59 protein-coding genes and 1 tRNA gene (2 of these 60 cut by a window edge) are annotated in these 54,976 nt (G+C 66.6%); 32 read left to right on the forward strand and 28 right to left on the reverse strand.

Annotation, left to right across the window (positions count from 1 at the left end):
* The 4 genes in view from C0V78_RS06665 to C0V78_RS06680 are tightly spaced (at most 54 nt apart) and all read left to right on the forward strand, a layout consistent with a single transcriptional unit that may run on beyond the window.
* Positions 1-72: the end of a glycosyltransferase gene (locus tag C0V78_RS06665; RefSeq protein ID WP_101797005.1), read on the forward strand. It extends 936 nt beyond the left edge of the window; the window shows 72 of its 1,008 coding nt (coding positions 937-1,008); the start codon falls outside the window, past its left edge; its stop codon occupies positions 70-72.
* A 5-nt stretch (positions 73-77) separates the two neighbouring features.
* A complete protein-coding gene (locus C0V78_RS06670; RefSeq protein WP_254049845.1) occupies positions 78-1,601 on the forward strand; it encodes an oligosaccharide flippase family protein in 1,524 nt (507 codons plus the stop codon).
* 54 nt (positions 1,602-1,655) lie between these two features.
* On the forward strand, positions 1,656-2,606 hold the full coding sequence (locus C0V78_RS06675) for a retroviral-like aspartic protease family protein (protein WP_101797006.1): 951 nt from the start codon (positions 1,656-1,658) through the stop codon (positions 2,604-2,606).
* A 41-nt stretch (positions 2,607-2,647) separates the two neighbouring features.
* Positions 2,648-4,474, forward strand: coding sequence for an ABC transporter ATP-binding protein/permease (locus tag C0V78_RS06680; protein WP_101797007.1), 1,827 nt, complete (start codon positions 2,648-2,650; stop codon positions 4,472-4,474).
* A 12-nt stretch (positions 4,475-4,486) separates the two neighbouring features.
* Here C0V78_RS06680 and C0V78_RS06685 read toward each other — a convergent pair whose 3' ends face one another.
* The 4 genes from C0V78_RS06685 to C0V78_RS06700 form a co-directional block, all read right to left on the reverse strand.
* On the reverse strand, positions 4,487-4,711 hold the full coding sequence (locus C0V78_RS06685) for a DUF1737 domain-containing protein (protein ID WP_101797008.1): 225 nt from the start codon (positions 4,709-4,711) through the stop codon (positions 4,487-4,489).
* 93 nt (positions 4,712-4,804) lie between these two features.
* Complete coding sequence (gene hslU, locus C0V78_RS06690) at positions 4,805-6,106, reverse strand: ATP-dependent protease ATPase subunit HslU (protein ID WP_101798233.1); 1,302 nt, start codon at positions 6,104-6,106, stop codon at positions 4,805-4,807.
* 35 nt (positions 6,107-6,141) lie between these two features.
* Positions 6,142-6,699 (reverse strand): ATP-dependent protease subunit HslV, encoded by a 558-nt coding sequence (gene hslV / locus C0V78_RS06695; protein WP_101797009.1) that lies wholly within the window; start codon positions 6,697-6,699, stop codon positions 6,142-6,144.
* Between the two features lie 36 nt (positions 6,700-6,735).
* Entirely contained in the window at positions 6,736-7,227 is a 492-nt protein-coding gene (locus C0V78_RS06700) for an outer membrane protein assembly factor BamE (protein WP_101797010.1), read from the reverse strand.
* A gap of 153 nt (positions 7,228-7,380) precedes the next feature.
* Here C0V78_RS06700 and C0V78_RS06705 point away from each other — a divergent pair, with 153 nt between their 5' ends.
* Positions 7,381-7,908 (forward strand): ubiquinol-cytochrome C chaperone family protein, encoded by a 528-nt coding sequence (locus tag C0V78_RS06705; protein ID WP_101797011.1) that lies wholly within the window; start codon positions 7,381-7,383, stop codon positions 7,906-7,908.
* Positions 7,908-8,417, forward strand: a complete 510-nt coding sequence (locus tag C0V78_RS06710) for a DUF177 domain-containing protein (RefSeq protein WP_101797012.1) — start codon at positions 7,908-7,910, stop codon at positions 8,415-8,417. Before C0V78_RS06705 ends, C0V78_RS06710 begins: the two co-directional genes overlap by 1 nt.
* A gap of 57 nt (positions 8,418-8,474) precedes the next feature.
* Here the strand turns inward: C0V78_RS06710 and ssb are convergent, their stop codons facing one another.
* The 5 genes from ssb to C0V78_RS06735 form a co-directional block, all read right to left on the reverse strand.
* On the reverse strand, positions 8,475-8,996 hold the full coding sequence (ssb, locus tag C0V78_RS06715) for a single-stranded DNA-binding protein (RefSeq protein WP_101797013.1): 522 nt from the start codon (positions 8,994-8,996) through the stop codon (positions 8,475-8,477).
* Positions 8,997-9,091: 95 nt separating this feature from the next.
* Positions 9,092-10,936 carry a ferrous iron transporter B gene (locus C0V78_RS06720; RefSeq protein ID WP_101797014.1) on the reverse strand — a complete coding sequence of 615 codons (1,845 nt, stop codon included), beginning with the start codon at positions 10,934-10,936 and terminating at the stop codon, positions 9,092-9,094.
* Positions 10,933-11,178, reverse strand: a complete 246-nt coding sequence (locus C0V78_RS06725; protein ID WP_101797015.1) for a FeoA family protein — start codon at positions 11,176-11,178, stop codon at positions 10,933-10,935. The genes C0V78_RS06720 and C0V78_RS06725 overlap by 4 nt, the downstream gene beginning before the upstream one ends.
* Before the next feature lie 89 nt (positions 11,179-11,267).
* Entirely contained in the window at positions 11,268-11,921 is a 654-nt protein-coding gene (locus C0V78_RS06730) for a COQ9 family protein (protein WP_173843354.1), read from the reverse strand.
* Positions 11,922-11,929: 8 nt separating this feature from the next.
* Entirely contained in the window at positions 11,930-12,565 is a 636-nt protein-coding gene (locus C0V78_RS06735) for an ankyrin repeat domain-containing protein (protein WP_101798235.1), read from the reverse strand.
* A 56-nt stretch (positions 12,566-12,621) separates the two neighbouring features.
* Between C0V78_RS06735 and C0V78_RS06740 the strand changes: the two genes are divergently transcribed.
* Genes C0V78_RS06740 through C0V78_RS06770 form a run of 7 tightly spaced genes read left to right on the forward strand, consistent with a single transcriptional unit; the run spans position 12,622 to position 17,048 of the window.
* Positions 12,622-13,251 (forward strand): SCO family protein, encoded by a 630-nt coding sequence (locus C0V78_RS06740; RefSeq protein ID WP_101797016.1) that lies wholly within the window; start codon positions 12,622-12,624, stop codon positions 13,249-13,251.
* The gene (locus tag C0V78_RS06745; protein WP_101797017.1) at positions 13,239-13,688 is read left to right on the forward strand and encodes a YcgN family cysteine cluster protein; all 450 of its coding nucleotides are present in this window, start codon (positions 13,239-13,241) and stop codon (positions 13,686-13,688) included. The genes C0V78_RS06740 and C0V78_RS06745 overlap by 13 nt, the downstream gene beginning before the upstream one ends.
* Before the next feature lie 20 nt (positions 13,689-13,708).
* Positions 13,709-14,434: a M48 family metallopeptidase gene (locus C0V78_RS06750; protein WP_101797018.1), complete on the forward strand. Its 726-nt coding sequence runs from the start codon at positions 13,709-13,711 to the stop codon at positions 14,432-14,434.
* Between the two features lie 40 nt (positions 14,435-14,474).
* Positions 14,475-14,915 (forward strand): hypothetical protein, encoded by a 441-nt coding sequence (locus C0V78_RS06755; protein WP_101797019.1) that lies wholly within the window; start codon positions 14,475-14,477, stop codon positions 14,913-14,915.
* Between the two features lies 1 nt (position 14,916).
* Positions 14,917-15,894 (forward strand): bifunctional diaminohydroxyphosphoribosylaminopyrimidine deaminase/5-amino-6-(5-phosphoribosylamino)uracil reductase RibD, encoded by a 978-nt coding sequence (gene ribD / locus C0V78_RS06760; protein WP_101797020.1) that lies wholly within the window; start codon positions 14,917-14,919, stop codon positions 15,892-15,894.
* The gene (locus tag C0V78_RS06765) at positions 15,879-16,496 is read left to right on the forward strand and encodes a riboflavin synthase (protein WP_101797021.1); all 618 of its coding nucleotides are present in this window, start codon (positions 15,879-15,881) and stop codon (positions 16,494-16,496) included. The genes ribD and C0V78_RS06765 overlap by 16 nt, the downstream gene beginning before the upstream one ends.
* Positions 16,497-16,514: 18 nt before the next feature.
* Positions 16,515-17,048, forward strand: a complete 534-nt coding sequence (locus tag C0V78_RS06770) for a hypothetical protein (protein ID WP_101797022.1) — start codon at positions 16,515-16,517, stop codon at positions 17,046-17,048.
* A 54-nt stretch (positions 17,049-17,102) separates the two neighbouring features.
* Here the strand turns inward: C0V78_RS06770 and C0V78_RS06775 are convergent, their stop codons facing one another.
* Entirely contained in the window at positions 17,103-18,281 is a 1,179-nt protein-coding gene (locus C0V78_RS06775; protein ID WP_101797023.1) for an aromatic amino acid transaminase, read from the reverse strand.
* Positions 18,282-18,397: 116 nt separating this feature from the next.
* Here C0V78_RS06775 and C0V78_RS06780 point away from each other — a divergent pair, with 116 nt between their 5' ends.
* A complete protein-coding gene (locus C0V78_RS06780) occupies positions 18,398-19,264 on the forward strand; it encodes a tyrosine-protein phosphatase (protein WP_101797024.1) in 867 nt (288 codons plus the stop codon).
* A 124-nt stretch (positions 19,265-19,388) separates the two neighbouring features.
* Here C0V78_RS06780 and C0V78_RS06785 read toward each other — a convergent pair whose 3' ends face one another.
* Positions 19,389-20,171, reverse strand: a complete 783-nt coding sequence (locus tag C0V78_RS06785; RefSeq protein ID WP_101797025.1) for a sterol desaturase family protein — start codon at positions 20,169-20,171, stop codon at positions 19,389-19,391.
* A gap of 107 nt (positions 20,172-20,278) precedes the next feature.
* A complete protein-coding gene (locus C0V78_RS06790; protein ID WP_173843356.1) occupies positions 20,279-21,061 on the reverse strand; it encodes a DUF1134 domain-containing protein in 783 nt (260 codons plus the stop codon).
* A 240-nt stretch (positions 21,062-21,301) separates the two neighbouring features.
* Between C0V78_RS06790 and C0V78_RS06795 the strand changes: the two genes are divergently transcribed.
* Positions 21,302-21,394, forward strand: a tRNA-Ser gene (locus tag C0V78_RS06795).
* 102 nt (positions 21,395-21,496) lie between these two features.
* Positions 21,497-21,643 carry a hypothetical protein gene (locus tag C0V78_RS14905; RefSeq protein WP_158241488.1) on the forward strand — a complete coding sequence of 49 codons (147 nt, stop codon included), beginning with the start codon at positions 21,497-21,499 and terminating at the stop codon, positions 21,641-21,643.
* Positions 21,644-21,765: 122 nt separating this feature from the next.
* Here the strand turns inward: C0V78_RS14905 and C0V78_RS06800 are convergent, their stop codons facing one another.
* The 5 genes from C0V78_RS06800 to C0V78_RS06820 all read right to left on the reverse strand — a co-directional run bounded on the left by C0V78_RS06800 (position 21,766) and on the right by C0V78_RS06820 (position 27,101).
* Entirely contained in the window at positions 21,766-23,346 is a 1,581-nt protein-coding gene (locus C0V78_RS06800; protein WP_144039846.1) for a glycosyl hydrolase, read from the reverse strand.
* Positions 23,347-23,499: 153 nt separating this feature from the next.
* Positions 23,500-24,096, reverse strand: coding sequence for a hypothetical protein (locus C0V78_RS06805; protein ID WP_101797028.1), 597 nt, complete (start codon positions 24,094-24,096; stop codon positions 23,500-23,502).
* 39 nt (positions 24,097-24,135) lie between these two features.
* Positions 24,136-25,095 (reverse strand): hypothetical protein, encoded by a 960-nt coding sequence (locus C0V78_RS06810; protein WP_101797029.1) that lies wholly within the window; start codon positions 25,093-25,095, stop codon positions 24,136-24,138.
* 33 nt (positions 25,096-25,128) lie between these two features.
* Complete coding sequence (locus tag C0V78_RS06815; protein ID WP_254049846.1) at positions 25,129-25,962, reverse strand: NAD(P)-dependent oxidoreductase; 834 nt, start codon at positions 25,960-25,962, stop codon at positions 25,129-25,131.
* Complete coding sequence (locus tag C0V78_RS06820; protein WP_101797030.1) at positions 25,959-27,101, reverse strand: sulfotransferase; 1,143 nt, start codon at positions 27,099-27,101, stop codon at positions 25,959-25,961. The genes C0V78_RS06815 and C0V78_RS06820 overlap by 4 nt, the downstream gene beginning before the upstream one ends.
* 206 nt (positions 27,102-27,307) lie before the next feature.
* On the opposite strand from C0V78_RS06820, the gene C0V78_RS06825 reads away from it, so the two are divergent.
* From C0V78_RS06825 to C0V78_RS15255, 3 genes are all read left to right on the forward strand, one after another.
* Positions 27,308-28,558, forward strand: coding sequence for an alkyl sulfatase dimerization domain-containing protein (locus C0V78_RS06825; protein ID WP_101797031.1), 1,251 nt, complete (start codon positions 27,308-27,310; stop codon positions 28,556-28,558).
* Positions 28,551-29,483 (forward strand): AraC family transcriptional regulator, encoded by a 933-nt coding sequence (locus tag C0V78_RS06830; protein WP_101797032.1) that lies wholly within the window; start codon positions 28,551-28,553, stop codon positions 29,481-29,483. Before C0V78_RS06825 ends, C0V78_RS06830 begins: the two co-directional genes overlap by 8 nt.
* Before the next feature lie 162 nt (positions 29,484-29,645).
* Positions 29,646-32,498 (forward strand): TonB-dependent receptor domain-containing protein, encoded by a 2,853-nt coding sequence (locus tag C0V78_RS15255; RefSeq protein ID WP_158241489.1) that lies wholly within the window; start codon positions 29,646-29,648, stop codon positions 32,496-32,498.
* 105 nt (positions 32,499-32,603) lie between these two features.
* On the opposite strand, the gene purU is transcribed toward C0V78_RS15255, so the two are convergent.
* Complete coding sequence (gene purU / locus C0V78_RS06840; RefSeq protein WP_101797034.1) at positions 32,604-33,461, reverse strand: formyltetrahydrofolate deformylase; 858 nt, start codon at positions 33,459-33,461, stop codon at positions 32,604-32,606.
* A gap of 238 nt (positions 33,462-33,699) precedes the next feature.
* On the opposite strand from purU, the gene C0V78_RS06845 reads away from it, so the two are divergent.
* The 3 genes from C0V78_RS06845 to C0V78_RS06855 are packed head-to-tail and all read left to right on the forward strand — an operon-like array spanning position 33,700 to position 36,101.
* The gene (locus C0V78_RS06845; protein WP_158241490.1) at positions 33,700-34,515 is read left to right on the forward strand and encodes a peptidyl-prolyl cis-trans isomerase; all 816 of its coding nucleotides are present in this window, start codon (positions 33,700-33,702) and stop codon (positions 34,513-34,515) included.
* Complete coding sequence (locus C0V78_RS06850) at positions 34,512-35,498, forward strand: HupE/UreJ family protein (RefSeq protein WP_173843358.1); 987 nt, start codon at positions 34,512-34,514, stop codon at positions 35,496-35,498. The genes C0V78_RS06845 and C0V78_RS06850 overlap by 4 nt, the downstream gene beginning before the upstream one ends.
* A 42-nt stretch (positions 35,499-35,540) precedes the next feature.
* The gene (locus C0V78_RS06855; protein ID WP_101797036.1) at positions 35,541-36,101 is read left to right on the forward strand and encodes a YqgE/AlgH family protein; all 561 of its coding nucleotides are present in this window, start codon (positions 35,541-35,543) and stop codon (positions 36,099-36,101) included.
* Positions 36,102-36,127: 26 nt separating this feature from the next.
* On the opposite strand, the gene C0V78_RS06860 is transcribed toward C0V78_RS06855, so the two are convergent.
* The 8 genes from C0V78_RS06860 to C0V78_RS06895 all read right to left on the reverse strand — a co-directional run bounded on the left by C0V78_RS06860 (position 36,128) and on the right by C0V78_RS06895 (position 42,619).
* Positions 36,128-36,583, reverse strand: coding sequence for a hypothetical protein (locus C0V78_RS06860; protein ID WP_101797037.1), 456 nt, complete (start codon positions 36,581-36,583; stop codon positions 36,128-36,130).
* 173 nt (positions 36,584-36,756) lie between these two features.
* Positions 36,757-37,518 carry an SDR family NAD(P)-dependent oxidoreductase gene (locus C0V78_RS06865; protein ID WP_101797038.1) on the reverse strand — a complete coding sequence of 254 codons (762 nt, stop codon included), beginning with the start codon at positions 37,516-37,518 and terminating at the stop codon, positions 36,757-36,759.
* A 119-nt stretch (positions 37,519-37,637) separates the two neighbouring features.
* Entirely contained in the window at positions 37,638-37,979 is a 342-nt protein-coding gene (locus C0V78_RS06870) for a hypothetical protein (RefSeq protein WP_144039847.1), read from the reverse strand.
* A 73-nt stretch (positions 37,980-38,052) separates the two neighbouring features.
* Complete coding sequence (locus C0V78_RS06875) at positions 38,053-38,643, reverse strand: TetR/AcrR family transcriptional regulator (protein ID WP_101797040.1); 591 nt, start codon at positions 38,641-38,643, stop codon at positions 38,053-38,055.
* Positions 38,644-38,712: 69 nt separating this feature from the next.
* Entirely contained in the window at positions 38,713-39,522 is an 810-nt protein-coding gene (locus C0V78_RS06880) for an SDR family NAD(P)-dependent oxidoreductase (protein WP_101797041.1), read from the reverse strand.
* Between the two features lie 23 nt (positions 39,523-39,545).
* Positions 39,546-40,298 carry an SDR family oxidoreductase gene (locus C0V78_RS06885; protein WP_101798238.1) on the reverse strand — a complete coding sequence of 251 codons (753 nt, stop codon included), beginning with the start codon at positions 40,296-40,298 and terminating at the stop codon, positions 39,546-39,548.
* 547 nt (positions 40,299-40,845) lie between these two features.
* Positions 40,846-42,192: a TldD/PmbA family protein gene (locus tag C0V78_RS06890; RefSeq protein ID WP_101797042.1), complete on the reverse strand. Its 1,347-nt coding sequence runs from the start codon at positions 42,190-42,192 to the stop codon at positions 40,846-40,848.
* A gap of 49 nt (positions 42,193-42,241) precedes the next feature.
* On the reverse strand, positions 42,242-42,619 hold the full coding sequence (locus C0V78_RS06895; protein ID WP_101797043.1) for a hypothetical protein: 378 nt from the start codon (positions 42,617-42,619) through the stop codon (positions 42,242-42,244).
* 189 nt (positions 42,620-42,808) lie between these two features.
* On the opposite strand from C0V78_RS06895, the gene lptB reads away from it, so the two are divergent.
* The 6 genes from lptB (at position 42,809) to C0V78_RS06925 (ending at position 50,208) form a co-directional block, all read left to right on the forward strand.
* Entirely contained in the window at positions 42,809-43,579 is a 771-nt protein-coding gene (gene lptB, locus C0V78_RS06900) for an LPS export ABC transporter ATP-binding protein (protein ID WP_254049847.1), read from the forward strand.
* A gap of 143 nt (positions 43,580-43,722) precedes the next feature.
* Entirely contained in the window at positions 43,723-45,207 is a 1,485-nt protein-coding gene (gene rpoN, locus C0V78_RS06905; RefSeq protein WP_101797044.1) for an RNA polymerase factor sigma-54, read from the forward strand.
* A 135-nt stretch (positions 45,208-45,342) separates the two neighbouring features.
* Complete coding sequence (locus tag C0V78_RS15060; protein WP_216822163.1) at positions 45,343-45,912, forward strand: hypothetical protein; 570 nt, start codon at positions 45,343-45,345, stop codon at positions 45,910-45,912.
* A gap of 70 nt (positions 45,913-45,982) precedes the next feature.
* Entirely contained in the window at positions 45,983-47,254 is a 1,272-nt protein-coding gene (locus tag C0V78_RS06915; protein ID WP_101798240.1) for a L,D-transpeptidase family protein, read from the forward strand.
* Positions 47,255-47,403: 149 nt separating this feature from the next.
* Complete coding sequence (locus C0V78_RS06920) at positions 47,404-48,075, forward strand: energy transducer TonB (RefSeq protein ID WP_144039848.1); 672 nt, start codon at positions 47,404-47,406, stop codon at positions 48,073-48,075.
* Between the two features lie 108 nt (positions 48,076-48,183).
* Entirely contained in the window at positions 48,184-50,208 is a 2,025-nt protein-coding gene (locus C0V78_RS06925; protein ID WP_254049848.1) for an amidohydrolase family protein, read from the forward strand.
* Positions 50,209-50,214: 6 nt separating this feature from the next.
* On the opposite strand, the gene C0V78_RS06930 is transcribed toward C0V78_RS06925, so the two are convergent.
* On the reverse strand, positions 50,215-50,823 hold the full coding sequence (locus C0V78_RS06930; protein WP_101797046.1) for an HNH endonuclease: 609 nt from the start codon (positions 50,821-50,823) through the stop codon (positions 50,215-50,217).
* A 108-nt stretch (positions 50,824-50,931) separates the two neighbouring features.
* Here C0V78_RS06930 and gluQRS point away from each other — a divergent pair, with 108 nt between their 5' ends.
* From gluQRS to C0V78_RS06950, 4 genes are read left to right on the forward strand one after another with little or no spacing between them, the layout of a single operon-like run.
* On the forward strand, positions 50,932-51,777 hold the full coding sequence (gene gluQRS / locus C0V78_RS06935; protein ID WP_101797047.1) for a tRNA glutamyl-Q(34) synthetase GluQRS: 846 nt from the start codon (positions 50,932-50,934) through the stop codon (positions 51,775-51,777).
* Positions 51,774-52,004: an HIG1 domain-containing protein gene (locus tag C0V78_RS06940; RefSeq protein WP_101798242.1), complete on the forward strand. Its 231-nt coding sequence runs from the start codon at positions 51,774-51,776 to the stop codon at positions 52,002-52,004. The genes gluQRS and C0V78_RS06940 overlap by 4 nt, the downstream gene beginning before the upstream one ends.
* A complete protein-coding gene (locus C0V78_RS06945) occupies positions 52,005-52,574 on the forward strand; it encodes a cob(I)yrinic acid a,c-diamide adenosyltransferase (RefSeq protein ID WP_101797048.1) in 570 nt (189 codons plus the stop codon).
* 47 nt (positions 52,575-52,621) lie between these two features.
* Positions 52,622-52,921 (forward strand): hypothetical protein, encoded by a 300-nt coding sequence (locus tag C0V78_RS06950; RefSeq protein ID WP_101797049.1) that lies wholly within the window; start codon positions 52,622-52,624, stop codon positions 52,919-52,921.
* A 30-nt stretch (positions 52,922-52,951) separates the two neighbouring features.
* On the opposite strand, the gene mutS is transcribed toward C0V78_RS06950, so the two are convergent.
* A protein-coding gene (gene mutS / locus C0V78_RS06955; protein WP_101797050.1) for a DNA mismatch repair protein MutS crosses the window boundary here: on the reverse strand, positions 52,952-54,976 show its 3' portion. It continues 540 nt past the right edge of the window; 2,025 of the gene's 2,565 nt are visible here — the last part of the coding sequence; the start codon falls outside the window, past its right edge; its stop codon occupies positions 52,952-52,954.

Consider the following 54,976-nt stretch of genomic DNA (forward strand, 5'->3'; position numbering starts at 1 on the left):
ATGCGCATCGGCGAGATGGGCCGCGCCCTGCGCCTGGCATCGACGCTGGCGACAGCGCGGGTCCCGGGCTGACCGGCATGGCTGATCATGACCTGACCGATCCGGACGAAGGCGGGCGCGAACCGGCAACGATGAGCGTGCGCGGTGCCGCGCTCTGGGCGATGGGCGGGCAGTACCTGTCCTTCGCCATCCAGTTCGTCACGTCAGTGCTGATCTCGCGCTTCTTCCTCAGCCCGGAAGAAGTGGGCCTGTTCTCGATCGCCATGGCCGCGGCTTTGCTGGCCTCGGTGCTGCAGGACTTCGGGCTTTCCCGCTACATCGCCGGCCTGCCCCGCATCGACAAGGCAGAGATCGCGCGCTGCTCCTCGGTCGCCCACGCCTTCTCGCTGGTTGTCGCCGGGCTGATCGCCGCTTCGGCATGGCCGATGGCCGAGGCCTATGACCAGCCCGACCTGCTGCCGATCATGCTGATCATTGCATCGAGCTATCTGTTCATTCCCTTCGCCGTCGTGCCGCTCGCCCTGCTGGGCCGGACGATGACCTTTACCGCGCACTTCAAGATCAACGTCGGCGGTGCGCTGGCGCAGGGGCTCGTCTCGCTCGGCTTCGCGGCGGCGGGCTTTTCTGCCTATGCGCTGGCCTGGGGCACGCTGGCCTTCGCCCTCGTGCGCGGAGCAATCGCGCAGTGGATCCGCCCGGCATCGCCTTGGCCGCTGCAGCTCGATGGCATGAAGCCGATCGTTTCGACCGGATCGCGCCTGACGACGCTCTATGCCATCGGCGCGGCCGGCTCGCGATCGCCAGACCTGATTGTCGGCAAGGCGCTCGGCCTGCTGGCCGTCGGGCTCTACAGCCGGGCAGCAAGCCTGGCCGACCAGTTCCGCATGCTGATCGCCGGAGCCATCGGATCGGTGTTCTACCCGGCCTTCGCGCGCATACGCGACCGCGGCGAGCCCTTGGGCCCGGCTTACCTTCGGGTCTGCGCCGGCTATTCGGCGGTGGTCTGGCCGGGGATGGCCGGCCTTGCCCTGGCATCCGAACCGGTCGTCCGCCTGCTCTATGGCGAGGCGTGGATCGGCGTTGCCCCCTTGCTGGCGATGATCGCGCTGTCCGAGATCCTGCTTGTATCGCTGCCGCTGCATACCGACCTGCCGATCCTGACCGGCAAGCTCAACCAGCTGATCCGCGTCAACCTGATCGATACGCTGATGGCCATCGCTGTGCTGGTGGCCGGGTGCGCCTGGGGCCTGGAAGGGGCGGCCGGATCGCGGCTGGTCTATGGTGCGGCCTGGGTGCTGCTTTATGCCCGCTTCCTTCACCGGCTGATCGGTTTCGATGCGAAGGCCCTGCTGGGCATCTATGCCCGCAGTGCCCTGGCGACGCTGGCTGCGCTGGTGCCGCTGGCGCTGACCTATGCCTTCATTGTCCCGCCATCGCAGATCGGCTTCTTCACGCTGGCCGCCGCTGCGGGCGCGGGGGTGCTGCTCTGGCTGGGCTGCCTTGCCCTGCTGCGCCACCCCGCGCTGGACGACCTGCTGGGCATTGCCGCGCACATTCCCTTTGCCAGCCGGATTCTGCCAATCGCCCGCCTCGCCCGCTGAACGGCATGGCAGGCGCGCCGCGGGCGTGGTATCCTGCGCGCCGGGAGAAAAGCGATGAACCCGATAGCCGCAGGCCTGCTGATCGCCATGTCCGTGCCCTCGCTGCACAGCGCGCAGGGCGCGGGCGAAGCCAGCGAGACAGACATCGTCGATACCGCAAAGGATTCGCGCAACCGGCTGACCGTTCCCGTCAGGCTGGGCGACCATGGCCCGTTCCGCTTCCTTGTCGATACCGGATCCCAGAACACGGTGGTGGCCAATTCGCTGGTCAGCCGCCTGGCCCTGGTGCCCAAGTCGCGCGCCAGGCTGATCGGCGTGGCCGGGATGCAGGTGGTCGATACGGTCGAGATCGAGGAAGTGATGCTGGGCCGCCGCTCCTATTACGGCATCCTGGCCCCGATCCTCGATCGCAAGGACATCGGCGCCGAAGGCATCCTTGGCATCGACAGCCTGCAGGACCAGCGCATCCTGCTCGATTTCCGCAAGGGCCTGATGGCGGTCAACGATGCGCGCTCGCTGGGCGGCAACATCGGCTTCGAGATCGTCGTTACCGCGCGCAAGCGTTCCGGCCAGCTGATCATGACCAACGCCAAGATCGACGGCATCACCGTGGACGTGGTCATCGATACCGGTTCGGACACCACGCTGGGCAATCGCGCGCTACAACGCGCCATGGGCAAGCGCGGCGTGGCGGTGGAGCAGACCCTGCTCCATTCCGTGACCGGGCAGACCCTGCTGGCCGACGTCGCCTATGGCAACAAGCTCGACATGCAGGGGATTTCCATCACCCGCCCGACCATCGCCTATTCCGATTCGCCCACCTTCGAACACCTCAAGCTCGACAAGCGGCCCGCGATCCTGCTGGGCATGCGCGAGATGCGGGTGTTCCCGCGCATCGCCATAGACTTCAAGGCGCGCAAGGTGCTGTTCGACCTGCCCGATGCCGGCGACCCGGCCTATTTCGGCCTGCCGCCGGAAGGTGCGGCAAGCCCCCGGGGCGAGTGATTCGGCTTTCCCTTTCGCGCGGCATGCCTACATAGCGGCCCATGCCGCCAGATCGCCACGCCAACGAACCCGGTGCCCGCCATGATGGCTGGAGCACGCTCAGCCGTTTCCTGCCCTACCTGTGGCCGCGGGATAATCCGGGGCTGAAGGCGCGCATCGTCTGGTCGGTGCTGCTGATCCTGGCAGCCAAGGCGGTAACGCTGGCCCTGCCCTTCGCCTACAAGCGCGCGGTCGATACGATGAGCCTGCCGGCGGGAACGGGGCCGGTGTTCACCATCGCCTTCGCTTTCGTGCTGGCCTATGCGCTCGGCCGCTTTTCCAGCGTGCTGTTCGACAATGTCCGCAACATGGTGTTCGAGCGGGTCGGACAGGACGCCACCCGCGCCCTCTCGGAAGACGTGTTCGCCCGGCTGCACCGCCTTTCGCTGCGCTTCCACCTTGCCCGCCGCACCGGCGAAGTGACCAAGGTGATCGAGCGCGGGACCAAGAGCATCGACACGATGCTCTACTTCATGCTGTTCAACATCGCCCCCACCGTGATCGAGCTGCTGGCCGTGGCGGTGATCTTCCAGCTGCAGTTCGGCTGGGAGCTGGTGGCGGCAACCGCCTTTTCGGTGGCGCTCTACGCATGGGCCACCCGCACCATCACCGAATGGCGCAACCACCTGCGCGAAAAGATGAACCGGCTCGACGGGCAGGCCATGGCCCGCGCGGTCGATTCGCTGCTCAATTACGAGACGGTGAAGTATTTCTCCGCCGAGCGGCGCGAGGAAGCGCGCTTTGCCCAGGCCACCAGCGCCTATGCCCAGGCCGCGGTGCAGAGCAACAACAGCCTTGGCCTGCTCAACATCGCGCAGGCCGCCATTGCCAACCTGCTGATGGCAGGCGCCATGGGCTTTACCGTCTGGGGCTGGTCCGAGGGCCGCTTCACCGTGGGCGACCTCGTCTTCGTCAATACCTACCTGCTGCAGCTGTTCCGCCCGCTCGACATGCTGGGCATGGTCTATCGCACGATCAACCAGGGGCTGATCGACATGGCGGCCATGTTCAAGCTGCTGGATACCGAAGTGGAAGTGAAGGACGCCCCCGGCGCGCCGGCGCTGGTCGTTTCGCGCCCCAGCCTGGCCTTCGACAATGTCGTGTTCGGCTATGACAAGGACCGCACCATCCTGCACGGCCTGTCCTTCGAGGTGCCCGCCGGATCGCAGGTGGCCATCGTCGGCCCTTCAGGCGCGGGCAAGAGCACGATCGCCCGGCTGGTGTTCCGCTTCTACGATCCCTGGTCCGGCCGGGTGCTGATCGACGGGCAGGACATCCGCGAGGTCACGCAGGATTCGCTGCGCAAGGTGCTGGGCATCGTGCCGCAGGATTCGGTGCTGTTCAACGAATCGATCGGCTACAACATCGCCTATGGCCGCGAAGGTGCGGGGCCCGAAGATGTCGAGGCTGCCGCCCGCGCCGCCGCGCTGATGCCGCTGATCGACCGCCTGCCCAAGCGCTTCGATACCGAAGTGGGCGAGCGCGGGCTGAAGCTTTCGGGTGGCGAGAAGCAGCGCGTGGCGATTGCCCGCACGCTGGTGAAGAACCCGCCGATCCTGCTGCTCGACGAGGCGACTTCCGCGCTCGATACCCGGACCGAACAGGACATCCTCGCCACGCTGCACAACGTGGCAGAGGGGCGCACCTCGCTCTCCATCGCGCACCGGCTCTCGACGATTGCCGATGCCGACCAGATCCTGGTGCTGAGCGAAGGTCGCCTCGCCGAAAGCGGCACCCATGCCGACCTGCTGCGCCGCGACGGGCTCTATGCCGAAATGTGGGCGCGGCAGGCGAGCGAGAAGGAAGAGCTTAACGAGGCGGCGGAATAAGGCTTCAGCGCCTCAGCGCTTCACCACGTCCGCCCCGCCCCAGACCACGGCCTGGGCAAGGTAGCCGCAGTTGTCCTGCACGCTCCAGGTGATGCTGGGCGATCCGTGCAGCCGCCACCCTTCTTCCAGCGCCTTGGAGACGCGCTCGCAGAAGGCGTGGTCGTCCTTGCCGGTGAGGCAGCGATAGACAAGCCGGCCATCGGGCGGGCTGGCGGGAAGTGAGGCGGTTTCGGTCATGGGCAGCACCTAGCAGCCCGAGCCTCGCTTGTGGAGAGGCCCGGGGCGCCGCCACGGCTGAACCGGTTGCTGCGCTTCGCGAAGGCTGGCGGGCTAGAGGATATACTTCGACAGGTCGGCGTCCTGCGCCAGATCGGTCAGCCGGTCGCTGACATAGGTGGCGTCGATCGTCACCACCTCGCCCTCGCGGTCTTCGGCTTCGAAGCTCAGTTCCTCAAGCAGCTTTTCCATCACGGTCTGCAAGCGCCGCGCGCCGATGTTCTCGACGCTTTCGTTCACCTGCGCGGCGATCTGAGCGATCTCGCGGATGGCTTCGGGGGTGAATTCCACCGTAACCTTCTCGGTCTCCAGCAGGGCCTTGTACTGCTGGACGAGGTTGGCGCGGGTTTCGGAAAGGATGCGGACGAAATCGTCCTCGCTCAGCGCCGAAAGCTCCACCCGGATCGGCAGGCGGCCCTGGAGTTCGGGCAGCATGTCGCTGGGCTTGGCAACGTGGAAGGCGCCGCTGGCGATGAACAGCACGTGGTCGGTCTTCATCGGGCCGTACTTGGTGCTGACGGTGGTGCCCTCGATCAGCGGCAGCAGATCGCGCTGCACGCCTTCGCGCGAAACCGAACCGCCGCGCACGTCGGAGACGGCGATCTTGTCGATCTCGTCAAGGAAGACGATACCGTTGGTTTCGGCATTGGCCAGCGCGACGCGGGCGACATCGTCCTGGTCCATGCGCTTTTCGGCTTCTTCATCCACCAGCTTGTCCCAGGCATCGGGAACCTTGAGCTTGCGGCGCTTGAGGTTCTGGCGGCCCATGGCCTTGCCCATGATGTCGGACAGGTTGATCATGCCGACATTGCCGCCCATGCCGGGCAGTTCGAACGGCATGGAGGGTGCATCCTCCACCTCGATCTCCACCTCGACATCGTTCATCGCGTTTTCGACGATGCGCTGGCGGAAGCTTTCGCGCGTCGCCTCGCTGGCGTTCTCGCCGACAAGGGCCTTCAGCAGGCGGTCCATCGCCGCCTTGCTGGCCGCCTCGCGCACCGCCTCGCGGCGGCGGTCCTTTTCGAGGCGGATCGCTTCTTCGGCCAGGTCGCGGGCGATCTGTTCGACATCGCGGCCGACATAGCCGACCTCGGTGAACTTGGTCGCCTCAACCTTCACGAAGGGCGCATCGGCCAGCTTGGCCAGGCGGCGGCTGATCTCGGTCTTGCCGCAGCCGGTCGGTCCGATCATCAGGATGTTCTTGGGCGTCACCTCGTCGCGCAGCTCGGGGCTGAGCCGCTGCCGGCGCCAGCGGTTCCGCAGCGCCACGGCCACGGCCTTCTTCGCCTCGGCCTGGCCGATGATATGCTCGTCGAGCGCAGCGACGATCGCCTTGGGGGTGAGGTTCTGGGTCATCATGCTCTTTCTTCCCGCCCGCAGGCAGGAGGGGTTCAGATCGTCTCGACCGTCACGCGGTCATTGGTGAAGACGCAGATGTCGGCGGCCACCTGCATGGCCTTGCGCGCGATCGTTTCTGCATCCGCTTCATAGGAATCGAGCGCCCGCGCCGCCGCCAGGGCATAGTTGCCGCCCGATCCGATGGCGGTGATGCCGCCTTCCGGTTCCAGCACGTCGCCATTGCCAGTCAGCACCAGCAGCACGTCGGCATCGGCAACGATCATCAGCGCTTCAAGGTTGCGCAGGTACTTGTCGGTGCGCCAGTCCTTGGCCAGTTCCACCGCCGCGCGCATCAGCTGGCCACGGTGCGCCTCAAGCTTGCGCTCAAGCCGGTCGAACAGGGTGAAGGCATCGGCCGTGGCCCCGGCAAATCCGGCAATCACCTTGCCATCGCCGATCCGCCGCACCTTGCGCGCGTTCGGCTTCATCACCGTGTTGCCCATGGAAACCTGGCCATCGCCGGCGATGACGGTCCTGCCGCCCTTCTTGACGCCGATGATGGTGGTGCCGTGCCAGGGAACCAGTCCGTGGCTGTCGCGAGAATTGCTCATGCCGCGGGATATATGCCCTGTGCCGCCGGGTTCAAGCTAGCTTCCGTTCGGGCCCGTGCCCGGGGCGCCGCCGGCGGGTCCGCCCATGCCGGTGCCGACCGTGCCGATATTGCCGAACAGGTCTTCCAGGAAGCCGCGTTCACGGCCCAGCGTCGGCGTCTTGTTGCCATCGGGATCGAGCCGGACAACCTTGTCCATGCCGATCTTCTCTACGCCCGAGACATTGCCCGTATCATCGAAGCTGACGCGCAGGATGGTCTGCTCATAGCTGCGCGGACGGGTGAAGGCGGCCTGCTTGGTATCGACCGAAACGTAGAACCAGTCCTTGCGGCCCCATTCCGAAACGAAGGTGGGCCGGCCCAGCGCGCGTTCGACCGACAGCTTGTTGTCGATCCCCGGCTGGACGGCATCGACCAGCGCATTGTCTGCAAGGTAACCGCGGTGATCCTTGATCGAGGCGCAGCCGGAGAGCGCCGCCACGGCGACCAGCGCCGCCACACCTGCCCTCAAATGCCGAAAATGCCGCATGCCTTCGCTCCGATCGGCGCCATTGCCATGACGCGGTTGCCTACTATATCGGCGCCTGCCTTAAAGGCCTGCGCGCCGCTGCGCAATGGCGCTTGGCTGCAAATGCTCTAACGGCCCCGATTGAATTCCCGGTGAACGAAAGGACCCGCCCCGATGTCCATCCTCAAGCGCCTGCTGCGACCCCGGGGTGATGATCTTTCGCCCTATCGCCCGCTGTGGCACCGCGTGGTCGAACTGTCGCGCGATCCGGCCTGGTACCGCGATGCGGGCATTGCCGATACGGTCGGCGGGCGCTTCGATGCGATCACGCTGGTGCTCAGCGCCGTGCTGCTGCGGATGGAGGGCGAGCAGGAACTGGTCGAGCCTTCGGTGCGGCTGACCGAGCTGTTCGTGGCCGACATGGATGGCCAGCTGCGCCAGTCGGGCGTGGGCGACATGGTCGTGGGCAAGCACATGGGCAAGCTGATGAGCGCGCTGGGCGGCCGGCTCGGTGCTTACCGCGATGCGCTTGCCAGTGACGACGCCTCGCTGCTGGAGCAAGCCATCACCCGCAACGTCACCCTGGTCGAAGGGGCTGATGCAGCCCTTGCCGCCGCGAAGTTCCGCACGCTCCACGCCGCGCTTGCCGGCCGGAACGCTGCCGCGCTGCTCGCTGGTGACTTCGCGCTGGAGGCCGCGTGATGAGCGAGTTCACCCGCATGGTCGATCCGCGCCAGATCACGGCAGCACCGCTGCACCTGGTGGCCAGCCCGCAGGAATGCGCCGCCCTGGCCCAACGCTTCGGCCTGGTCTCGGTCGAGCGGCTGGAGGCGGACATTGCGCTGGAAAGCGATGGCCCGGCGGTCAACGCCAGCGGCCGCATGAAAGCGGCGATCGTGCAGAGCTGCGCGGTCTCGGGCGAAGACCTGCCGGTGACGATCGACGAGCCGATCACCCTGCGCTTCGTTCCCGAAAGCGGCGCGCACCGGCCCGACGAGGAAGTGGAGCTGGCCGAGGACGATCTGGACGAGATCGCCTATTCCGGCAGCCAGTTCGACCTGGGCGAGGAAATCGCGCAGAGCCTTGCCCTTGCCATCGATCCCTATGCGGAAGGCCCGCAGGCCGACGAGGCACGGCGCAAGGCCGGCATCAGCGACGAGGCCGCCAGCGGACCATTTGCCGCACTGGCGGGGCTGAAGAAGAAGGACTGAGGCTGACCCGCCCCACAGGCGGGAATCAGCAAACGACCGGGATCGGGCAGCGCCCGATCAGAACGGAATGTCGTCGTCGAGATCGTCGGCGAAGCCACCGCCCGAGGACGAGCCGCCGCCGCCCTGGTTCCAGCCGCCGCCGGAAGACGAACCGCCGCCAGAGCGCTGGCCACCGCCACCGCCCCAGTCACCGCCGCCGCCACCCGAACGCTGGCCGCCGCCGCTGCCGGGGGCGCCATCAAGCATGGTCAGCACGCCGTTCATGCCCACCGAAACCTCGGTGGTGTAGCGATCGTTGCCGCTCTGGTCCTGCCACTTGCGGGTGCGCAGCTGGCCTTCGATGTAGACCTTCGATCCTTTGCGCAGGTAGTTTTCCGCCACGCGGACAAGTCCATCGGACTGGAGGACGACCGTATGCCATTCGGTCCGTTCCTTCTTTTCGCCGGTGTTCTTGTCCTTCCAGGATTCGCTGGTGGCGATGCGCAGGTTGGCAATCCGCCCGCCGTTCTGGAACGACTTCACTTCCGGGTCTGCACCCAGATTGCCCACCAGAATGACCTTGTTGACTGAACCTGCCATCGAATCGTGTCCCTTTGTGCTTTGGCATGAGGACTAGCGGCTCGGACCGGTCGGGGCCAGTTTGCCCGAAGGTGTTTTCCCCGTTTCGGGGATTTCTAGCCCAGTCCCAGCCAGACCGCCGTCCAGTAGGTCAGCCCGGCGAACAGATAGGCCAGGCCGAACAGGTAGCCCAGCATGAACAGCGGCCACTTCCAGCCGTTGGTCTCGCGCCGGGTAACGGCGATGGTGCTCATGCACTGGGGCGCGAAGACGAACCAGGCAAGGAAGGCCAGCGCCGTGGCCAGCGACCAGCGGCTGGAAATCTGCTCGCCCAGCGCCGCCTGCGATTGCTCCTCGTCACCCGAATCGACGGCATAGGTGGTCGCCAGCGAGCTGACCGCCACTTCGCGCGCCGCCATGGCGGGGACGAGCGAGAGAGCGATCTCGCGGTTGAAGCCGATCGGCTCCACCACCACGGCAAGGCCGCTGGAGATCTTGCCCGCGAAGGAAGCGTCGACCTGGCTTTCGCCCTGCCCGGCGCGCGGGAAGTTGAGCAGCAGCCACAGCACCACGGTGACCATGAAGATGATCGTGCCGGCGCGGCGCAGGAAGATCCAGCCACGCTGCCACAGCCCGATCAGCAGATCCTTGGGCCGGGGCATCTGGTACTTGGGCAGCTCCATGATGAAGCCGCTGGCCGCGCCCTTGGTTACCGAGCGGCGCAGCACGAGCGCGACGACCATGGCGCTGACAATGCCGAGGGCATAGAGCGCGAAGAGTACCAGCCCCTGCAGGCCCACCGGCCCCAGCACCGGTTTTGCGGGGATGACCGCGCCGATGATCACGGCATAGACCGGCAGGCGCGCCGAACAGGTCATCAGCGGGGCAATCAGGATCGTCGTCAGCCGGTCCTTCGGATCGGCGATGGAGCGCGTTGCCATGATGCCGGGAATGGCGCAGGCAAAGCTGGAGAGCAGCGGGATGAAGCTGCGACCGGAAAGCCCGACGCCGGCCATCATGCGGTCCATCAGGAAGGCCGCGCGCGCCATGTAGCCCGATGCTTCCATGGCAAGGATGAAGAAGAACAGGATCAGGATCTGCGGCAGGAAGACCACCACCGATCCGACCCCGGCGATCACGCCATCGGTGACGAGGTCTCGCAGCAGGCCGGGCGCCATGGCACCGCGCACGGCATCGCCAAGCGCAACGGCGGCGGCATCCAGGGCATCGGCGAACGGCGTGGCGCCTGCGAAAACGGCCTGGAACACCACGAACAGCAGCGCAAAAAGGATCAGCGGGCCCAGCCACGGGTGCAGCAGCACGCGGTCCAGCTTGGCGTGCATCTTGTGGCGCGCGGTTTCCGAAAGGATCGCCGCCTCGGCAATGGCGTGGGCGGAGACGCGCAGTTCGGTGAGCGACATATGCGCGGCCTGCGGAGCCGGGTGGCGCGGTTCGGCAGCGGAGATAGCTTCGGCCAGGGCATCGAGCCCGCGCCGCCGCACCGCGACGGTGGAAATCACCGGAATGCCCAGCGCCGATTGCAGCGCCGCCGCATCGAGCACCAGCCCGTCGCGCTCGGCAAGGTCGACCATGTTGAGCGCCACCACCGTCGGCCGGCCAAGCGCGATCACTTCCTGCGCGAAGACGAGGTGCTGTTCGAGGTTCGAAGCATCGAGCACCACCACCAGCACGTCGGGCGGGTCTTCGCCGGCGAACTGGCCAAGGATGACCTTGCGCGTCACTTCCTCGTCAGGGCTGGTGGCGTCGAGCCCGTAGGAGCCCGGCAGGTCGACCAGCTCGATCGGCTCGCCCGTGGGCAGCACCAGCCGCCCGGCCTTGCGCTCAACGGTAACGCCCGGATAGTTCGCGATCTTCTGGCGGGCACCGGTCAGCGCGTTGAACAGCGCGCTTTTGCCGGCATTGGGGTTGCCGACCAGCGCGGCCTTGCGCAGGCGGCTCATCGAGCGATCTCCTCTACCGACATGGCGCGCGCATGGACGCGGCGCAACGCCACGGTCATCCGGCCGACGGTGACGGCCAGCGGATCGGCCCCGGCGAAAACGCCGCGGTGTGCGACCGATACCTTGGCCCCGGCATCCAGCCCCAGCGCACGCAGGCGCTTGCCCTCGTCCTGCGCAAGCGATGGCCAGTCAACCGCGGTGATGCGGGCCTGTTGTCCGACGGGAAGAAGATCGAGCGTCATGTCAGTGGAGTTCGCTTGCATGGCACGACGCTAATTGCAAGTCGTTCGCAATAAATGACCTGTATCAAATTGTCCGGGCAAATCGGCTTTTATCGCCCCGGATAGCGCAGCCGCCCCAGGAAGCGGGCCGGACTGAAATGCATGTCGCGATTGGCCAGCAGGCGCGCCTTGGCCTTTTCGAACTTCATCACCCCTTCGATCCGGCGGTCGAGGAAGGCGCGAGTCTCGGCAAAATCCTCGCTTTCGTCGTTGGCGAAGACGGTGAGCGTCGCGGCGTAGATTCCGCCCAGCGTGGCGCGCTTGGTATAGTGGTTGTAATCGACCGCCGTATCCCCCGCCAGCCGCCACATGGCATCGGCCGAACGCCAGCCAAGCTGCGCGGCGCGGACAAGGTTCTGCGGCATGGCCATGATCGACAGGGCGCGACGCAGCGATTCGCGGTTCGCTGCGACATGATCGAGCCGGAACTGCACCAGCCGGCGAATCCGTTCGCGGATCGGCAGGTTGCCAATCTGCTGGGCCGGCAGCGCATGCGCCATCGCGGCATCGACGCTGGCCGTCCAGGCATCGATCATGTCCATCGCCCCGCCGGGGAAGGCGAGGGGGGCCACCTGTGCATCGATGCCGCATTCCTCTGCCGCCGTGGTCACGGCTTCGGCCGACCAGCCATCGAAGGCAGCGGCGCGCGCCACGACCGGGGCCAGCACGGCACGCATTTCGGACAGGGTCAGGTCAGTGGTCATGGCAGCGCTCAGAGCATGGGTCCGTAAGTCGACTTCTTCTTGGCCTTGGCCGCTTTCGATGCAGCCTCGATCTCGTCGCCAAGGATGGAGCTCTTGCCCGAAAGCTTGACATAGTCGAGCGCATTGCGCCCGGAATTGTCGGCCTTGTTCGGGTCTGCCCCGGCCTTGATCAGCGCGCGGGCGAGTTCAAGGTTCTTCTGGTGAACCGCCGCGATCAGCGCCGTTTCGCCCGCCGGGCCCGGATCGTTGACCTTCGCGCCGCGTGCGATCAGTTCCAGCGCGCCTTCGGTGAAGCCGGTATTCACCGCCAGCCACAGCGGGGTCGTGCCGCTGTAATTGCGCAGATCGAGGTTGGGCTTGCGCGAAACCAGGTAGCGCAGCCACTGCATGTCCTTGCGGGTGATGACGATGTGCAGCGCCGTATCGCCCGAGGTAACGTCCTGAGAGTTGATGATGATGTCGCCGCGCGTGGTTTTTGACCCGGACGAGCCGAGCATCTTCTCGATCTGCTCGCCGTCCTTCTTCTTGATCGCTTCGAGGAACTTGTAGCCCTGCGACATCTGGGCCTGCGCCGGGACAGCGAGCGAAAGCCCAGCCGCCAGAACCAGCACCAGCCCCATCACCCTGTTGCGCACCTGTTTCATCTCCATGCCGGACAAAAGACGCGTCAGCCGTCTTGCGCAGCGGGCTTTAGCAGAGCATGAACCGCCGCGCCATGCGCAAGACACAGCTCCTTCGCCCCCTTTTCGCCCTCGCCCTCGTTGCCGCCACTGCCGCCTGCGGAGGGCCTTCGCAGCCGCCGCTCAGCCAGGCACCGCTGGCCGGGGCCAGGATCGGCGGCGATTTCACCCTGACCGACAGCACCGGCAAGCGCGTTTCCTGGGCGGATTTCGCCGGCAAGTGGCGCACGGTCTATTTCGGCTACACCTATTGCCCCGATGCCTGCCCGCTGGACATGACCGTGCTGATGCAGGGCGTGCAGAAATATGCCGAGGCAGAGCCGGCGCTGGCCGCCAAGCTGCAGCCGGTGTTCGTTTCCATCGATCCCGAGCGTGATACCCCGCAGCGGGTCGGCGAATTTGCCGGGGCGTTCAAGCCGCCGGTCGTCGGCCTTACCGGCACGCGGGCAGAGATCGACGCCGCGGCCAAGGCCTTTGCCGTCTATCACGCCCGGGGCGAGACCGTTCCCGGCGGCTACCTGATGGACCACAGCCGCGTCGCCTACCTGTTCGATCCGCAGGGCAAGCCGGTGGCCGTGCTGCCCATCGACAAGGGGATCAAGGAAGGCCCGGCCGCCGTGGCAGCGGAACTCAAGCTTTGGGTGCGCTGAGGCCCTCGTTCTGGGAGCGGCCCATCGAATCGCTGAACCGCGAGGAGTGGGAAGCCCTGTGCGACGGCTGCGGCCAGTGCTGCCGCCACAAGGTTGAAGACGAGGACAGCGGCCGCATCTGGCCCACCAACGTCGGCTGCCGCCTGCTCGACCTCAAGACCGGGCAATGCCAGGACTATCGCAACCGCCTGAAATATGTGCCGGACTGCGTGCAGCTGACCCCGTCGCTTGCCGCCAGCCTGCCTTGGCTGCCCGCCACCTGCGCCTATCGCCTGCGCGCCGAGGGCAAGCCCCTGCCCGAATGGCACTATCTGCGCAGCGGCGACCGCGAGGCGGTGCATCGCGAGGGCCACGGCATTCGCGGCAAGCTGCTGCACGAGGATTTTGCCGGACCGATCGAGAACCACATCGTCTGGGACGAGGCCTACAATGGCTAGGGCCCGGCAAAGGCCCGTCGATGCTTGACTGGCTGCGCCACGATCCCCGGCAGGACCCCACCATCGAAGTGGCCGGCAAGCTGCTGCCCGTGCAGGTGCGGCGCAATCCGCGCGCCCGGCGGCTGACCATGCGGCTGGCCCCAGATGGCACGGCCGTGCAGCTTACCGTGCCGCGCTGGACCCCGACGCGCGAAGCCATCGCCTTTGCCCGGCAGGGCGCGCCCTGGCTGGAACGCCAGCTTGAACGGATCGTGCCGCAACGAGAGATTGCCGATGGCAGCGTGATCCCCTTTCGCGGCCTGCCGCACGCGGTTCGGCACGATCCCGCCCTGCCGCGCCGCGTCATGCTTGAGGAAGGGGCGATCCGGCTGGGCGGACTGCATGACAGTGTTGCCGCCCGGCTTGAACGGTGGCTGCGCGCCGAAGCCCAGGCCAGGCTGGCCGAAGACCTTGCCTATTACTGCGCCCGCGCCGCGCGTTCCGTGCCGGCGCTGGGGCTTTCCGGCGCACAGCGGCGCTGGGGTTCGTGTTCGAGCAAGGGCGTTATCCGCATCAACTGGCGGCTCATCATGGCACCCGATCACGTGCGCCGTTCGGTCGTGGCGCATGAAGTGACCCACCTTGCCCATTTCGACCACTCCCCCGCCTTTCACGCCGCGCTGGCAGAGCTTTACGAGGCCGACATCTCGCTGGCCGACCACTGGCTGAAGCGCGAGGGCCGCTCGCTCTATGTGCATTTTGGCTGAAAGGCTGGTTTTCCCCTGCGGGAAGGCCTAGATTGGCGCAATGCTCGGACTTGGCAAGCGATCCTACTGGCAGCACATCAACCCGCGCGGCGCGCTCGCCGATTTCCGCGAGGTGTTCCGGCAGGCCGGCAAGAACCGCTGGCGCATCGCCGCCGCCTCGCTGGCGATCACCTCGGTGCTGTTCTGGGCGCTGACCAAGGATTCGTGGCGCATTCCGCCGGCGCGGCCGCAAATCACCTATATCAATTCCTGGCCGCTTGACCGGACCGAGGCGGAAACGCAGGCCTTCATCCGGAAGAACCAGGCGATGAAGGACGAACAGGAAGCGATCCGCAAGCGCAACGAGGAAGAGACCAAGGCGCTTTACCGCCAGCTTGGCCGCATCTCGGGCATGGACGTCGAGAAGATCGAGCGCGAGGCGCGCGAGCAGGAAGCCGCAGAGCAGGCGCGCAAGCAGCAGGCCCCGGTTGGCCAACGCTGAATTGACCGTAACGGACCGCCGCTGGCTGGAAGCGGCCGCGCGCCTTGCCGCGCGCGGCGTCCCGCTTTCCCGGCCCAATCCCTCGGTCGGTGCCATCCTGGTGCGTGATGGCATCGTCGTCGGACGCGGCTGGACGCAGGCTGGCGGCAGGCCCCATGCCGAAGCCGTGGCGCTGCAACAGGCGGGTGAGCGGGCACGCGGCGCAACGCTGTATGTCACGCTTGAACCCTGCGCCCACGTCAGCGCGCGCGGCCCTGCCTGCGCCGATCTGGTCGCGGCATCGGCACCGGCGCGGGTGGTCATCGGCTGTGCCGATCCCGATCCGCGCACCGCCGGCAAGGGCGCGGAACGCCTGCGCGAGGCCGGAATCGCCGTAACGCTGGCCAACAATGCCGCCTGCGAGGCGAGCCTTGCCGGATACCTCTCGGTCCGGCGACGAGGGCGCCCGCAGGTAACCCTCAAACTCGCCCTGTCGCAGGACGGCGCGCTGGCCCGCCCGGCGGGGGAGAGCCAGTGGATCACCGGCGAGGCGGCCCGCCGCCACGTCCACGCCCTGCGCGCGCAGATGGACGCCATCCTTGTCGGCAGCGGCACCCTGCGCGCCGACAGCCCGCGGCTCGACGTGCGCCTGCCCGGCCTTGAACACCGCAGCCCCGAACGCTGGGTGCTGACCAGCGGCCCGGCACCTGACGGCTGGCGCGCCATCGCCGATCCCGCCAACCTGTCGGCCATGCTGCCCGCGCAGTACCTGATGGTCGAAGGCGGGGCGCATACCGCCCGCAGCTTCCTTCGCGCCGGACTGGTCGACCGGCTGGCGATCTACCGCGCGCCGCTGTCCATTGCCGGCCCGGTTCCCCGCCTGCCCGAGATGACGGCCGATGCCTTGGCCGATTCGTCCGAATGGCACAGGATCGACAGCCGCCCGCTTGGCAGCGACACTCTCGACGTTTACGAGGCGGTCCCATGTTCACCGGAATAGTCACCGCCATCGGCACCATCCGCGAGGTCAAGGGCGGCGGAGATATCCGCGCCGTGATCGCCTGCCCCTTCGATCCCGCGCAGATCGCCATCGGCGCTTCGATCGCCTGTTCGGGGACCTGCCTGACCGTTGTGGAGCGCGGCGGCAGCGCCGGCGATGCGTGGTTCGCGGTCGATATCTCGGGCGAAACCGTTTCGCGCACCGTCCCCGGCCGCTGGACCGAGGGCAGCGCGCTGAACCTCGAACCGGCGTTGCGGCTGGGCGATGAGCTGGGCGGACACATCGTTACCGGCCATGTCGATGGCGTGGGCGAAGTCGTGGGCGTCTGCCCTGAAGGCGATTCGCGCAAGGTCGGCATCGCCGCGCCCAAGGCGCTCGCCCCCTACCTTGCCCCCAAGGGATCGATCACGGTCGATGGCGTTTCGCTGACGGTGAACGAAGTGGCCGACCAGAGCGACGGCACCTGCCATTTCAGCCTGAACATCATTCCCCACACGGCCGAAGTCACCACGCTGGGATCGCTGGTTCCCGGCAGCAAGGTGAACCTGGAGATCGACGTGCTGGCGCGCTACCTGCAACGGATGCAGAGCCTTAGAGGATAACTGCGAAGGGAGGACCGGATGAAGCGGTTACTGCTGACGATTGCCCTGCCGGCGCTGGCAGGCGCGGCGGCGCCCTCCACAGAAATCAGCTGCCCGCGCGCGTGGAGCGATGGCTATGCAGCGTCACTGGGGCCAAAGGTCGGCGGCGGCAAGATCTGGTCCATCCACCAGCCGGTGCAGCAGACGCTGCTTGGCGCGAAAGTGGTCTACGCCGTCGTCGAGAAGGATACCTACGGCTGGACGGTCCACTATCGCACAGACCTGAAGGTGGCGCGTGGCAAGGACGCCCCCGACAAATTCTCCAAGCACGTCGAACAGACGTACTATTCGCGGTGCGGCGAGAGTTCGATCTGCATGCTGTTCACGCCCGGCGTCGAACGCTGGCTGCAGGCTGTGAACATCACGACGTATTCGGCGCCGGGGCGGGATCTCACGGGCCCCGGTGCGGCCATGGTGGAGGCTGACCAATATGGCACCGGCCCGCGCCATGTCTCCATGACCTGCTTCTATTACACCAAGGTGCCGCCCGGCCCCGGTCGGCGCTTCCAGTGATGCAGGCATTCGCCGGCACGCCGGCCTGATCTCAGGCCGGCGTCCGGTCCATCTTCAGGCGCTCACGTCCGCGACGGCGGCGATGAACTTGTCGATGTTGCCCATCGTCAGGCCGGCCACGTTGATGCGGCCCGAACCGGCCATGTAGACGCCGTGCTTCTCGCGCATGGCGAGGATCTGGTCGCCATTCAGCGGCACGATCGAGAACAGGCCGTTCTGCGCGCCGAGCGGCGAAAGATCGACCGAACCGGCAAGGCCCGCTCCCGCCAGCTTGGCGCGAACCTGCGCCATGCGGGTGCGCATCTGGTCCAGCTCGTCGAGCCACATCGCGGTCAGCGCCTTGTCCTCAAGGATCAGGCGCACGGCAGCGGCGCCGTGATCGGGCGGCATCGACCAGGCGGCACGCGCCAGCGCGTGGCCGTTGGAGATCGCGGCGTTCACCGCATCGGCGCTCTCCATCATCAGGTAAACCGCACCGACGCGGTCGCGATAGAGGCCGAAGTTCTTGTCGCACGAATAGGCGATCAGCGCTTCCGGCACGGCGGCAAGCACGGTGCGCAGGCCATAGGCATCGGCCTCCATGCCATCGCCCAGGCCCTGATAGGCTAAGTCGATCACCGGCAGCACGCCGCTGGCCTTGATGGCCGGCGCGATGCGGTCCCAATCGGCATTGGTGTAATCGATGCCGGTGGGGTTGTGGCAGCAGCCGTGGAGCAGGATCGCGTCTTCTGCCGTAGCATCGGCAATCGCGCCGAGCACGGCGTCGATATCGGCCACGCCATCCTTGGTGTTGTGCGTGAAGGTCTTCAGCTCAAGCCCGAGGTCGGCAACGATCTGCGCGTGGTTGGGCCAGCTGGGCGTGCCCATCCAGATCCGCTTTACGCCGGCGCGCTTGGCCAGCGCCAGCGCAAGGCGAACGGCGCCGGTGCCGCCCGGGGTCTGCATGCCTTCGATGCGGCCGCCCATCGTCGGGTCTTCCGCGCCGAACACGTAGGGCATCAGCGCATGGACAAAGCCCATGTCGCCTTCGGGGCCGAGGTAGGCTTTCGAATCCTGCGTCTCGAGCAGCTTCTTTTCTGCCGCCTTGATCGCCGCGAACACGGGCGTATCGCCCTGCCCCGTGCGATAGACGCCGACACCAAGGTCGATCTTGTCGGCACGCGGATCGGCGTTGTGGAGCTTGATCAGCGCGAGGAGCGCATCGGCGGGCTGCTGCTGGAGATTGTTCAACATGACGCGCGCGCCCTTAGCCGGGGCAGTGCCGTAGGGGCAAGCGCAATTGCGCCACCGGCGATTGCAGGTGGCCGGGTAATGCTGCACACTTGCCGAAACCCAACGAGGGAGAGGACATGCAATCCGCCATCATCCGGCTTGCGCTTGGTGCGCTGGCCCTTGCCACACCGCAGGCAATCATCGCCAAATCCGCCGCTCCGGCGGCGCAACAGGCGGCGCAAGGGCGCTTCATTGCGATCGATGGCGGGCGCAACTTCCGCGATGTCGGCGGCTATGTCACCGATAGCGGCAAGCGCGTGCGCTGGCAGCGGCTCTACCGCTCCGGCTCGCTGGGCGAAATCAGCGACAAGGGCCGCGACCAGGTCGCCGCCCTGAAGATCGCGGCCATCGGAGACCTGCGCTCCACCGGCGAACGCGCGGGCGATCGGGGAGACTGGCTGAAGCAGCAGCGCGGCTACTGGTCCCGCGACTACGACCTTGCCTTCGGGGATCTCTCCAAGGCGCTGTCCGGCCCCGGCGGCAGGGAACCGGCGACAGTCCGCGCGATGATGGCCCAAGGCTATCGCAAGACAATCGAGGAACTGGCACCTTCCTATCGCCAGCTGTTCCTGCAACTGGCGCAAGGGAACAGGCCGGTGATCGTCAACTGCACGGCGGGCAAGGACCGCACGGGAGTTGCCACGGCGCTGGTGCTCAGCGCGCTGGGCGTGCCCTATGCCACGGTCCGGCAGGATTTCCTGATGAGCAACAATGCCCCGGGCATGGATGGGCTTCGCAAGGGCATGGCCAGCCAGGCAGCGCGGCTGGGCGGGGCAATGCCGCCCGAGGTGATCGACCTGCTGGCCGGCGTGGACGGTGCCTATATCGATGCCGCCTTCGACCAGATCACCGCGGACTATGGCTCGGTTGACGGGTACCTGACCAAGCGGCTCGGCCTGACGCGGAACCAGATCGCCGCCGTGCGCCGCAACATGCTGCGCTAGGCGGAAATATGCCGGTGCGGATCCGCACGCCATCGGGCGGGGCGCAATTCGTTGCCCGGACAGACCCCGGCGTGCGGCGGGGCCTACCGGTGGAAATCGCGGCCGGCGGCTGACTGCGCCGCGACTATTCGGCGGGAACGGCCTCGGCTTCGTCGGCCGGGGTGCGGCGGACGGGGCGTTCCTTGATCTTCACGAAATCGCTTTCGAAGCGCTTGTGCACCGTGCCGCACAGGCGGTCCCACACCGTGGTGTAGCCGCCGAAGTTGGCCGTGAAGTACTTGTGGTGATGATCGTGGAAAGTGGCCGAGATGAACCACTTGGTCAGCCAGGTCTTGTTCCACCACTTGGGCAGGAATTCGTAGCCCGAGTGGACCCACAGGCCCATGATGAAGTTGGTCGGCGCGATCAGCGCCATCGAGGCGGCGTGCACGTCGTAAACCGTCACGAAAATGATCATCCAGCCACCGTTGATCAGCGATTCGAACGGGTGGACCGAAAAGGTCGTGATCAGGTTCGGCGAGGTTGAGCGGTGATGCAGCTTGTGGATCCACGAGTAATAGGGCTCGTTGTGCATCCAGCGGTGCAGCCAGTAGAACCAGGTATCGAAAGTGATGAAATAGGCCGCGAATTCCAGCGCGACGACCCACCAGGCGGCAGGTTCGTTGCGCACGACGATCCATTCGTTCGCCTTCAGCCAGGTCTGCAGGTTGCCCAGCACCAGCGCCCCGAAGGCGAAGGTGAAGACCATCATCATCGCCTCGAAGCGGAACTGCTTCCACTTGAAGCCCTTGGGCTGGCACTTGCGCGCCTTGAAATAGCCGCTGGCAATGCCGCCGATCAGCGCCAGTGCGCCGACAGCAATCGTGGCAATCAGCCACCAGTCCAGCATGGTTTCGCCCTTGGGCATGGTTGCATCGCCTCTATTGGTTCAGATGTTGAAGCGCTTGCGCAAAGCCGCGCACGAAGTCCAGCACCCAGTCGGGTGCCGGCCCCGCTTATCGCTTGGGCGACGCCTCAGAAGGGCAGCCACTTCGCCTTCTTGGACATCTTCATGTAGCCGGCATTGATCCCCAGCCGCAGCCCCACGCCGGTGCGAACCGGGATCAGCACGACATCGTTCTTGCGCAGGTAGCTGACGTGGAACCCGCCGAGCAGATAGGCCTGCCCCTCGCCCTGGCCGAAGCGGTGATAGAGATCGTCGGTGTTGTAGAGGTTATAGACCAGCACGAAGGTATTGCCGGCATTGGCCCCTGCATCGAGCCCGATCGAAGGCCCGGTCCAGTACACCGGCTTCTGCCCTTCCACCTTGTGATACAGCGTGCCCGAGCCATAGCGCAGGCCGACGATCAGCGCGCCGCCACCCTCGCGCCCGACGATATAGGCATTGGGTTCGCCCTGCTTCTTCAGGATGCCCTTGATCACGTCGGCGAGGCCCTTGGCCCCCTTGCCGAACACGCCCTCGGCCGCGCCGATAAGGTCGTTTTCCTGATAGGTGCCGGACTTGGGCGCGGGCCCTTGCGCGTTCGCTGCGGCGGCCTCTGCACTGGCATAGCCGGGTGCGGCGGTCGGGTCCTGCTGCGCCACGGGGGCGGCGGCAATGGTCGGGCCGGCCGGCTGGGCGGGGGCTGGCGCCGGTGTCACGGTCTGCTGCGAAAGCGGCACCAAGTCACCGTCGATCGCCTTGTCGGGATCGACCGGCTTCACCTGCGCCGCAGCGCTCCCCGCCGAAGCGAGCAGCACGGCGCCTGCCACGGCACTGAAAACCTTGCCGCAAATCCCACGCAAACTTCTGGTCATCGAACTTTCCCACATCTGCCGCGACCGGCATGCACCGGCGCACTTACCCGTATCGATCAGAATCGATGCCTGCCCACGCGGCAATGAACCGGCGATGAGCCGAGTCGGTTTTGCGATGGAACGAGTCCCCCCGGCGGAACGTCCGCACCCCAGCCCAAGAAAACTATTCCCGCCTGCCACTTTTCGATCTTGCCGCTCCCCAACCCCCTCGCTATAGGCCGCGCTTCGCCGCTGCGATCCGGAGACGTGGGTGAGTGGCTGAAACCAACGGTTTGCTAAACCGTCGTACTGGTAAATCCGGTACCGAGGGTTCGAATCCCTCCGTCTCCGCCAGCGTGCCCGATCTTCCTGATAAACCCGAGATACGGAAGCTGGTCCGCATGTCCGGGTGGACGGGCCCATATCGGCAAGGGCGAACTGCCGGTCCGCCGCTTCATGCAGGACGTGCTTGATGCCGGGTACGCGGGCGTCTTCGATCTTGTAGTCGTCCCCGCAGATTTCTCAGCCGAAACCGACGAGGCGGAGCTGCGCGCGGGCATAGCAGCGGCATCCGCCCTGCTGGACGAACTGGGCATCGGCTGACCGGGACCGTCCGCCGAGACTCTCCCGACAGGGCAGGCCCGAACCGCCGGGTCTGTCCACCTCACCGGCGCAAACCGCCTGCGCCGCTTAACGGTACTAGCGGTGGTCGGGGATGGGCCGCTTTACCTGTTATTTTTCGCCTCCGGCTCCAGAATTACCAGCTGCAGGGCGTTGGGCGTCAGTTCAAAGCCGACCTGGTGCCGCGAGCGCACTCCGATCCGGCGTTCACTTACCATTTGCAGGTTGGCCGTGGCTGGGTTGGCCCAGTAATTGCTGACCTTGTCATCGATCCGGTACATCCGCTGACGCAGAGGTTTTCCGCGAAGTTCCGGCGGCAGACGGCCCATGTCGATGGTCACACGGAAGGGCTGGTGCCCTGTCTGCTGGTAGTTCCACACGAGCACGGCCGCGCCGGTGCCGTCTTTCGTCGCCAGCGCATAGACTCCCTTGCCCTCCCGAAGTGCCGAAGACACCGCTGCGACACGTTCCGTCTTCAGTTTCGAGAACATCAGCATCTGGTTGCCATAAGGAGTGAAGGTCTGGGTCAGCATGGTCTTGCGATCGGCTCCGCCGCGCGTGATCAGCTGGTCCTTGCGCTCCTCCGTGGCATGGCGAAGCACCCAGTTGAATGGCACGTCCTTGGGGCTTTCCAGATACCAGTACATGTAGGAGGCCATGGTCGCGGCCTGGCGCAGGTAATCGGGCCGGGCGTCCTCCTTGTTGTCATAGGACGGTCCCGGATATCCTCCGGTTTCCGTGATGAAGCTGGGGATGTTCACATCCAGCCCACGCTTGCGCAATTCCTCGTCGGTGCGGGCGCGCTGGCGAGCCAGAACGCTGGGATCGTTGCGGATCGGCTGATAGTCCGAACAGGTCTTCTGGTTCTTGAAGAAACCATAGGCGTGGTAGGACAGGAAATCGAGCCGCTTGCCCGGGTCGGTATCCGCCGCATAGGCGTCGAGAAACCTGGGAATCCAGCCGACGTTGTTGGGCCCCGGAGGTGCCCAGGGGCTGCCGCAGGACCCTGTCACCGGCCCGCCGATAAGCAGCGGCTTGGCGGGTGAAAGCTCGCGGTTCACTTCATTCAGCGCCTGGTAGTAGACCCGATAGTAATCATACAGCCGTTCGGGTGTCAGGTACTGGCGCAGGTTGTGATCGGGCTCGTTGAAAGGCTCAATATAGCGGATCTGAGGGTGCCGCTCCTTGATGTAGCGCAGGATTTTCTTGACCGGCGCGCGGATCTGTTCCGGCGTACGGCCGAACCGGCCCATCGACGCCCGCGTATCCAGCACAACCAGCAGTTCATCGGACATCCGGCTGACATCGGCGAGGTAGTCGTCGATCCCGGCATAATTGTAGCTGTCCTTTTCGAAGTCGTAGATGTCGTCGACGATGATCCAGACCCGGTAGATCGCGCCGTGCAGGCCCTGAGCGTTGTAGAATGCGACATCGGCATCGCGCTGGTCGACATAACGGAAAGCGCGGGTCAGGTTATTGTAGCGCTCGGTCCTGTGCAAAGTCCCGCGCGAATTCGCAAACTCGACCTTCACGCTGGCGTTGCGGCTTTTCACCGGGCCGGTCGGCTCGGGCCGGGCTTGTTCGCCGCCGCCGGTTTCGTCGACCGGCTGGGCCTGGGCCGGGATGCCGGACAATGCCAGCGTGGCGGCGAGCGTCAACGCGCGGGGGAAATTTGAGGTTTTCATTTCGCAATCCTCTCCAAATGCACACGTGGTTGTGATCCGAAGATCAGGAATGGTAGTCTTTCCGCAGGGCAGGGCAGCCGATTTTACCAAGCGCGATGGCGGACAGGCTGGAGCGGAGTCGGGAAAGGGCGTGGGACACGGCGTTATCCTTTCTTATCGGCAGGCAGGATTGGCGGCGCCGGGCACGGCGAGGTAAGTGATGCTCGCGGGCGGCAGCGCGATGTTTCCGGGCTTGACTGACTGGCCGCGCAGGGCGGGTAGCCGGTCGTTCGCACTCAGCGCGAGCGCACGGCCATTGAGCCGGACGCTCGTGCTTTCGAGTTCGGGTGCGGTCAGGGTATAGCGCTGCGAGGGCCGGTGGAGGTGAAGGTACGCCGCCGCAGTGGTGGACAGGTTCACCGCCACGAGCGTCACGCCGCCACGCTTGCCCTTCTGGCAATGGGCATAGACGTGCAGGTCGCCCTTCTGCTCGCCGGCGTCGAGCACAACTTCACCCATCAGGCGGCGCCACAGCAGGGCGGCCCAGTAGTTCGGCCGGGGCTGCCAGGTCCGGTCGTCGATCAGGGCATAGTCGCTGGCGGCAAGCGTGTTGTGGAAGACGATCGATACGTCCTGCCGCGCCAGCCGGCCAAGCTGGTCGACATAGCGGAAGGTGTCGAGGAAGGTGGCGGCCCAGGGATCGCCCCCGCAGGCGGTCTGGGCCATTTCCGTGATCCAGATCGGCGCGCCCGGGGCGAAACGGTCGCGCACCTTGCGGTAGTATCCCTGTGCCTGATCGGCCCGCGCCAGTCAGCCTGGTGACAGAGCCTCATCTCGCCGGGTGGTCACTTCGGTGCCGTTGCGTTCGCCCAGCGATTTGCACCGCTGCGATACGGCTCCGTAGAAATGGTGGGAGAACACGTCGAAGCGCGGCCCGCCGCTGCCACTGAGCAGGCGATACGAACTTGCCTGCTGCGAAGGGGTGGCAAACAGCTTGAAGCCGGCCTCCCCCGTGGAGCTTGGGCCGACCAGCAGGGTGCCGGGCGAAACCTCGTCGATCAGGCGGCGCAGCGTGGCATTATCGCGGGCATAGGCATCGGGGGCATAGGCCGTGCGGCTGACGTTGGGCTCGTTCATCAGCTCCACCGCGTGGATGCGGCCACCCAGCCGGCGGGTATAATTGAACAACCGCCGGGCGCCGTCAGGGCTCCAGGCGCCGTCCGCCGGATTACGCGCGCCGGCACTGACCGGGAACGAGGTCAGGATCCTGGCGTCCACCGCCTTGCCGAACCGGATGACCCCGGCCCATTGCGCGCGGGTCATCACGCCCTGGTAGCCAGCCGGAGGCGCGCCGGCCGGCTTGTCGTCATCCTGGAAATAGATGCTGTTGGCCCAGCTGCCGCTGATCCGCATGTAGGAGGGGGCAAGCGCGCGGGCGAGCACGCGCAGCCGGCGATTGCCGGTAAGATCGATGGGGTCGCGCTTTTCGTAGGCATTGGTGGCGAATTCGGTCCCGTGCGGACCCGCCACGGGCTTGGCAGGCGCCTGCCCCGGCTTGGGATAGGGCGCCCAGAAGTTGCCTCCGGTGACTTCCACCGATTCGACGTTGAACGACTGGAAGCGGGCATCGACCTTGCCGGTGCGGGGCATCTGGCCGGGAACAAGATCCCGGCGCGGCGCGGACTTCTCACCGGCCGCTGAGGCCGTGCCCGCCATCGCGGCAAGGGCGATCATGCTTGCGATCGAAGCGCGGTATTTGCCCATGGTCATCCAGCTCCCTTTGTTTTCGCTATAACGCGCGCCTTACCCGTCCGGCTCCGCGGCCGCGTCGAGGAACGGCTTTGCAGCAATGGCGAGGCTCGCACCCGGGCCGCCTTCTTCCGGGATCAATTCGAGCAGCAGGTTGATGTCCTTGCGCAGCAGCGCGCCGCCATGACGGAATCCGGCGGGGCTTTGCATCCGGCCGCGGACTTCCAGCCCGAAGCTGCGGCCGCTGCTGGATTGCAGCAGTTCGACCAGCTTGCCCCGATCGACGCCCAGCCGGTCCCCGGCTTCCAGCGCCTGGTGCGCCAGCCCGATGTTGGCGACCAGCAGCGCGTTGTTGATCAGCTTCACCTCTTGCCCGGCGCCTACATCGCCAAGGTGCACGATGTGCTTTCCGAAGCTTTCGAACACCGGCATGGCCAGCGTGATCGCCTCTGCATCGCCGCCCAGCATCAGCGTAAGCGCCCCGGCCTTCGCAGCCGGCGAGCCGCCGCTTACCGGGGCATCGATAAGGACCAGGCCATGTTCGCGCGCCTGATCGGCAAGGGCACGACAATTGTCGGGGTGGATCGTCGAATGGATGGCCACGCGCGATCCTGCGCGCATGGCCGGGAACAGCTTGCCGCAGACCTCCCGCACATCGTTGTCGTTGACGACGCAGATGCCGACATGGTCGCACTTCGCGCCAAGCTCTTCGACCGTGGCGGCATAGCGTGCCGCACTGTCGCGGAAGGGTTCGAACGAGGCTTCGCGCCTCGCCCACAGCCAGGTTTCGAACCCGGCGTCGATCATCCGGCGGGCAATCGGTGCGCCCTGATCGCCGATGCCGATGAAACCGCAGGTCGGGCCGGTCATCGCGCTGCCCCCGCTCATTCCGCCACCGGGTGCGCGCGCAGGTAGTCGGCGAAATAGGGGGCGATGTCCTCCTTCGACCAGCCCCATTCCTCCAGCGAATAGCTGTGCTTGCCGTGCTTGTTCTGGGGATTTGCCGCAAGCCAGCCGCGCATGGCCGCCTCTGCTTCGGGGGTCCAATCGTCACCCAGCCAGGCATAGATCTTGCGGACCGTGGCGATCGGGTCGCTCACCAGGTCGCGGTAGTAGAGATCGTAGATCAGGCCGGGATTCTCCCGCGCGAATTCGAGCGGGCGCGAAGCGTGCAGCGCCAGCTGAAGCGGGAAATGGTGCTTCATGTAGTCGCGGTTCTCGTCAGCCTCGCTGAACGGGCGGCTACCGGCCCGCATGGCGAAGGACGAAGCGAAGGCCTTGTAGGGATCGCGATGCGTCCAGATCACCTTCGCATCGGGGAAGGTCTTGTAGATCTGCCGGATGAACAGGGCATCGGACGGCATCTTCAGCACCCATCGTCCGGGATTGGTCGATTGCAGCACCTGCAGCGCGCGCTTGCGATGGGCAAAGGCGCTCTCCATGTCGGTGAACAGGATCCAGTCATGGTAGACGGGCGTCGTTGTCGTCACCGCCAGCATCAGCGAACGGAAATCCTGCGCCACCAGGTGCACGCATTCGGTGGGGCTGTCGCCGGGCTCGAAGTGGGCGGCCGCAACCTTGCCCGCGTGCTTCAGGATCATTTCATCCTTCGCCACTTCGGCAAGGCAGCGCGGATCGCTGCGCAATGCGCCAGGTGCGGCAGGCGGGGCCACGTTGTAGGCTTCCCAGCGCAGCATCGAGCGGTTCGCCGGGTCTGCTTCGAGCATGTAGCTGAGCATGGTCGTGCCGGTGCGCGGCAGGCCAAGGATGAACACCGGCCGCTCCACCGGCTGCTGCGCCAGCGCGGGATTGCGGCGGTGCCAGTCATCCACCTGCATGCGGGCGGCCAGGCAATCGACATAGCGGTTGCGGACCGATGCCCAGCCGCGTTCGGTAAGGCGCTGTTCGCGGGCATGGTCCTTGAGAAGGATTTCGAGCCCTTCCTTCCAGGAATCGCAGTCGGGCAGGCCAAGGCCGCCGGTCTTTTCGATGGCTCCGTCGATGATGGCCTGCATTGTCAGTGTCATTGGGGTACCGCCCGGTAATTGCGTTGCACGGTCCAGAAACCATCGGTCACAAACGCGGACAAGATTGTTCTATTTGCCTTGCACGCCGGAATTTGCGCTATAGGACGCAATCAATCGGTCAGGCCGGTCGGCACGCCGCAGCCGTATTGCCTCGCCGCGCCGGGCATCCTTCTATTCGCGAGCAGCCAACAGGAGTGCGCCGACCCGTGAACCAGCCAAATTCGCCAGACCAGAACCTGCGCGCCGCCCAGATGATCCGCTCGGGCGAAGGGCAGTCGGAAGCGATCGATCGCGGCAACGGCATCTGGGAAAGCCGGGGCGTGGGCAACAGCTATCTCGTGACGACCGGCGATGGCGATGTACTGGTCAATGCCGGCACGCTGGCCGATGCCCGCCGCAGCCGGGGCCTGTTTGCCAAGGTATCATCACAGCCGATCCGCAAGATCGTGCTGACCCAGAGCCACGCCAACCAGTATGGCGGGCTGGAGATATTCAAGACGAGCAGCAACGAGGTGCTCGCGCACCGCCTCTACCCGGAGGAGCGGCGCTGGAACGAGGCGCTGTCGGAACACTACCGCCGGGGATCGCGCAGGATATTCGGCGGGATCACCGGGCGCACCGAAGACATGGTGCCCACCGCGGAAGTCTCGCCCGATGTCCTGCTGGGCGACGAGGGCACGCAGTTCACCCTTGGCGGGCGCAGGTTCGAGGTCATCTGGACCCCGGGTGGTGAAACCCGTTCGGCCGTGATCGTCTGGCTACCGCAGGAACGCGTCGCGATTGTCGGCAACCTGTTCGGCCCGCTGTTCGCCAACCATCCCAATCTCAACACGCTGCGCGGCGACAAGCCGCGTTCGGCGATGGAGTTCGTCGCCTCGATCCGCAAGCTGCGCGACCTGCGGCCCGTGCAGATCCTGACCGGGCATGAGGACATTCGCGGTGAAGAGCATATCCGCAAGGAGGTCGGCCGGATCGCCGATGCCGTGCAATGGGTTCACGACCGCACGCTTGAGGGCATGAACCAGGGCAAGGACCTGCGATCCCTGATGCGCGAGATCAGGACGCCCCCGGAACTCACGCTTACCGAGGAATATGGCAAGCTTTCGTGGAACGTGCGGGCCATCTGGCACGAATACACCGGCTGGTTCGATCCGGCGCGCGGCACCACCGAGCTTTACGACGTGCCGCCGGAAAGCATCGGGCCGGCGCTGGCGGAGCTGGCCGGCGGGGCTGCTCGGCTGGCCGAAAGGGCGCAGGCCTTCCTCAAGACCGGACAGCCGCTCGAGGCGCTGCACCTTGTCGACATGGCGCTGGCGGCAGAGCCCGACTGCCTGCCGGCAAAGCAGGCCAAGCGCGATGCGCTGATCCTGCTCGATCACCAGACCGGCGGTCGCAACCTGTGGGAACGGCGCTGGATTGCCGCGCAGATCCGGGATCTGGGCCTGGCTGATGCCTGATCCGGTCGTCAGCAACGCAGGGATGCACAGGCGCGGGCGAAGCCTTGATGTCCTGGCGCAGATGGACGTTGCCGGCGCCCACATCTTTGTTGCCGACCTGTTTCACGAAAAGCGCGAGGTCAACAGCTTCCGGCGCGACAGGGTTTACTGGATCGACCTGTGTCTCACCCCGCGGCGACCCAATGCCACGGCCAGTTTCGTTGCCGAATGGGGGCGCAATCGCTCCGCCGAACTGGGCTCGCTGATTGCCTTTCCTCCCCGCAAGAGCCTTGAGCTGATCAGCGCCGGCGGCGGACGGCACGTGTCGATCATCTGCCAGATGCAGGCAGACCTGGTCGACCGCTGGCTGCCCGAACCGTTCGAATGGACCGACCGGCGGCTGGAGGCGACGCTGGATATCGCCAGCGACACGATCCGCCCCCTGATGCTCAGGCTGAATCACGAGCTGCGCGATCCCGGGGCCGGGTCAGAGGAACTGTGCCGTGCGATCGTGCAGCAGATCGCCATCGAACTTGCCCGCTACCTGGCGAATGCCAATGCCCCCGATGAGCGCGGCGGTCTCGCCAGCTGGCGGCTGCGGCGGATCGACGAGCGCATCGCCGATCCCCACCAGCCGTTCCCGACCGTCACCGAGCTGGCCGGGATCTGCCGGCTTTCCCCGCGCCAGTTGAGCCGCGCCTTCAGGATCAGCAAGGGGTCGTCGGTCAGCGACCATCTCGCCCAGCGCCGGATCGAGAAGGCCAAGCGCCGGCTTTACAGCGACGAGAGCCTCGATGCGATCGCGGCCGAGCTGGGCTTTGCCTCGCAGTCAACCTTCACCACCGCGTTCCGGCGCGCGACCGGCACGACCCCCGATCAGTTCCGCAGGCAGACATCGGCAGGATCGGGTGCAAAAACGAAGCCCAATTCCGCAAAGGCGTCATGATTTTCCTGAACGGACGCAAAAGCGGTTTTTGAACCCGCCGGGCGGGCCTCCGTTGGTCGCGAAACGCTGGCAAAGATCGGTCTGACCACTCCATTTAGGCGCCCTTCGCCCGGCGGCTACCGCCGGCAGCGAAACGCCATGCAAAAACCCAGGGAGGGACGAATGACCAGAATCCGCAACCTTGCAGTCCGTCGCGCAATCCTCGCCAGCGTCGCGACGATGGCGATGCTGCCCGCCGCCGCGCTTGCCCAGACCACAGCGCCTGACGATACCGCGAGCGAAGAGGACGCCGGTGCAGACAGCGAAATCGTCGTCACCGGTACGCTGGTTCGCGGTGCTCCGCCGGTCGGCTCGAACCTCATCAGCGTCGGTCAGGACAAGATCGCGCAGACCGGTTCGACGACCGCCAACGAACTGCTCGCCACCCTGCCGCAGGTCACCAACCTGTTCAACAACGTGCCGACCGCGCGCCTGGGCGTGGCGGTTAACAACATTCAGGTGGTGCGTCCCAACCTGCGCAACCTCGCGTCCGAAACCGGGTCGTCCGCATCCACGCTCGTTCTGTTCGACGGCCACCGGATCAGCGCGGTTGGCGTCACCCAGAACGCGGTCGATCCCGACATCATCCCCCCGATCGCGATCGAGCGCGTCGAGGTTGTGACTGACGGCGGATCGTCGACTTACGGTTCCGACGCGGTCGGCGGCGTGATCAACTTCATCACCCGCAAGCGCTTCGATGGTCTGAAGGTGACCTCGACCTATGGCTTTGCCGACAATTACTACCAGGTCCAGGCCGGCGCGATCGTCGGCAAGGACTGGGGTTCGGGCTCGATCTTCGCGGCCTACAACTACCAGCACAACGATTCGCTGTTCGCGCACGATCTCGGCTTCATCCGCGATGTGGACTGGTTCTCGGCCAGCCTCACCCCGCGCGGCCGTTCGTGCACGCCGGGCAACGTCCAGATCGCGGCTGGCGGCGTCACTAACCAGTATGCCCTGCCGAACCTGACCTCGACCACGCCCAATGCCTGCGACTATGGCAACAACACCGTGGTTCCCGCTTCGACCCGCCACGGCGCGCTTGTCGGCCTCCATCAGGAGCTTTCGCCCGGCCTGACCGTCGATCTTCGCAGCTTCTACGGCCAGCGCGCCACGCAGGGCCGCGCCGATGCGGCCGGCTCGGTCAGCGTGACCGGCGGTTCGAGCGCATCCAACCCGCGCCAGTTCTATTACACCCAGGTGCCCGGCCAGAGCGCAACTGCCACGCAGACCGTGTTCTTCAACCTGAACAATGCGCTCGGGACAAGCGTGATGCAGTCCGGCACCAAGTTCGAGGAATGGGGCACGAGCGCCGAATTCACCGCCAAGCTTTCCGATTCCTGGCAGCTGCGCACCCTCTTCAACTACAGCGAGAGCCGCAGCGACTTCCACATCCAGGGCCTGAACACGACGCTGCTCAACAGCTTCGGCAAGGGCACCACGGCGGCCACGGCGATCAACTTCTACAACCCGGGCACAGGCGCCAACGACGCTGCGAACATCCGGGCGCTGATCGACACCGAAAACGCCGGACAGAGCAAGGAAAGCCTGCTCGACCTGCGCGCGATCATCGACGGCACCCTCTTCACCCTGCCGGGTGGTGAGGTGAAGCTGGCCGCCGGTTACGAACACATCCACGACGCGTTCCGCCAGCGCACCGCGCCCGCGAACACGTCGATCGGTTCGATCAACGCGGTTGCCTTCACCCCCTACGTCCGCAGCGTGGATTCGGCCTTCGGCGAAGTGCAGGTTCCGATCGTCGGCCCTGACAACCAGGGCGGGTTCATCCATTCGCTGACCCTCGCCGGTTCGGTCCGTTACGACCATTACAGCGACTTCGGCAGCACCACGAACCCCAAGATCGGCGTGACGTTCAAGCCGGTCGAGTGGCTGGGCCTGCGCGGCAACTACAACACCTCGTTCAACGCGCCTTCGCCGAACGACCAGCTCGGCGCGCTGCGCAACACGGCGCAATACAATGCCATCAATGCCTTCGTGAAGCCGGGCGACACCCCGACCGCGGTGGGCGTCGTGTCATTGCAGGGGTCCAACCCGGGCCTCGTCCCTCAGACGGCGAAGTCCTGGTCGCTCGGCGTCGATCTCGACCCGCCGTTCCTTTCCGGCTTCCACGCCAGCGTCAACTACTACAACGTCAAGTTCAAGGACGTGATCGGCATTCCGACCCCGAATTCCGGCATCTTCGCGAACTTCCCGAACAACGTCACCTCCGCGCCGGGCGGCCTGCCGCTCTCGACGATCCAGAACTTCCTGAATTCGTCGGGCGCACCCAATGCCTCGGCGATCCTCGCTTCGGTGACGACCGGCTGCACCAACACTGCCGCCTGTCCGAACGTCTACGAACTGGTCGATTTCCGCCAGGGCAACTACGGCAGCGTGAACGTGCAGGGCCTCGACTTCGCGACCTCCTACCGTATGCCGACCGGCTTCGGCGGACTGGATTTCGCGGTTTCGGGCAACTACCAGCTCAGCCGCAAGACCCAGACGGGCGCCGGTTCGCCGGTGGTCAATCAGCTTGAGACCACGAACCTGGTGCTGCCGAGCGGCCTTCGCATCGTCGGCAATGCCAGCCCGAGGCTGACGCTGCAGGCAAGTGCGGGGGCAACCGTGGGTGCCCTGCGTGCCCAGGTAACGCTCAACCACACGAGCGGGTACAAGGTCCTGCGCTGCGACACGACCACCACTCCCGCCTGCAATCCGTCTGCAACCGGTGTCGCGACCTCCAGCGGCATCCTGCAGGACCGGGTGAGCGCCTACAACACGGTGAACCTGTTCCTGAAGTATGCGGTGCCGTCTGACAGCTGGCTGCTCAAGGACCTCGAGTTCACGGTCAACGTCAACAACCTGCTGGACACCGACCCGCCGCTCTACAAGGCAATCGGTACCTCGACCCCGGGCTACGCGAACGGCTTCACGCTGGGCCGCCTCGTCCAGTTCGGGCTTTCGAAGAAGTTCTAAGCCTGCCCTCAGCAGCTTGGATGGGCGGCCCGGTCACTTTCCTCCGACCGGGCCGCCTTTTTGCGTTCAGGCGGCAAGCCCGCCGCCGCGCTCGCCCCGGCCAGGTCAGTTGCGGAAGACGACCGTGCGCTGGCCGTTGAGCAGCACCCGGTCCTCAAGGTGCAGGCGCACGGCCTCTGCCAGCACGCGGCGTTCGATGTCGCGGCCCTTGCGGACCATGTCATCGGGCAGGTCGGCATGCGACACCGGCTCCACATCCTGGTGGATGATCGGCCCTTCATCGAGGTCCGCCGTCACGTAGTGCGCGGTCGCGCCGATCATCTTGACCCCGCGCGCATAGGCCTGGTGATAGGGCTTGGCCCCCTTGAAGCCGGGCAGGAAGGAATGGTGGATGTTGATGCAGCGGCCCGAAAGGAAGGCCGCCATCTCGTCCGAAAGGATCTGCATGTAGCGCGCCAGTACCACCAGTTCGGCCCGCGTTTCTTCCACCAGCGCGCGAACCTGCGCTTCCTGCGCCGCCTTGGTATCGCGGCTGACCGGCAGGTGGTGGAAAGGGATGTCGCCCAGCAGGGCATGATCGCTCAGCGCCGTGCGCGGGTGGTTGCTGACGATGGCGACAATATCCATAGAAAGCTCGCCGATGCGGTGGCGATAGAGCAGGTCGGCCAGGCAGTGATCGAACTTGCTGACCATCAGCAGAACCCGGCGCGGGCGGTTCTTGCGCCGCAGCGACCAGGCCATGCCGAATTCGTGAGCGATTGGGCCGAACCCCTCGCGCAGTTCCTCGCGGTCGCCCGCGCCCGGATCGAAGGCTACCCGCATGAAGAAGCGGTTTTCCTCCGGATCGTCGAACTGCTGCGCCTCGATGATGTTGCATCCGGCCTGCGCCAGATAGCCGGTGACGCGCGCAACGATGCCGGCGCGGTCGGGGCAGGAAAGGGTCAGCGTGCAGATATCGGGCATTCGGGCACTCTCTCTCGTCGCCGGCGATACAGAGACCGGACTTTTCCCGGCTTTCCAGCACCGTGCCGGCTTGCGAGGCAATCAGGGCAAATGCGGCGAATTGCAACCCGCCGCGGCGGATTTCGCCCGGCGGCGTTGCCAGCCGCGCCGCGCCGTGCAAACTGCCGGGGCGCAAGCGACAGGGCAGCGGGAGGGCAGGCATGGGCAAGCGGCAATCGTCTGGCGGAGCAGCGGCGGCATGACCCTGCGGGCCATCCTGCGCGAGCCGCTCGTCCATTTCCTGATCGCCGGGCTGGCGCTGTTCGCGTGGTTCGCCTGGCGCGGGACCGAGGCCGATCCGGCCAGCCGCACGATCAGCGTGGACAAGGCGCTGGTCACCCGCCTTGCCGCCAACTGGCAGCAGACCTGGCAACGTCCGCCAGGCAAGGCCGAACTGGACCGGTTGATCGAGGACCACGTCCGCGAGGAGATCTACTATCGCGAGGCGCTGCGCCTTGGCCTTGATCGCGACGATACGGTGATCCGCCGCCGCCTGCGCGCGAAGATGGAATTCCTTGCCCAGTCGCAGGCCGATGCGCTCCAGCCCGACGAGGCGGAGCTGGAGGCCTGGCTGCGCGCCAATGCCGCCCGCTATGCCGGCGATGCGCGGCTGAGCTTTGACCAGGTCTATATCGCCACGGGCGGAGAGGCACGGGCACGGCAGGTGCTCGCCCGGCTGAACGGCGGGGCGGACTGGCGCGGATCGGGCGATGCGATCTCGCTGCCGGCATCGCTCGAAGCCCAGCCGCGTGCCCGCGTGGCCGCCGATTTCGGCGAAGGCTTCGCCGAGGCGCTGGCGAAAGCGCCGGGCGGCGCATGGCAGGGGCCGGTGCAATCGGGCTTCGGGCTCCACCTTGTCCGCCTGCGCGGCATGGCAGCGGGGCGGCTCCCCCCGCTGGCGGACGTGCGCCGGCAGGTGGAGAATGACTGGCGCGCGGCCAGGGCGCAGGAGCTGGAACAACAAGCCTTTGCCGCCCTGCGCCGCGACTATACGGTGCGGATCGACCAGCCGTGAGGGCGTGGCTTGCCCTGCTTTGCGTCGCGCTTGCGGCCCTTGTTGCCCTGCCTGCGCGGGCGGACGAGCTGCGCCCCGGTTACCTTGAATTCACCGAGCAGGCCCCCGGCTCGTGGAGGCTGGTTTGGAAGGCGCCGATGCGCGGCGGGATCAGGCCCGATACCCGGCCCGGATTGCCCGCGAACTGCACGATGGGCGAGATCGGCGAAACGCGGATAGAACCGCCCTTCGCCACCTATGCCTGGCCGGTGCAGTGCCAGGGCGGCATCGCGGGCGGGCGCATTGGCCTCAGCGGGCTGGACGCGGCGCAAACCGATGTGCTGGTGCGCGTCGCCGCTCTGGGCAAGCCGGTGGAAGCCCTGCGCCTGACGGCGGCCGAGCCGGTTGCGACGATTCCCGGCGAGGCATCGACATGGCAGGTGGGCCCGACCTATCTCGTCATCGGTATCGAACACATCCTGTCCGGATACGATCACCTGCTGTTCGTGATCGCGCTGGTGCTGCTGCTGCGCCGGGGCTGGACGCTGTTCAAGGCGGCCACGGCCTTCACCCTGGCCCATTCGATCACGCTTGGCGCAGCCACGCTGGGCTTCATCGGCCTGCCGCAGGCTCCGGTGGAAGCGGGCATCGCGCTGTCCATCGTGTTCCTGGCGGAGGAGATTGCCAAGCGGCGGGATGGCGAACTGCGACTGTCCGAACGGCTGCCGTGGCTGGTGGCATTCGCTTTCGGCCTGCTGCACGGCTTCGGCTTTGCCGGGGCGCTCGGCGAAATCGGCCTGCCGCGCGGCGATGTGCCGATGGCGCTGCTGGCCTTCAACCTGGGCGTCGAGGCGGGGCAACTGGTCATCATTGCCGGCACCATGGCCGCGCTGGCGCTGGTCGTTCGACTGGCCCCGCGCGCGCAACGGCCTGCCGTCATGGCCGCAACCTATGCCATTGGCGCAGTGTCATCGATGTGGCTGATTGATCGGATCGCGATCTGATTGCGCCTTGGAAATTGGGGCTTGTCGGGTAAACCTTAGATAATGACTGAAGCGAAATACCTGGGCGGCCGATTGCTGCTCGCCTTGCCGGGCATGGGTGATCCGCGGTTCGAGCGGTCGGTGATCGCTCTGGCCAGACACGATGCGGAAGGCGCATTCGGCATCGGCATCGGCCATGTCATCCCGGACCTTGGCCTGCATGCCATTCTTACCGACCTTGACATCGATCCGGGGCTGGCCCCCGATGCCCCGGTGCATAACGGCGGCCCGGTGGAACCCGAACGCGGCTTTGTGCTGCACACGCCGGACTGGGACGATGATGCCTCGCTCGATGCCGGGCCGCTGGGCCGCGTTTCTGCCTCGCTCGACCTGCTGCACGCGATTGCCGACGGGCGCGGGCCGCGCCGCTGGGTGATGGCGCTGGGCTATGCAGGCTGGGCAGCGGGGCAGCTCGATAACGAGATGCGCCACCACGGCTGGTACGCCGCCGACAGCCATGACGATGTGGTGTGGCACACCCCTGCCCGCGGTCGCTGGGAAGCGACCTGGCGGGCGGAGGGGATAGACCCCTCCCTGCTGGTCGGGCAGACCGGCCGGGCCTGAGGCCCCTGCCCCGGTTCGGCTGGGGCCTAGTTGAGGCGCAGCGCCGGGCGGTCCGCAGCCTCCCCCCATTCGCCGGGCTTGAGCGCAAGATCCTGCAAGGCCAGCGCCAGTGCGCCGACGATCGCCAGCGCGGCGGTTTCCGCCCCGGCGCTTGCCTCCTCATTGCGGCCCGGAAGGATCACCGAGGCAAGATAGCGCCCCTGCGCCCCGCGCGAGAGCAGGAAGCCCGCATCGCTGCCAAGCAGGGCCAGGGCCGCGCTTTCGCCCGCGCCGGCATGGACCAGCGTTTCGAACAGCGCCGGATCGGGAAGCTTCGTGCCGGCCAGCAGCGCGTGGGCCGGTGCCCGCCCCAGCAGGACATAGGCATCGCGCAACCGCAGCGCCTCTTCCCCGGCGAAGGAACCGGCACAGGCCAGCGCCAGTTCACCCAGGCTGTCGAACCATGAGCCCTCGGGGGGCTGCGAAGCTAACTCTTTGTACACAAGCGGGGACCTTTCAGCCGTCTGCAGGCGATCATGGCCCCCCCGTGATCGCTGTCAATCATGGCCAAACATAGATTCGGCCAGTTTGTTTCGCATTCGCAATGGCCTAGGGATCGGTGCCTAGGGACCAATGCGTAGCGCGTCCCGCAAGGGGACGCGCCCCGCGGCAAGCCTTAATCGCGCCAGGCGCGGAAGGGGTGGCCGGCATCGCAATGCATCACTTCGGCCGTGATGAATCGCGCATCCTCCGAACCGAGGAACAGGCCCAGGTTGACGATATCTTCCGGGCTTCCCTTTTCGGAGAGCATCTGCAGGCGGCGGATCTCTTCGTGCTTTTCGGCCCCGAGCGAACTTGCGCTCGCCTCGGTTTCCATCAGCCCCGGCGCCACTGCGACCACGCGGATACCATCGGCACCGAACATGCGGGCCATGCCCCAGGTCAGCTGGTTGAGCGTGGCCTTGGTCACGCCATAGACGCCAGCCGGCTGGTAGGCGGCCATCGAGCTCTGGTTGATGACGCAGCCCTTGGCTTCCTTCAGCGCCGGGCGCAGCACGCGGGCGAAGTAGAGCGGCGAAAGCGTGTTGACCATCAGGAAGAACTGGAACCGGTCCAGCGGAATGCGGTCGATCGGCGTGTTCACCTCGCCATAGGCAATGCCGGCATTGTTGTAGAGCACGTCGATCTTGGGAAACTGCGCCAGGATCGCCGCGCCGACCGATTCGATCTGCTCTTCCTTGGAAAGGTCGATCTGGAAGGTGGTGCACTTGGCCCCCAGTGCGCGGACCATGCCGGCGGTTTCCTCAAGCCCTTCGGCCTGGATATCTAGGATCACCAGTTCCCCGCCCTCGCGCGCATAGCCGAGCGCGAGCGCGCGCCCCAGGCCACCTGCCGCGCCGGTAACCACCACTGTCTTGCCATCGTAACGCTTGCTCATTCATCGCACTCCCTTGCTGCAACAAGGAAAAGCGCGAGCGGGCCGCCGGGGCAAGCAGGGCCGCGCAATGATCGCCGCCGCGCGTCAGGCCATCGCTGCGGACCCGATGAAGACAGGGATCAGTTGGGCAGGTCTGCCGGCGCGCGCGTGATCACCATGCGGTTGCGCCACTTGGCATGCTCTTCCTCGTCCGCGCCCTGGATCTCGATCGCGAGCGACACGTGGCTGAAGGCCAGCAGCATGTCGAGCAGGCGCTTTTCCTGGTCGTCGAGCTCGGCCAGCGGCTTGGTATCAAGCTCGTCGAGCATGGCCGCAGCACGCGGGCACATGGCATCGTAAAAGGCCTGGCGCTCTTCCTTCGTGGAAGTGGAACGCTGCATGGCGCGCTCGGCGGCGGTGGGCAGCGACCATTGCGCGGCGAAGGGTTCAAGATCGGCGTAAGCGGCAGGCAAAAGCGACATCGGCGGCTCCTTTGACATCCAGTATCATGCCCACCGGTGTCATAGCAAATTTACAACAGACCTGTTGTAAAACCTAGCCGATAATCCCGTCGCGCCGCAACACGCGGCGATGTTCGGCAACAAAGCGTTCGCTGATGCGATCGATGTCCTCGCCGCGGGCGACCGAGTTCTGCAGGATGCGCGGGCCGATGATCGCCGAAGCCATCATCATCACGGCATAGACCTCTGCATCCACCGCCTCGTCCGGGTAGCGGGCCTTCAGGCTCGCCTCCAGCCCGCTGACCAGCTCGTCCCAGCGCGGATAGCGTTCGCGGATTTCGCCGGGCGCGATGAAATCGTCGATCCACAGCTTGATCAGTTCGGGATTGGCCAGGACGAAGTGGTTGATCGCCGCCATGCGGTCGATCTGCGGCGCATCAAGGTCCATCCCCCGCGTGATCTGCTGCGTCGACCATTCCTTCACCGCCACGAGCATCGCCTCGCGGCTGGGGAAGTGGTAATAGACCGTGGTGCGGTTAAGCCCGGCTTCGCGCGCAAGGGCCGAGACCGACAGGGCCTCTACGCCCTTTTCGGACAGCAACCGCACCGCGGTTTCGATCAGCGACTGGTGCGTCTCTTCAAAACCGCGGTTGCGCTTGCGCGTGGCCGTCCGTGTTTTCTGCATCGTCGGCGGGCTCCCTATCCGGACCGGCCCGATAACCGCGAAGCGCGAAAATTGAAACCTTTTTGCAGGTCACAGGTCTTCCGGATCGGCCGTGGTAACCCCCGGACGTTCAGCCCCCATGCCGGAAAATCCGATGCAATATCCGCCATCTACCGGCAGGATCACGCCGGTCACGAAGGCCGCTTCGTCGCTGGCAAGATAAAGCGCGGCATTGGCGATATCCATCGCCGTGCCCCAGCGGTTCATCGGAATGCCGGCCAGCACGGGATAGCCTTCGGGCGGCGTTTCGGACTGCGCCGATCCCGCCACCAGCCCGGTCCACATCGTGCCCGGCGCAATGGCGTTCACGCGGATGCCCTTGTCCGAATAATCGAGCGCGGCAATCTTGGTCAGCTGGTGCACGCCCGCCTTGGCCGCGCCATAGACCGAATGGTGCTTCCACCCGATCACGCCCGAGGCCGAGCCGGTGTTGACGATGGCACCGCCACCGGTCTTGAGCATCGAGGTGATGCCGTGCTTCATGCCCAGGAACACGCCCCGGATGTTGACGGCATGGATGCGGTCCCAGTGCTCGGCGCTCTGCTTGTGCAGCGGAGCCATGCCGCCGCCGAAGCCGGCATTGTTGCACAGCACGTCGATCCGCCCGAAGCGATCCTCGGCTGCGGCGATCATCGCCTGGACCTGGTCCTCGTCGGCCACGTCGCAGTGAATCGCCGTGGCCGCGCTGCCCACGGCCCTGGCCACTTCGTCCTGCTGGCCGGAAATGTCCGCCAGCAGCACCTGCGCGCCTTCCTGGACAAAGCGATGCGCCATGGCGCGCCCCATGCCTGAGCCCGCGCCGGTGATGATGCACGCCTTGCCTTCAAGCCGTCCTGCCATGTTCCTTCTCCCTCTTCTTGTGCTTATGCCGTCGTGTCGATGGTCGGACGCACGCTGATTTCGGCGATGTTCACGTTGCGCGGCATCGAAAGCATGAAGACCACCACTGCGGCCGCTTCCTCTGCCTCGACCACGCCATCCTTGTTGACGTGCGCCTTGATTGCCTCGCGCCAGTTCGGATCGGGCATGGATTCGGCAACTTCGGAGCGGGTCGCGCCCGGCATGTAGATCGAAACGCGGATGTTGCGGTTGCCCACTTCCTGCCGCAGCCCGTCAGTCATCGCGTTCACTGCGTGCTTGCTGGCGGAATAGGAGCTGGTCATCGGGCCGCCCTTGCGCCCGGCGAGCGAGGAGATGTTGATGATGTCGCCCACGCCCTGCTTCAGCATGTGCGGCACGGCAGCCGCGCAGGTATAGACCGTGCCCATCAGGTTGATGTCCATGGTCTGGCGATAGCGGGCAAGGTTGGCGTTCTCGATCCCGCCCGAATCCATGATGCCGGCGGAATTGATCAGGATGTCGATGCGGCCAAGCTGGGCCACGGTATCTTCCACCGCCTTGATCGCATCGGCCTCTACCGACATGTCGCCCACCAGGGCGATCGCCTTGCCGCCCTTGGCTTCGATCTTCGCGGCGACTTCGGCAAGTCGGTCCGCACGGCGGGCGGACAAGGCGACCGTCGCCCCCGCCTCTGCGAGGGCCACGGCAATTGCCGCGCCGATGCCCGATGATGCGCCCGTAACCAGCGCGACCTTGCCTTGAAGGGTTCCAGCCATTTCCACTCTCCCGTTTCGGTTTGGACACCGGTTGGCGAATGGCGCGTGGCCTGTCAACGAGAAATGCTGAACAGGTGGTCAGCACCTTGGCCGCACCAAGCTGTCAGCACATATTGGATTATCTGATTGACATTTTGAACCATATTGGTTATAAACCCCCACGCGACGGGTGCGGGGCGGTGAGCTCTCGCCTCCACCCCGCCCAGTGGCCGGCGCCCCATCGCGGAGGCGTCCGCAATCCAGGGATGCGAGGAGCGGCTGACGATTCTTCAGCCGCACAACATCGGGGTATGCCCCGGATGCCGGCAGCAGTTTGGCGAGCCCGCCCTGCCGCAGCCTCGCACGACAGGGCCGAGCCGTCGGGATCACAGCGTTTCGCCCGCCAGCCGTTCGCAAGCAAAGACAACGCAAGCCAAGCCTGTACGGTTCAGGCAAAACCCCAGCGCCGGCCAGCCCGTCCGCCCGTGTTCACAGCCCCGATTGCCCCGATCCGCCTGCTGCGGAGGACGGAGTGTGGGTTATGGGTTTCTCGCAGAAAACCGCGCCGTCAGTCCCCGGCTATCATCATCCCGTCGACCCGCAGCGTCGGCACGTTGAGCGCGCGATACCATTCGAGGTCGTTGGCCGGCGTCAGTGCGGCGAACATGTCGACCAGGTTGCCGGCGATGGTGAATTCCGCCACCGGCCCGGCGATCTCGCCATTGACGATGCGGAAGCCCGAGGCGCCCCGGCTGTAGTCGCCGGTTACCGCGTTGACGCCCTGCCCGATCAGTTCGGTAACGTAGATGCCATCCTTGATGTCGGCCATCAGCTGCGCCGGCGTGAGCGCGCCCGCGGCAAGGTGGACGTTGCTGGCCGAAACGCCCGGCGCACCGCTGGCTCCGCGCGAGGCATGGCCGGTCGGCTGCTGGCCGAGCTGGCGGGCAGAGGCGCTTTCCATCAGCCAGCCGGTCAGCCGCCCGCCCTCAACCAGTGCGCGCGGCGCGGTTGCCAGCCCTTCGCCGTCGAAGGGACGCGAGGCAGGGCCGCGCGGGCGGTGCGGATCGTCGAGCACGGTGATCGCGCTGTCGAACAGCTGCGCCTCGGCCTTGTCGAGAAGGAAGCTGGAACGGCGCGCAATGGCGCTGCCAGAGATCGCGCCGAGCAGGTGGCCGATCAGCGAGCCGCCCACGCGCGGATCGAACACCACCGGCATGGCTCCGCTCGTCACGCGGCCCGGATCGAGCCGGGCGACGGCGCGCTCGCCGGCCATGGCGCCGATCTCTGCGGGCGCGAGCAGGTCTGCCATGTGGCGGGCAGAGCGCCAGGCATAGTCGCGCTGCATGCCCGAACCCTCTCCGGCGATGACGCTGGCGGAAAGGCCGTGGCTGGTCGTCTCGTAGGAACCGGCAAAGCCGTGGCTGGTGACCAGCGCGAAAACCCCGCGGCCCGAGCTGGCGCCCGCGCCCTCGCTGTTGGTCACCCCGGCAACGGCCCGCGCGGCATCCTCTGCGGCCAGCGCCATTTCGCGCAGCTGTGCCGGGCCGGGTTCGGCAGCGTCGACCATGTCGAGCCCTTGCGGCAGTTCGCGGGCGAGCAGGTCTTCCGGGGCGAGCCCGGCGTACTGGTCCTCGGGGGCGGCGCGCGCCATGGCGACCGCACGGACGGACATTTCCTCCAGCGCGGCATCGCCAAGGTCGCTCGATCCGATGCTGGCCGATGCCTGCCCGACGAATACGCGCAGGCCGATGTGTTCGTTCTCCGAACGCTCGACATCCTCAAGCAGGCCGAGCCGCACCTGGATGCTTTCGGAACTGTTGGCGAGATAGACGACATCGGCGGCATCGGCGCCAGCCTTGCGGGCGCGATCGACGAGGGCGGCGGCGCGCTCCTGCGCGGCTTGGGGTGTCAGCATGGCTGGCGGCTTAGCGCCGCGCGCGCCACCGATCAATCGCGCGTGGCGATCACACGCCCAGGATGCGCGAAAGCAGGGTGAACAGCGCCGTCAGGGCAAAGGGCAGGCCGAGCGCCAGCGCCCAGACCCACAGCCGGTCGCGCCGATAGGCGGCGGCATAGCCTGGATCGGCGGCCTGCTCGTCGGTCAGGCGGTTCCAGCGCTGCTCGAAACGGCGGCAGGCGGGGATGATCGCCGCGACGAGGATGACAAGGGCGAAATAGGGCAGGATCGAGGACTTGTGCCCCTTGAGCGCACCCAGCGTGGCGAAGATCTGGAGTGCGGTATAGACCAGCAGGGCATAGGCGATATTGTCGCTCATGCTCTTGCGCCAATCGATCGGCCTTTCGCCGCCGGCGCTGCGACCTATCCGGAATCCTTCGACCATTTTGGTCGATCCTTTCTGCTTCCCCTCAATAAACGCAACAAAACACCCTTTGTTGCGGGAATCAAGCCTCGTTAACCACGAAATCCCACGCCCCGGCAGCGATGGGTCATGCAGGAAGCCTGCCAAATTGCTGCAACATGGTGCTTTCGCGGCTTGAAGTGCGCGCGCACGCTGCCTAAACCCAAGCCGATGGACCAGATGCAGAAAGACCTCTCGTCGCAGGGAGAAGGCAGCACCGGCAGCGGGCTTGAGGTGATCTCGATTGCCAAATCCTATGACAAGCGCGCCGTGCTGACCGACATTTCGCTCTCGGTCGCCAAGGGCGAAGTGCTGGGCCTGCTCGGCCCCAACGGCGCAGGCAAGACCACCTGCTTCTATTCGATCATGGGGCTGGTAAAGCCCGATTCGGGCCGCATCCTGATGGACGGCGTGGATGTCACCTCGCTGCCGATGTACCGCCGCGCGATCCTTGGCCTGGGCTACCTGCCACAGGAAACCTCGATCTTCCGCGGCCTGACGGTGGAACAGAACATCTCCGCCGTGCTCGAACTGAACGAGCCCGACGCCGCCACGCGCGAGGAAGAGCTGGAACGCCTGCTCGACGAATTCGGCCTCGCCCGCCTGCGTTCCAGCGCGGCCATGGCGCTTTCGGGCGGTGAACGCCGCCGCTGCGAAATCGCCCGCGCCCTTGCCGCCAAGCCCTCGATCATGCTGCTCGACGAACCTTTCGCCGGCATCGACCCGCTGTCAATCAGCGACATCCGCGACCTGGTGAAAGACCTCAAGACCCGCGGCATCGGCGTGCTGATCACCGATCACAACGTCCGCGAAACGCTGGATATCGTCGATAAGACCTGCGTGATCTACGGCGGCCAGGTGCTGTTCTCCGGCACGCCCGAAGGCATGGTCGAGGACGAGAACGTCAAGCTGCTCTACCTCGGCAGCGATTTCACGCTGTGATCCTTTCCGCCTCACGGCGGGGCACGGCACCAGCCCGCTCCCCCGGCCCGACCACCCATAGCGTATCCTGTCGGGTGGTCGGGCCGGGGGAGCGGGCTGGTGCCGTGCGAGCCCTCAGCGACAGCTGAGGGCGGCAAACGCATATGGCCCTCGGACCCCGTCTTGACCTGAGGCAGAGCCAGTCGCTGGTGATGACGCCGCAGCTGCAGCAGGCGATCAAGCTGCTGGCGCTGTCCAACCTTGAGGTCGAGACCTTCATCGGCGAGGCGCTGGAAGCCAATCCCCTGCTCGAAGTGGGCGAGCGCGCGCCCGCAGAGGTCGCGACGGTCGAAGCCGCGCCCGAGGAAGGCCGCCGCACCACGCTGGAAACCTCGCCGGTCGACCAGCTTATCGGCGAGGCGCGGGGCAGCGAGGACCGGCCGCTCGACATCGACAGTTCCGCGCTCGACATCGACCGCGACACCGGGGACTGGGGCGCCGCCGTTTCCTCCTTCGGCGGCGAGGATCTGCCGGGGATCGACGAGCGCGGCGACAGCGGGCTGACGCTTGCCGAACACCTTGACCGGCAGATCGGGCTGTCTGGCGCGACCCCTCGCGAAGCCGCGATTGCCCGGGCGCTGGTCGACCGGCTGGACGATGCAGGATACCTCGGCACGCCCCTGCGCGAGGTGGCGGACGATCTTGGCATGCCGCTGCGCGCGGTCGAATCGGCGCTGGTCCTGCTGCAGTCCTTCGACCCCACCGGCGTCGGCGCGCGCAGCCTGGGCGAATGCCTTGCCCTCCAGGCGCGCGAGGCCAACCGCCATGACCCCTGCATGGCCCGCCTGCTCGACAACCTTGACCTGCTGGCGCGCGGCGAGGTGGCGCGGCTGAAGCGGATGTGCGGCGTCGACGATGAAGACTTTGCCGACATGCTGGCCGAGCTGCGCAGCTACGATCCCAAGCCCGGCCTGCGCTTTGCCTCTGGCGGGGGCGAGCCGGTAACGCCCGACGTGCTTGTCACCCCCCGCGCCGATGGCGGCTGGGACGTGGCGATCAACCAGGAAACCCTGCCGCGCCTGATCGTCAACCGCAGCTACTATGTCGAGATGAAGGGGGCCTGCGGCGGCCGTGACGACAAGGGCTGGCTTTCCGAAAAGCTGGCCGATGCCAACTGGCTGGTGAAGGCGCTCGACCAGCGTCAGAAGACCATCCTGAAGGTGGCGAGCGAGATCGTGCGGCAGCAGGAAGGGTTCTTCCGCCATGGCGTGTCGCAGCTGAAGCCGCTGACCCTGCGGGCGATTGCCGAGACGATCTCGATGCACGAATCGACCGTCAGCCGCGTCACCTCGAACAAGTACCTGATGTGCCCGCGCGGCACTTTCGAACTGAAGTATTTCTTCACCTCGGGCATCGCCTCTGCCGATGGCGAAGGCGCAGCTTCGGCCGAGGCGGTCAAGGCGGCGATCCGCGCGCTGATCGATGCCGAGGATCCCAAGGCGATCCTTTCTGACGATACCCTGGTGGACCTGTTGAAAGCCAAGGGCTTCGACCTCGCCCGGCGCACCGTCGCCAAGTACCGCGAGGCGATCGGCCTGGGCTCGTCGGTGCAGCGCCGCCGCCAGAAGGCCATCGCCGCGATTCGATAGGCCGCGCCGCAAACGCGACGAAGGGGTGCCCCGTGAGCAACCCCGCCATGCCCTGCGCGTTCCCTTCCTGCGGGATCAACGAAGCCCGGCACGCCGGCCCCGTGCGTTGCGCGGCGTGCATCAAAGGAGTCGCTCATGACCAAGAAGATGCTCATTCTCCTCAGCTCGATGACGCTGCCGCTGGCGGCGTGCAATTCCATGTCTGATGATCGCACGCTGGCCACGGTCGGCACGGGTGCGGCACTGGGCGCTGCTGCCGGTACCGGCGTTGCCGCCATTGCCGGCGGTGACCTGCTGACCGGCGCGGTGATCGGTGCGGCCGCCGGCGGCATTGCCGGTGCCGTATGGGCCGACCGTGACGGCGACGGCCGGGTGGACGGCTATACCCGTGACGGCCAGTACTACTCCGGCACGCCCTCCTCCAACGTTGCCTATTCCACTCCGCGCCGTTGCCCGTCCGTGGCCGGCAGCGCGGCAACCGGTGCTGCCGTGGGCGCTGCGACCGGGCTTGGCGTCGGCGCGGTGACCGATGCCTCGCTGTTCGAAGGCGCGGTGGTTGGCGCGGTTGTCGGCGGGCTTGCCGGCGCGATCTGGGCCGACTCCAACAACGACGGCTGCGTCGATGGCTACATGCGTGACGGGCGCTATTACCAGGGCGCCCCGGTGGTCCAGCCGACCTACTACCGCTCCGGCGAGCGCGGCTGACGGGAAAGGGTGACGGGCGGAGATGCTTGGCGATTACGTGCGGCGAGGGCTGCTGACGGCTGGAGCGATCATGATGGCGGTGCCCCCGATGGCACCGCTGCGCGCGGCCCAGCCGGCGGAAGCTTGGGACACTTCGTTGCACCGCGAGATCGGCGATCGTGCACCCAAGGATCTGCGGGGATTCTACGCAGCGCGCGGAAACCGACCCCTGTGGATCACCTTTGCGGGGCGGCCTTCAGCGGCCGCCCTGCGATTTGTCGCAATACTGCGCGATGCCGGCCTCGACGGGCTCGATGCGGACAAGTTCAAGCCGGAAAAACTGGAAAAGCAGCTCGCCAAGGCTCCCGGCGCTTCGGTGAAGGACCGCGCCAAGGCCGAGCTGGCGCTGTCTTCCGCCTATGTGCGCTATGTCCAGGCCGTGCGGGAGGCTCCGCGCTCGGACATGACCTATGAAACGCAGGCGCTTGCCCCGGTGGTGCCGACGCCTGCCGCCGCGCTTTCCGCTCTGGCCGCCGCGCCCTCGCTGGAAAACTATGTGCGTGACATGGGCTGGATGACGCCATTTTACGCCCCCCTGCGATCCGCCCTTGCCGCCCGGAGGCTGAGCCCCGCGCAGGCGGACAGCGCGATCCTCAACCTCGCCCGCCTGCGCGCCCTGCCGCCGATCCCCAGCGGCCAGTGGGTGCTGATCGATGCCGCCAGCGCGCGGCTGTGGATGTTCGAAGGCCCGCGCGTGGCGGGAACGATGAAGGTGGTGGTCGGCACGCGGCAGACGCAGACGCCGGAGATGGCCGGGTTCCTGCGCTATGCCATCGTCAATCCCTACTGGAACATGCCCGACAGCCTGCTGCCCAGCCGGATTACCGAAAAGGTGCTGGCGAACGGCCCGGGCTATCTGGCGACGCACCGCTACCAGGTGCTCAATGGCTGGGAGGAGGATGCCGAAGTGGTCGATCCCACGCAGGTCGACTGGGAGGCCGTAGCTGCCGGACAGGCCACCGTGCGGGCGCGCCAGCTGCCGGGGGCGGGCAATTTCATGGGCTCGGTCAAGTTCATGTTCCCCAACCCCCAGGGCATCTATCTGCACGATACGCCCGAGAGGAACCTGCTGGCCAAGCCGGCCCGGCAATACAGCAACGGCTGCGTGCGGCTTGAGGATGCCCAGCGCTTCGGCAAGTGGCTGATGGGCAAGCCGCTGCCCCGCTCGCGCAAGCCGGAAACGCGGGTGGAACTGCCGGTGATCGTGCCGATCTACATCACCTACCTGACGGCGCAGCCCGAAAAGGGGCGGGTGGCATTCCACGCCGACGTCTATGGCCGCGACGTTCTCAACGGCGGTTGAGGCTGAATCCAACAACAAAAAATCCTAATGGCCCTTAGCATGATAATTTCATTGCGTTGCCTGTTATGAGATAATGTGACATCGATCAGGCTGTCCGGACACGACCCAATCAACCGCCCCGTGGGGCGGTGACGAACAGGAGGTGTGTCATGGCCTATGTTTCCAGCCAGACCCGTGCTGCCAAAACCCGGACGATGCTGGCCGTTGCGCTGCTGCAGGCTTCGGCGATCTACGCGATAATCGCCGGGCTGTCGTTCGTGGTGAACCCGCCCGAGCGCAAGGAAAACCCGACGACCTTCACCGTCCCGCCGCCCAGCCCCAGCCCCACCGAGGTGCAGCGCGAGCGCAAGACCCCGCCCGCCGATGCGCCGCAGTCCCGCGGCCCGGCGGTCCAGCCGACGGTGGCGCCCAGCCCGCTGCCAAGCGCCAGCAACAGCACCAGCGGCGCGCCAGCCGATGGCCCGGGCACGGCAACAGCCGGCCCCAGCCCCCTGCCGACGAGCGAGCCAAGCCGCGCGGCGCTGGCGGTCAAGGGCCCGGCGCCGCGCGGCCGGCCGGGGGAATGGGTGACGCGCAATGACTATCCTTCGCAGGACCTGCGCGAAGGCAATGAAGGGCTGGTCCGCTTCCGCCTGGGCGTTGGTGCCGATGGCCGGGTGACAAGCTGCACCATCACGGCATCCAGCGGCTTTCCCGGGCTCGATGCCGCCGCCTGCGCCAGGCTGACCCAGCGCGCCCGCTTCAATCCCGCCACCGACGAGGCCGGTGCCCGGGTTGCCGGCGCCTATTACGGAATGCTGCGCTGGAAGATCACGAACTGAACCGTCCACCCCCTCGCCCCGCTTCCCTGTCCGGACGCGGGGCGCTTTTTGCTTTGCCTTGGCGCGCGCTTCGCTAATCTCCCCGGCAACCGACCCGGAGGATATCCCTTGAAAACCCGTTTCCTGCTTGCCGCCGCGCTTGCCGCCATCGCCTCGCCCGCATGGGCCGAAACCGTCGAATACCGCGTGCTGATGCAAGGGCGCGACATCGGCCACATGAAGGTCGCCCGCGACGGCGAGGAACTGGCCGTCGATTACGATTTCAAGCAGAACGGCCGCGGCCCGACGATTGCCGAAAAGCTGACGCTTGGCGATGATGGCGCGCCGGTCAGCTATGCCGCCAACGGCCGCACCACCTTCGGCAATGCCGTGAGCGAGAGCTTCCGCCGCACCAAGGCAGGCGTCACCTGGCGCGACCTTGCCGGGCCGGGCGCGATCAAGGGCAAGGATGCGCCGCGCTTCTACGTCAGCCAGAACGGCTCGCCGATAGACCAGGCGCTGCTGGCGAAGGCCCTGCTCGCCGCGCCCGATCGCACCATGGCCGTCGCCCCTGCGGGCACGGCCAGGCTTACCGAAAAGGACCGCCGCCGGCTCGACGGCACGGGCGGCCCGGTCGAGGTAGTGACTTACGAGCTGTCCGGCCTGTCGATCGCGCCGAGCTACGTCACGCTCGACAGCAAGGGCGAGTTTTTCGCCGCGCCCAGCGCCAACTTCATCGTTGCCCGCGCCGGCTATGAGAAGGGCGCGGACGCCGTGCTGCGGCCGCTGGCCGAACGGCTGGCATCGGAGCGGCTCGCGGGGCTCCAGAAGGAAGGCGCGCGCAACTGGTCGGGCCCGGTGCGGCTGCGCAACGTCAAGCTGTTCGATCCGGTGGCCAAGGCGCTTACCCCGCTGCGCGATGTCGTGTGGTTCGAAGGCCGCATCAGCGAGGTCGTCCCCGCCGGATCGCTGGCCACCCCGGGCGAGACGGTGATTGATGGCAACCTCGGCACGCTGGTTCCGGGCCTTTATGACATGCACGCCCACCTCGACCAGCAGGACGGGCTGCTCAACGTGCTCGCCGGGGTCACCTCGGTGCGCGACCTGGGCAATAACAATGCGCTGCTCACCCAGCTGATCGAACGCATCGAAAGGGGCGAAGTCGCCGGGCCGCGCGTGACCAAGAGCGGCTTTGTCGAAGGCAAGAGCCCCTACAGCTCGGCCACCGGCTTGCTGGCCGCCAGCGAGAGCGAAGCGCTCGATCATGTCCGCTGGTACGGCGCGCGCGGCTACAACCAGCTGAAGATCTACAACTCGATCGATCCCAAGTGGGCCCCGCCCATGGCCAAGGAAGCGCACAAGCTGGGGATGCGCGTGGCCGGCCACGTGCCCGCCTTTTCCAGCGCCGATGCCATGATCGCGGCGGGCTATGACGAGCTGACCCACGTCAACCAGCTGATGCTCGGCTGGGTGCTCAACCCCGGCGAAGATACGCGCACGCTGTTCCGCTTCACCGCCATGCGCCGCTTCCCGACGATCGACCTGAAGTCCGAAAAGGTCCGCACCACGCTGGACGCCATGGTCGCGCGCAAGGTGGCGCACGAGCCGACCATCGGCATCCATGAGACCGGCCTTACCGCGATTGACGGCGAGCCGAACCCCGGCGCGGTGGACTATATCGAGCACCTGCCCGTGGCCGAGCAGCGCGCGCTGAAGCAGGCGCTGTTCGGTGCCGATACGCAGAAGGAGCGCGCCGAATATGTCGCCGCCTACTGCAAGGTGCTGGATACCCTTTCGGAAATGCACCGGCGCGGGATCTTCCTTGTCCCCGGCACCGACACCGGCGGCGCCTTCACCCTGCACCGCGAACTGGAACTGTTCACCAAGGTGGGCATGACCCCGGCCGAGGCGCTGGCGCGCGGCACGCTGGATGTTGCCCGCTATCTCGGGCAGGACCAGCAGCTTGGCTCCATCGAACGCGGCAAGCTTGCCGACTTCTTCCTGATCCCCGGCGATCCGACCAGGGACCTGCGGGCGATCAAGGCGATCTCCATGGTGGTGAAGGGCGGCACGGCCTATTTCCCTGCGGAGATCTATCCCAAGCTGGGGATCAAGCCCTTTGCCCCGGCCCCGAAAGTGGAAAGCGCCCGCTAGGCCCGGTCAGGCCTCAAGCTCGACATCCCAGTAGAGCCAGTCGCGCCAGGTTTCGTGGAGGTGGTTGGGCGGAAAGGCCCGGCCACGCTCCTGCAATTGCCAGCTGGTCGGGCGGATCGGCTCCACCAGCAGGGGCATGTGTGCCTGCTTGGGCGTGCGCCCGCCCTTCTTCATGTTGCAGGGCGCGCAGGCGGTGGCGACGTTTTCCCAGCTGGTGCGGCCGCCCAGGCGGCGCGGCACGACATGATCGAAGGTCAGGTTGTGGGGGCTGCCGCAATACTGGCAGGTAAAGCGGTCGCGCAGGAACAGGTTGAAGCGGGTGAAGGCAGGAAATTCGCTGGGCTTCACATATTGCCGCAGCGCGATGACCGAGGGCACTTGCATGTCCCAGGTGGGCGAATGGACGCGCCGGTCATAGCTGGCGACGATATCCACCCGTTCCAGGAACACCGCCTTGATCGCCGTTTGCCATGGCCACAGGCTGAGCGGGTAGTAGGAAAGCGGCGTGTAATCGGCGTTGAGCACCAGCGCAGGACAATCGGACAGGCTGCGGGACGGATCCCCTTCTGCGCTGCGGAACCGGGCCGCGCGCTCGATCAGCTCCGACTTGAGCATGGCCTTTCTCTGCCCGTTGCGCGTTGCATTTCCATGACGGCAGTGAACATCGCGGGCGGCTGCGCGTCAAGGCTTGCACTGTCACGAAATCCACAGGACTAAGCGTGCATGATCCGCACCCGCTTTGCCCCCAGCCCCAATGGCTCGCTGCACCTGGGCCACGCCTGGGCGGCGATCGTCGCGCATGACCTTGCGCGGGCGCGCGGCGGAGAGTTCCTGCTGCGGATCGAGGATATCGACGGCGCGCGCAGCCGGACGGAACTGGCCGAGGAACATCTTGCGGACCTTTCCTGGCTGGGCCTTTCGTGGGACGGACCGGTGGTGCGCCAGTCCGCCCGGCTGGAATCCTATGCCCTTGCGGCAGAGCGGCTGAAGGCCCTGGGCCTGCTTTACCCCTGCCGCTGCACCCGCGCCGACGTGCTGGCGGCATCGCGCGCCGATGGCCCGGACGGGCCGCTCTATCCCGGAACCTGCCGGGGTCAGGACGTCGATCCCGAAGGCGCAGCATGGCGGATCGACATGGCCCGCGCGGTTCGGATGGCAGGGCCGCTGGAATGGACCGACGAGCTGGCCGGGCCGCAACAGGCCGCGCCGGAACGGTTTGGCGATGTCGTGCTGGTCCGCAAGGACGCGCCGGCATCCTACCACCTTGCCGCCACGCTGGACGATGCTGCTGACGGGGTGACGCTGGTGACGCGCGGGCTGGACCTGTTCGCCGCCAGCCATGTCCACCGCCTGCTGCAGGCCCTGCTCGGCCTGCCGGTGCCGGTCTGGCATCACCATGCCCTGCTGGTCGAAGCCGATGGCCGCAAGCTTGCCAAGCGGCGCGGCTCGCCTTCGCTGGCGGACCTGCGCCGCGCCGGGGAAGATGGCCGCGCGCTGGCGGATTCGCTGCGGGCGGGCAACTTCCCTGCTGGTATTTCGCTTGGCACAGGCGTAGGATGCGCGGCATGAGCTACATCCTGATCCCCGCCCTGCTCGTGCTGATGGGCCTTACGGTCTACAGCCTTGTCCGCGGCATCGCCGCTTTCCTCAACAGCACGCGGCTTGACCTTGAACACGATCCCGCCACGGGCCCCTCGCCCTCGCAGGTCAAACAGAACAAGATGATGTTCAACCGCATCCTGTTCCAGGGCCTGGCGGTGCTGGTCGTGGCGGCCCTGCTCGCTGCCTCCAAGTAATTGGTCAAGCTCAACAAGATCTACACGCGGACCGGCGATTCAGGCTCATCAGGCCTGGTCGACGGATCGCGCCTGCCCAAGCACGATGCGCGCTTTGCCGCCATCGGCGCGGTGGACGAGGCGAACTGCGCCATCGGCATGGCGCTGGTGGTGCTGACCGGGACGGAACCGGGAAGCGAACTGCAGCGCGTGCAGAACGACCTGTTCGACCTTGGCGCGGACCTTGCGACTCCGGGTGACGATTTCACCCCGTCCGACATGGTTCTGCGCATGGTCCCGGCCCAGACCGAATGGCTGGAAGCCGCGATCGATGCGATCAACGAATGGCTCGATCCGCTGACCAGCTTCATCCTGCCCGGTGGCAGCGAAGGCGCCGCGCGCGTCCACGTTGCCCGCGCCGCGGTGCGCCGGTCCGAGCGCGAGATGGCCGCGCTCGCGCATGAAGTGCCGGTCAATCCGGCGGCGCTCAGCTATATCAACCGCCTGTCCGACTACCTCTTCGTCCTCGCCCGCGCGCTTAACGATGGCGGCAAGGACGATGTCCTCTGGGTTCCCGGCGGCAACCGCTAGGGAACGATGCCCTGCCTGCCCGGTTAAGCCCGGCAAGGAGAACAGGGATGCCCGCAGACAAGGACCCCAAGGGCCTCGCCCCCGAAGTGCACAACGCCGAGCAGGAGGACGAGGAGGCGCAGGCCCAGCAGGTCGCCGCCGAAGCCGGTGCGCAAGATCGCGACAGCCCGCTGGAAAGCCGCAAGCCCGGCGGCGGGCCGGACGACAACGGCATGCAGGACCTCATCGACCATATGCGCGACATGGAGCAGTCCGGGCGCATCGACATGAGCGCCTTTCGCGGCGAACCCAACATGGACGACGAGGACGAGACCTATGGCGAGGGGCACGACCCCGACTCGGTCTAGGCCGTTCCGCCGGGTTGAGGGGAACGCCGGCTAGCCCGCCGCGTCCCGCTTCAGTTCGTAGAGCAGGTCCAGCGCCTCGCGCGGGCTGAGCGAATCGATATCCAGTCCGTCCAGCTTCTCGCGCAGGCGATCGACCTTTTCCTCTGCCCCATCGAGCGCGGCGGCGAACAGCGGCAGGTCGCCAAGGCCGGCGGCCAGACCGCCGGTTTCCGCCCGCCCCTTTTCCAGCCGCTCAAGCACCGCTTTCGCCCGCGCGACGACCTGCGCCGGAACGCCCGCCAGCTTGGCGACGGCGAGGCCATAGGAGCGGTCGGCCGGGCCATCGGCCACCTCGTGCAGCAGGACGAGATCGCCCTTCCACTCGCGCGCGCGGACGTGGTGGAGCGACAGCGCCTCGCAGCTCTCGGCCAGCCGCGACAGCTCGTGATAATGGGTGGCGAACAGGCAGCGCGAGCGGTTGTTCGAATGGACCGCCTCGGCCACGGCCCAGGCCAGCGCAAGGCCATCATAGGTCGATGTGCCGCGACCGACCTCGTCCAGGATGACAAAGCTGCGCTCGCCCGCCTGGCTGAGGATCGCGGCGGTTTCGACCATTTCGACCATGAAAGTCGATCGCCCGCGCGCCAGGTTGTCGGAAGCGCCGACGCGGCTGAACAGGCGGTCCACCAGGCCAACGGTCGCCCGCTCGGCCGGGACATAGCCGCCCGCCTGCGCCAGCAGCACGATCAGCGCGTTCTGGCGCAGGAAGGTGCTCTTGCCGCCCATGTTCGGGCCACCGACCAGCCACAGCCGGTCATCGGGGGAAAGCGCGCAATCGTTGGCGACAAAGCGCTCGCCCTTGGCCGCCAGCGCCGCTTCCACCACCGGATGGCGGCCGCCGGCAATCTCGAGGCAGGGATGTTCGACCAGTTCCGGGCGACACCAGCCGCCTTCCGCCGCGCGTTCCGCCTGCCCGGCGGCAACGTCGATCCGCGCCAGCGCGGCGGCGGTGCGGGCAATCGCCTCGGCATTGCAGACGGCTTCGGCGACGAGCTGCTCGAAATGGGCCTCTTCGGCGGCGAGCGCATGGCCTCCCGCCTCGCCGATGCGGCTTGCCTCCTCGTGCAGGGCAAGCGCGTTGAAGCGCACGGCACCGGCCATGGTCTGGCGATGGGTAAAGCCGCTGTCGGGCTCCATCAGCCGGTCGGCGTGCTTTGCCGGAACCTCGATGAAATAGCCGAGGACGCCGTTGTGCCGGATCTTGAGCGCGGCAACCCCGGTGTCCTCCCGGTACTTCGTCTCAAGCGCGGCAATCGCGCGGCGGGCATTGCCGGCCGTGGCGCGCAGGGCATCGAGCGCATGGTCATAGCCCTCGGCAATGAAGCCGCCCTGGGCGCGCTCGGTCGGCGGGCTGGGCACCAGCGCCCGCGAATAGAGATCGACCAGCGCGCCGTGCCCGCCAAGGTCCGGCAGCAGGCTGTCTATCAGCGCCGGCCGGTCTGCCCGGTGCGAAAGGTAATCGCCCATGCGCCGCGCCTCTGCCAGGCCGTCGCGCAGCTGGCCAAGGTCACGCGGCGAACCGCGCCCGGCAACAACGCGCCCCAGCGCCCGGCCGACATCGGGCAGCGCCCGCAGCACGGCGCGCAGGTCTTCGCGCAGCAGGGCATCGTCATGCAGCCAGGTCACCAGATCGAGCCGCGCGTGGATGGCGGCGATATCGGTCAGCGGGGCGGAAAGATCATCCGCCAGCTGGCGCGCCCCTGCCCCGGTAACGCAGCGGTCCACCGCCTCGAACAGGCTGCCGCGCCGTCCGCCACCGCTCGCTTCCAGCACTTCCAGGCTCGCGCGGGTCGCCTCGTCCATCGCCAGGTGCGCCGATCCGTCGCGCAGAACGGGCGGCAGCAGCAGCGGCAGGTTGCCGCGCCCGACATGATCGAGATAGGCCACCAGCCCACCCGCCGCCGCCAGCATGGCGCGGCTGAACTGGCCGAAGCCGTCCAGCGTCGCCACGCCGTGCAGGCTGCGCAGCCGCGCCTCGCCGCCATCGCTGGCGAAATCGCGCCCGGGCCGGGCAAT

It is taken from the genome of Novosphingobium sp. TH158 (assembly GCF_002855555.1).
Taxonomy (GTDB): domain Bacteria; phylum Pseudomonadota; class Alphaproteobacteria; order Sphingomonadales; family Sphingomonadaceae; genus Novosphingobium.

Excerpts from the sequence above, each read along its gene's own strand:
- C0V78_RS06670 (WP_254049845.1), top strand. The coding sequence starts at position 78 with ATGGCTGATCATGACCTGACCGATCCGGACGAAGGCGGGCGCGAACCG.
- C0V78_RS06675 (WP_101797006.1), top strand. The coding sequence starts at position 1,656 with ATGAACCCGATAGCCGCAGGCCTGCTGATCGCCATGTCCGTGCCCTCG.
- C0V78_RS06680 (WP_101797007.1), top strand. The coding sequence starts at position 2,648 with ATGCCGCCAGATCGCCACGCCAACGAACCCGGTGCCCGCCATGATGGC.
- C0V78_RS06685 (WP_101797008.1), bottom strand. The coding sequence starts at position 4,711 with ATGACCGAAACCGCCTCACTTCCCGCCAGCCCGCCCGATGGCCGGCTT.
- hslU (WP_101798233.1), bottom strand. The coding sequence starts at position 6,106 with ATGACCCAGAACCTCACCCCCAAGGCGATCGTCGCTGCGCTCGACGAG.
- hslV (WP_101797009.1), bottom strand. The coding sequence starts at position 6,699 with ATGAGCAATTCTCGCGACAGCCACGGACTGGTTCCCTGGCACGGCACC.
- C0V78_RS06700 (WP_101797010.1), bottom strand. The coding sequence starts at position 7,227 with ATGCGGCATTTTCGGCATTTGAGGGCAGGTGTGGCGGCGCTGGTCGCC.
- C0V78_RS06705 (WP_101797011.1), top strand. The coding sequence starts at position 7,381 with ATGTCCATCCTCAAGCGCCTGCTGCGACCCCGGGGTGATGATCTTTCG.
- C0V78_RS06710 (WP_101797012.1), top strand. The coding sequence starts at position 7,908 with ATGAGCGAGTTCACCCGCATGGTCGATCCGCGCCAGATCACGGCAGCA.
- ssb (WP_101797013.1), bottom strand. The coding sequence starts at position 8,996 with ATGGCAGGTTCAGTCAACAAGGTCATTCTGGTGGGCAATCTGGGTGCA.
- C0V78_RS06720 (WP_101797014.1), bottom strand. The coding sequence starts at position 10,936 with ATGAGCCGCCTGCGCAAGGCCGCGCTGGTCGGCAACCCCAATGCCGGC.
- C0V78_RS06725 (WP_101797015.1), bottom strand. The coding sequence starts at position 11,178 with ATGACGCTCGATCTTCTTCCCGTCGGACAACAGGCCCGCATCACCGCG.
- C0V78_RS06730 (WP_173843354.1), bottom strand. The coding sequence starts at position 11,921 with ATGACCACTGACCTGACCCTGTCCGAAATGCGTGCCGTGCTGGCCCCG.
- C0V78_RS06735 (WP_101798235.1), bottom strand. The coding sequence starts at position 12,565 with ATGAAACAGGTGCGCAACAGGGTGATGGGGCTGGTGCTGGTTCTGGCG.
- C0V78_RS06740 (WP_101797016.1), top strand. The coding sequence starts at position 12,622 with ATGAACCGCCGCGCCATGCGCAAGACACAGCTCCTTCGCCCCCTTTTC.
- C0V78_RS06750 (WP_101797018.1), top strand. The coding sequence starts at position 13,709 with ATGCTTGACTGGCTGCGCCACGATCCCCGGCAGGACCCCACCATCGAA.
- C0V78_RS06755 (WP_101797019.1), top strand. The coding sequence starts at position 14,475 with ATGCTCGGACTTGGCAAGCGATCCTACTGGCAGCACATCAACCCGCGC.
- C0V78_RS06765 (WP_101797021.1), top strand. The coding sequence starts at position 15,879 with ATGTTCACCGGAATAGTCACCGCCATCGGCACCATCCGCGAGGTCAAG.
- C0V78_RS06770 (WP_101797022.1), top strand. The coding sequence starts at position 16,515 with ATGAAGCGGTTACTGCTGACGATTGCCCTGCCGGCGCTGGCAGGCGCG.
- C0V78_RS06775 (WP_101797023.1), bottom strand. The coding sequence starts at position 18,281 with ATGTTGAACAATCTCCAGCAGCAGCCCGCCGATGCGCTCCTCGCGCTG.
- C0V78_RS06780 (WP_101797024.1), top strand. The coding sequence starts at position 18,398 with ATGCAATCCGCCATCATCCGGCTTGCGCTTGGTGCGCTGGCCCTTGCC.
- C0V78_RS06785 (WP_101797025.1), bottom strand. The coding sequence starts at position 20,171 with ATGCCCAAGGGCGAAACCATGCTGGACTGGTGGCTGATTGCCACGATT.
- C0V78_RS06790 (WP_173843356.1), bottom strand. The coding sequence starts at position 21,061 with ATGACCAGAAGTTTGCGTGGGATTTGCGGCAAGGTTTTCAGTGCCGTG.
- C0V78_RS14905 (WP_158241488.1), top strand. The coding sequence starts at position 21,497 with ATGCAGGACGTGCTTGATGCCGGGTACGCGGGCGTCTTCGATCTTGTA.
- C0V78_RS06800 (WP_144039846.1), bottom strand. The coding sequence starts at position 23,346 with ATGAAAACCTCAAATTTCCCCCGCGCGTTGACGCTCGCCGCCACGCTG.
- C0V78_RS06810 (WP_101797029.1), bottom strand. The coding sequence starts at position 25,095 with ATGACCATGGGCAAATACCGCGCTTCGATCGCAAGCATGATCGCCCTT.
- C0V78_RS06815 (WP_254049846.1), bottom strand. The coding sequence starts at position 25,962 with ATGAGCGGGGGCAGCGCGATGACCGGCCCGACCTGCGGTTTCATCGGC.
- C0V78_RS06820 (WP_101797030.1), bottom strand. The coding sequence starts at position 27,101 with ATGACACTGACAATGCAGGCCATCATCGACGGAGCCATCGAAAAGACC.
- C0V78_RS06830 (WP_101797032.1), top strand. The coding sequence starts at position 28,551 with ATGCCTGATCCGGTCGTCAGCAACGCAGGGATGCACAGGCGCGGGCGA.
- C0V78_RS15255 (WP_158241489.1), top strand. The coding sequence starts at position 29,646 with ATGACCAGAATCCGCAACCTTGCAGTCCGTCGCGCAATCCTCGCCAGC.
- purU (WP_101797034.1), bottom strand. The coding sequence starts at position 33,461 with ATGCCCGATATCTGCACGCTGACCCTTTCCTGCCCCGACCGCGCCGGC.
- C0V78_RS06845 (WP_158241490.1), top strand. The coding sequence starts at position 33,700 with ATGACCCTGCGGGCCATCCTGCGCGAGCCGCTCGTCCATTTCCTGATC.
- C0V78_RS06855 (WP_101797036.1), top strand. The coding sequence starts at position 35,541 with ATGACTGAAGCGAAATACCTGGGCGGCCGATTGCTGCTCGCCTTGCCG.
- C0V78_RS06865 (WP_101797038.1), bottom strand. The coding sequence starts at position 37,518 with ATGAGCAAGCGTTACGATGGCAAGACAGTGGTGGTTACCGGCGCGGCA.
- C0V78_RS06870 (WP_144039847.1), bottom strand. The coding sequence starts at position 37,979 with ATGTCGCTTTTGCCTGCCGCTTACGCCGATCTTGAACCCTTCGCCGCG.
- C0V78_RS06875 (WP_101797040.1), bottom strand. The coding sequence starts at position 38,643 with ATGCAGAAAACACGGACGGCCACGCGCAAGCGCAACCGCGGTTTTGAA.
- C0V78_RS06880 (WP_101797041.1), bottom strand. The coding sequence starts at position 39,522 with ATGGCAGGACGGCTTGAAGGCAAGGCGTGCATCATCACCGGCGCGGGC.
- C0V78_RS06885 (WP_101798238.1), bottom strand. The coding sequence starts at position 40,298 with ATGGCTGGAACCCTTCAAGGCAAGGTCGCGCTGGTTACGGGCGCATCA.
- C0V78_RS06890 (WP_101797042.1), bottom strand. The coding sequence starts at position 42,192 with ATGCTGACACCCCAAGCCGCGCAGGAGCGCGCCGCCGCCCTCGTCGAT.
- C0V78_RS06895 (WP_101797043.1), bottom strand. The coding sequence starts at position 42,619 with ATGGTCGAAGGATTCCGGATAGGTCGCAGCGCCGGCGGCGAAAGGCCG.
- lptB (WP_254049847.1), top strand. The coding sequence starts at position 42,809 with ATGGACCAGATGCAGAAAGACCTCTCGTCGCAGGGAGAAGGCAGCACC.
- rpoN (WP_101797044.1), top strand. The coding sequence starts at position 43,723 with ATGGCCCTCGGACCCCGTCTTGACCTGAGGCAGAGCCAGTCGCTGGTG.
- C0V78_RS15060 (WP_216822163.1), top strand. The coding sequence starts at position 45,343 with ATGACCAAGAAGATGCTCATTCTCCTCAGCTCGATGACGCTGCCGCTG.
- C0V78_RS06915 (WP_101798240.1), top strand. The coding sequence starts at position 45,983 with ATGATGGCGGTGCCCCCGATGGCACCGCTGCGCGCGGCCCAGCCGGCG.
- C0V78_RS06920 (WP_144039848.1), top strand. The coding sequence starts at position 47,404 with ATGGCCTATGTTTCCAGCCAGACCCGTGCTGCCAAAACCCGGACGATG.
- C0V78_RS06930 (WP_101797046.1), bottom strand. The coding sequence starts at position 50,823 with ATGCTCAAGTCGGAGCTGATCGAGCGCGCGGCCCGGTTCCGCAGCGCA.
- gluQRS (WP_101797047.1), top strand. The coding sequence starts at position 50,932 with ATGATCCGCACCCGCTTTGCCCCCAGCCCCAATGGCTCGCTGCACCTG.
- C0V78_RS06940 (WP_101798242.1), top strand. The coding sequence starts at position 51,774 with ATGAGCTACATCCTGATCCCCGCCCTGCTCGTGCTGATGGGCCTTACG.
- C0V78_RS06950 (WP_101797049.1), top strand. The coding sequence starts at position 52,622 with ATGCCCGCAGACAAGGACCCCAAGGGCCTCGCCCCCGAAGTGCACAAC.